The 57671-nt window shown below is 72.4% G+C and carries 53 protein-coding genes and 2 pseudogenes (1 of these 55 running past the window's edge); 19 read left to right on the plus strand and 36 right to left on the minus strand.

What is annotated here, in order from left to right; genetic code table 11:
* A pseudogene (locus ACWPOB_RS21995) lies at positions 1–107 on the plus strand (NrdH-redoxin); the annotation flags it as partial.
* A 111-nt stretch (positions 108–218) separates the two neighbouring features.
* Here the strand turns inward: ACWPOB_RS21995 and nudC are convergent.
* Together nudC and ACWPOB_RS22005 are read right to left on the minus strand one after the other, a co-directional pair.
* Entirely contained in the window at positions 219–1127 is a 909-nt protein-coding gene (gene nudC / locus ACWPOB_RS22000; protein ID WP_455402121.1) for an NAD(+) diphosphatase, read from the minus strand.
* A 29-nt stretch (positions 1128–1156) separates the two neighbouring features.
* Positions 1157–2224: a potassium channel family protein gene (locus ACWPOB_RS22005; protein WP_100058489.1), complete on the minus strand. Its 1068-nt coding sequence runs from the start codon at positions 2222–2224 to the stop codon at positions 1157–1159.
* 103 nt (positions 2225–2327) lie between these two features.
* Between ACWPOB_RS22005 and ACWPOB_RS22010 the strand changes: the two genes are divergently transcribed.
* On the plus strand, positions 2328–2720 hold the full coding sequence (locus tag ACWPOB_RS22010; RefSeq protein WP_455402122.1) for a DoxX family protein: 393 nt from the start codon (positions 2328–2330) through the stop codon (positions 2718–2720).
* Between the two features lie 6 nt (positions 2721–2726).
* Here ACWPOB_RS22010 and ACWPOB_RS22015 read toward each other — a convergent pair whose 3' ends face one another.
* The 3 genes from ACWPOB_RS22015 to ACWPOB_RS22025 all read right to left on the minus strand — a co-directional run bounded on the left by ACWPOB_RS22015 (position 2727) and on the right by ACWPOB_RS22025 (position 9921).
* Entirely contained in the window at positions 2727–6077 is a 3351-nt protein-coding gene (locus ACWPOB_RS22015) for an ATP-dependent helicase (RefSeq protein ID WP_455402123.1), read from the minus strand.
* Positions 6078–6091: 14 nt separating this feature from the next.
* On the minus strand, positions 6092–9415 hold the full coding sequence (locus tag ACWPOB_RS22020) for an ATP-dependent helicase (RefSeq protein ID WP_455402124.1): 3324 nt from the start codon (positions 9413–9415) through the stop codon (positions 6092–6094).
* Between the two features lie 95 nt (positions 9416–9510).
* Positions 9511–9921: a PaaI family thioesterase gene (locus ACWPOB_RS22025; RefSeq protein WP_100058936.1), complete on the minus strand. Its 411-nt coding sequence runs from the start codon at positions 9919–9921 to the stop codon at positions 9511–9513.
* 52 nt (positions 9922–9973) lie between these two features.
* Between ACWPOB_RS22025 and ACWPOB_RS22030 the strand changes: the two genes are divergently transcribed.
* The 3 genes from ACWPOB_RS22030 to ACWPOB_RS22040 are packed head-to-tail and all read left to right on the plus strand — an operon-like array spanning position 9974 to position 11595.
* A complete protein-coding gene (locus ACWPOB_RS22030) occupies positions 9974–10525 on the plus strand; it encodes a winged helix-turn-helix transcriptional regulator (protein WP_455402125.1) in 552 nt (183 codons plus the stop codon).
* On the plus strand, positions 10522–11298 hold the full coding sequence (locus ACWPOB_RS22035) for an alpha/beta fold hydrolase (protein WP_100059211.1): 777 nt from the start codon (positions 10522–10524) through the stop codon (positions 11296–11298). Before ACWPOB_RS22030 ends, ACWPOB_RS22035 begins: the two co-directional genes overlap by 4 nt.
* Complete coding sequence (locus tag ACWPOB_RS22040; protein ID WP_455402126.1) at positions 11299–11595, plus strand: MGMT family protein; 297 nt, start codon at positions 11299–11301, stop codon at positions 11593–11595.
* Between the two features lie 6 nt (positions 11596–11601).
* Here ACWPOB_RS22040 and yczR read toward each other — a convergent pair whose 3' ends face one another.
* Positions 11602–13038, minus strand: a complete 1437-nt coding sequence (gene yczR / locus ACWPOB_RS22045; protein ID WP_455402127.1) for a MocR-like transcription factor YczR — start codon at positions 13036–13038, stop codon at positions 11602–11604.
* A 61-nt stretch (positions 13039–13099) separates the two neighbouring features.
* On the opposite strand from yczR, the gene ACWPOB_RS22050 reads away from it, so the two are divergent.
* Together ACWPOB_RS22050 and ACWPOB_RS22055 are read left to right on the plus strand one after the other, a co-directional pair.
* Positions 13100–13228: a hypothetical protein gene (locus tag ACWPOB_RS22050; protein WP_455402128.1), complete on the plus strand. Its 129-nt coding sequence runs from the start codon at positions 13100–13102 to the stop codon at positions 13226–13228.
* Positions 13229–13274: 46 nt separating this feature from the next.
* Positions 13275–15011 carry an NTP transferase domain-containing protein gene (locus tag ACWPOB_RS22055; protein ID WP_455402129.1) on the plus strand — a complete coding sequence of 579 codons (1737 nt, stop codon included), beginning with the start codon at positions 13275–13277 and terminating at the stop codon, positions 15009–15011.
* A 12-nt stretch (positions 15012–15023) separates the two neighbouring features.
* Here the strand turns inward: ACWPOB_RS22055 and ACWPOB_RS22060 are convergent, their stop codons facing one another.
* The 7 genes from ACWPOB_RS22060 to ACWPOB_RS22090 form a co-directional block, all read right to left on the minus strand.
* Positions 15024–16526 (minus strand): FUSC family protein, encoded by a 1503-nt coding sequence (locus ACWPOB_RS22060; protein WP_455402164.1) that lies wholly within the window; start codon positions 16524–16526, stop codon positions 15024–15026.
* A gap of 152 nt (positions 16527–16678) precedes the next feature.
* Complete coding sequence (locus ACWPOB_RS22065; protein WP_455402130.1) at positions 16679–17383, minus strand: sirohydrochlorin chelatase; 705 nt, start codon at positions 17381–17383, stop codon at positions 16679–16681.
* A 47-nt stretch (positions 17384–17430) separates the two neighbouring features.
* Positions 17431–18588 (minus strand): uroporphyrinogen-III synthase, encoded by a 1158-nt coding sequence (locus ACWPOB_RS22070; protein WP_455402131.1) that lies wholly within the window; start codon positions 18586–18588, stop codon positions 17431–17433.
* A complete protein-coding gene (gene nirD, locus ACWPOB_RS22075; RefSeq protein ID WP_006942743.1) occupies positions 18585–19007 on the minus strand; it encodes a nitrite reductase small subunit NirD in 423 nt (140 codons plus the stop codon). Before nirD ends, ACWPOB_RS22070 begins: the two co-directional genes overlap by 4 nt.
* A 56-nt stretch (positions 19008–19063) precedes the next feature.
* Positions 19064–21577: a nitrite reductase large subunit NirB gene (gene nirB / locus ACWPOB_RS22080; protein ID WP_455402132.1), complete on the minus strand. Its 2514-nt coding sequence runs from the start codon at positions 21575–21577 to the stop codon at positions 19064–19066.
* A 45-nt stretch (positions 21578–21622) separates the two neighbouring features.
* A complete protein-coding gene (locus ACWPOB_RS22085) occupies positions 21623–23092 on the minus strand; it encodes a nitrate/nitrite transporter (protein ID WP_100057952.1) in 1470 nt (489 codons plus the stop codon).
* Positions 23093–23188: 96 nt separating this feature from the next.
* Positions 23189–24490: an MFS transporter gene (locus tag ACWPOB_RS22090; RefSeq protein ID WP_455402133.1), complete on the minus strand. Its 1302-nt coding sequence runs from the start codon at positions 24488–24490 to the stop codon at positions 23189–23191.
* A 55-nt stretch (positions 24491–24545) separates the two neighbouring features.
* Between ACWPOB_RS22090 and ACWPOB_RS22095 the strand changes: the two genes are divergently transcribed.
* Positions 24546–25211 (plus strand): FadR/GntR family transcriptional regulator, encoded by a 666-nt coding sequence (locus ACWPOB_RS22095; protein ID WP_006942737.1) that lies wholly within the window; start codon positions 24546–24548, stop codon positions 25209–25211.
* On the opposite strand, the gene ACWPOB_RS22100 is transcribed toward ACWPOB_RS22095, so the two are convergent.
* From ACWPOB_RS22100 to ACWPOB_RS22110, 3 genes are all read right to left on the minus strand, one after another.
* A complete protein-coding gene (locus ACWPOB_RS22100; protein ID WP_006942736.1) occupies positions 25208–26062 on the minus strand; it encodes a TIGR02569 family protein in 855 nt (284 codons plus the stop codon). The two genes, ACWPOB_RS22095 and ACWPOB_RS22100, sit on opposite strands and share 4 nt — an antisense overlap.
* A gap of 95 nt (positions 26063–26157) precedes the next feature.
* Complete coding sequence (gene moeZ / locus ACWPOB_RS22105; RefSeq protein ID WP_100058478.1) at positions 26158–27333, minus strand: adenylyltransferase/sulfurtransferase MoeZ; 1176 nt, start codon at positions 27331–27333, stop codon at positions 26158–26160.
* Between the two features lie 49 nt (positions 27334–27382).
* Positions 27383–28405, minus strand: coding sequence for a DUF3152 domain-containing protein (locus tag ACWPOB_RS22110; protein WP_455402134.1), 1023 nt, complete (start codon positions 28403–28405; stop codon positions 27383–27385).
* Positions 28406–28655: 250 nt separating this feature from the next.
* Here ACWPOB_RS22110 and ACWPOB_RS22115 point away from each other — a divergent pair, with 250 nt between their 5' ends.
* Entirely contained in the window at positions 28656–29333 is a 678-nt protein-coding gene (locus ACWPOB_RS22115; protein WP_100058501.1) for a TetR/AcrR family transcriptional regulator, read from the plus strand.
* Between the two features lie 105 nt (positions 29334–29438).
* Here ACWPOB_RS22115 and ACWPOB_RS22120 read toward each other — a convergent pair whose 3' ends face one another.
* Both ACWPOB_RS22120 and ACWPOB_RS22125 read right to left on the minus strand, forming a co-directional pair.
* Complete coding sequence (locus ACWPOB_RS22120) at positions 29439–29669, minus strand: DUF3107 domain-containing protein (RefSeq protein ID WP_006942731.1); 231 nt, start codon at positions 29667–29669, stop codon at positions 29439–29441.
* 46 nt (positions 29670–29715) lie between these two features.
* Entirely contained in the window at positions 29716–30420 is a 705-nt protein-coding gene (locus ACWPOB_RS22125) for a ferritin-like fold-containing protein (protein WP_029544591.1), read from the minus strand.
* A gap of 205 nt (positions 30421–30625) precedes the next feature.
* Here ACWPOB_RS22125 and ACWPOB_RS22130 point away from each other — a divergent pair, with 205 nt between their 5' ends.
* Together ACWPOB_RS22130 and ACWPOB_RS22135 are read left to right on the plus strand one after the other, a co-directional pair.
* The gene (locus tag ACWPOB_RS22130) at positions 30626–32230 is read left to right on the plus strand and encodes a DEAD/DEAH box helicase (protein ID WP_455402135.1); all 1605 of its coding nucleotides are present in this window, start codon (positions 30626–30628) and stop codon (positions 32228–32230) included.
* A 9-nt stretch (positions 32231–32239) separates the two neighbouring features.
* A complete protein-coding gene (locus ACWPOB_RS22135; RefSeq protein WP_455402136.1) occupies positions 32240–33457 on the plus strand; it encodes an Rv3212 family protein in 1218 nt (405 codons plus the stop codon).
* A 24-nt stretch (positions 33458–33481) separates the two neighbouring features.
* On the opposite strand, the gene ACWPOB_RS22140 is transcribed toward ACWPOB_RS22135, so the two are convergent.
* On the minus strand, positions 33482–34270 hold the full coding sequence (locus ACWPOB_RS22140) for a ParA family protein (protein ID WP_455402137.1): 789 nt from the start codon (positions 34268–34270) through the stop codon (positions 33482–33484).
* A 95-nt stretch (positions 34271–34365) separates the two neighbouring features.
* Here ACWPOB_RS22140 and ACWPOB_RS22145 point away from each other — a divergent pair, with 95 nt between their 5' ends.
* Complete coding sequence (locus ACWPOB_RS22145; protein ID WP_100056350.1) at positions 34366–34866, plus strand: GNAT family N-acetyltransferase; 501 nt, start codon at positions 34366–34368, stop codon at positions 34864–34866.
* Here the strand turns inward: ACWPOB_RS22145 and ACWPOB_RS22150 are convergent.
* On the minus strand, positions 34836–35264 hold the full coding sequence (locus ACWPOB_RS22150; protein WP_100056351.1) for a hypothetical protein: 429 nt from the start codon (positions 35262–35264) through the stop codon (positions 34836–34838). The genes ACWPOB_RS22145 and ACWPOB_RS22150 overlap by 31 nt on opposite strands.
* Before the next feature lie 47 nt (positions 35265–35311).
* Here ACWPOB_RS22150 and ACWPOB_RS22155 point away from each other — a divergent pair, with 47 nt between their 5' ends.
* Entirely contained in the window at positions 35312–36274 is a 963-nt protein-coding gene (locus tag ACWPOB_RS22155; protein WP_455402138.1) for a diacylglycerol/lipid kinase family protein, read from the plus strand.
* A gap of 225 nt (positions 36275–36499) precedes the next feature.
* Entirely contained in the window at positions 36500–36754 is a 255-nt protein-coding gene (locus tag ACWPOB_RS22160; protein ID WP_006550236.1) for a WhiB family transcriptional regulator, read from the plus strand.
* A 144-nt stretch (positions 36755–36898) separates the two neighbouring features.
* Here ACWPOB_RS22160 and ACWPOB_RS22165 read toward each other — a convergent pair whose 3' ends face one another.
* The gene (locus tag ACWPOB_RS22165) at positions 36899–38377 is read right to left on the minus strand and encodes a sensor histidine kinase (protein WP_006942716.1); all 1479 of its coding nucleotides are present in this window, start codon (positions 38375–38377) and stop codon (positions 36899–36901) included.
* A gap of 17 nt (positions 38378–38394) precedes the next feature.
* Entirely contained in the window at positions 38395–38610 is a 216-nt protein-coding gene (locus ACWPOB_RS22170; RefSeq protein ID WP_003939128.1) for a biotin/lipoyl-binding carrier protein, read from the minus strand.
* A 96-nt stretch (positions 38611–38706) separates the two neighbouring features.
* On the opposite strand from ACWPOB_RS22170, the gene ACWPOB_RS22175 reads away from it, so the two are divergent.
* Entirely contained in the window at positions 38707–38781 is a 75-nt protein-coding gene (locus tag ACWPOB_RS22175; RefSeq protein ID WP_022597109.1) for a 50S ribosomal protein bL37, read from the plus strand.
* A gap of 64 nt (positions 38782–38845) precedes the next feature.
* Here ACWPOB_RS22175 and rsrA read toward each other — a convergent pair whose 3' ends face one another.
* On the minus strand, positions 38846–39133 hold the full coding sequence (gene rsrA, locus ACWPOB_RS22180) for a mycothiol system anti-sigma-R factor (protein WP_100056354.1): 288 nt from the start codon (positions 39131–39133) through the stop codon (positions 38846–38848).
* Entirely contained in the window at positions 39130–39759 is a 630-nt protein-coding gene (locus tag ACWPOB_RS22185) for a sigma-70 family RNA polymerase sigma factor (RefSeq protein WP_037200997.1), read from the minus strand. Before ACWPOB_RS22185 ends, rsrA begins: the two co-directional genes overlap by 4 nt.
* A 161-nt stretch (positions 39760–39920) precedes the next feature.
* Between ACWPOB_RS22185 and ybaK the strand changes: the two genes are divergently transcribed.
* Positions 39921–40418 (plus strand): Cys-tRNA(Pro) deacylase, encoded by a 498-nt coding sequence (gene ybaK, locus ACWPOB_RS22190; protein WP_100056355.1) that lies wholly within the window; start codon positions 39921–39923, stop codon positions 40416–40418.
* A 14-nt stretch (positions 40419–40432) separates the two neighbouring features.
* On the opposite strand, the pseudogene ACWPOB_RS22195 reads toward ybaK, so the two are convergent.
* A pseudogene (locus ACWPOB_RS22195) lies at positions 40433–41180 on the minus strand (SOS response-associated peptidase).
* A gap of 37 nt (positions 41181–41217) precedes the next feature.
* Here ACWPOB_RS22195 and aroA point away from each other — a divergent pair.
* Complete coding sequence (aroA, locus tag ACWPOB_RS22200) at positions 41218–42504, plus strand: 3-phosphoshikimate 1-carboxyvinyltransferase (RefSeq protein WP_455402165.1); 1287 nt, start codon at positions 41218–41220, stop codon at positions 42502–42504.
* A complete protein-coding gene (rsgA, locus tag ACWPOB_RS22205; RefSeq protein WP_100056361.1) occupies positions 42471–43490 on the plus strand; it encodes a ribosome small subunit-dependent GTPase A in 1020 nt (339 codons plus the stop codon). Before aroA ends, rsgA begins: the two co-directional genes overlap by 34 nt.
* A gap of 78 nt (positions 43491–43568) precedes the next feature.
* Here rsgA and ACWPOB_RS22210 read toward each other — a convergent pair whose 3' ends face one another.
* The 6 genes from ACWPOB_RS22210 to ACWPOB_RS22235 form a co-directional block, all read right to left on the minus strand.
* Positions 43569–44804, minus strand: a complete 1236-nt coding sequence (locus ACWPOB_RS22210; protein WP_455402139.1) for a fatty acid desaturase family protein — start codon at positions 44802–44804, stop codon at positions 43569–43571.
* A gap of 61 nt (positions 44805–44865) precedes the next feature.
* Positions 44866–46098: a fatty acid desaturase family protein gene (locus ACWPOB_RS22215; protein ID WP_006942699.1), complete on the minus strand. Its 1233-nt coding sequence runs from the start codon at positions 46096–46098 to the stop codon at positions 44866–44868.
* Between the two features lie 35 nt (positions 46099–46133).
* On the minus strand, positions 46134–47264 hold the full coding sequence (locus ACWPOB_RS22220; RefSeq protein ID WP_455402140.1) for a ferredoxin reductase: 1131 nt from the start codon (positions 47262–47264) through the stop codon (positions 46134–46136).
* 106 nt (positions 47265–47370) lie between these two features.
* On the minus strand, positions 47371–47883 hold the full coding sequence (locus ACWPOB_RS22225; RefSeq protein WP_100056359.1) for a DUF6912 family protein: 513 nt from the start codon (positions 47881–47883) through the stop codon (positions 47371–47373).
* Positions 47884–47886: 3 nt separating this feature from the next.
* Entirely contained in the window at positions 47887–49299 is a 1413-nt protein-coding gene (locus ACWPOB_RS22230; RefSeq protein ID WP_100056360.1) for a WS/DGAT/MGAT family O-acyltransferase, read from the minus strand.
* Positions 49296–49748, minus strand: coding sequence for an HAD-IA family hydrolase (locus ACWPOB_RS22235; protein WP_455402141.1), 453 nt, complete (start codon positions 49746–49748; stop codon positions 49296–49298). The genes ACWPOB_RS22230 and ACWPOB_RS22235 overlap by 4 nt, the downstream gene beginning before the upstream one ends.
* A gap of 195 nt (positions 49749–49943) precedes the next feature.
* On the opposite strand from ACWPOB_RS22235, the gene ACWPOB_RS22240 reads away from it, so the two are divergent.
* Positions 49944–50441 (plus strand): Rv3235 family protein, encoded by a 498-nt coding sequence (locus ACWPOB_RS22240; RefSeq protein ID WP_455402142.1) that lies wholly within the window; start codon positions 49944–49946, stop codon positions 50439–50441.
* Positions 50442–50485: 44 nt separating this feature from the next.
* Here ACWPOB_RS22240 and secA read toward each other — a convergent pair whose 3' ends face one another.
* The 5 genes from secA to mtrB all read right to left on the minus strand — a co-directional run.
* Entirely contained in the window at positions 50486–53317 is a 2832-nt protein-coding gene (secA, locus tag ACWPOB_RS22245; RefSeq protein ID WP_455402143.1) for a preprotein translocase subunit SecA, read from the minus strand.
* Between the two features lie 167 nt (positions 53318–53484).
* Positions 53485–54159, minus strand: coding sequence for a ribosome hibernation-promoting factor, HPF/YfiA family (gene hpf / locus ACWPOB_RS22250; protein ID WP_006942687.1), 675 nt, complete (start codon positions 54157–54159; stop codon positions 53485–53487).
* A gap of 255 nt (positions 54160–54414) precedes the next feature.
* The gene (locus tag ACWPOB_RS22255; RefSeq protein WP_455402144.1) at positions 54415–55062 is read right to left on the minus strand and encodes a ComF family protein; all 648 of its coding nucleotides are present in this window, start codon (positions 55060–55062) and stop codon (positions 54415–54417) included.
* Positions 55063–55103: 41 nt separating this feature from the next.
* On the minus strand, positions 55104–56879 hold the full coding sequence (gene lpqB / locus ACWPOB_RS22260) for an MtrAB system accessory lipoprotein LpqB (protein ID WP_100058979.1): 1776 nt from the start codon (positions 56877–56879) through the stop codon (positions 55104–55106).
* Positions 56876–57671: the 3' portion of an MtrAB system histidine kinase MtrB gene (gene mtrB / locus ACWPOB_RS22265; RefSeq protein WP_072635582.1), read on the minus strand. Its footprint extends 956 nt past the window's final position; only the last 796 of its 1752 coding nucleotides appear in the window; its start codon lies beyond the right edge, outside the window — the gene reads right to left on this strand; the stop codon is at positions 56876–56878. Before mtrB ends, lpqB begins: the two co-directional genes overlap by 4 nt.

Below are 57671 nucleotides of genomic sequence, written 5' to 3' on the forward strand. Positions count from 1 at the left end.
GCAGCGTCAACGACGGAAACCACGTGGTCCCCACGGTGAAGTTCGCCGACGGCAGCACCGCGACCAATCCCCCGCTGTCCGCGGTCAAGCGCGTGCTCGGCCTGTAACCCGTCGCCCGCCGGGTCGTGACCGACCCGACGCGCCCTCCGCGTGCGCCCCGGTGGTCCGCGTCGCCGATCTGCCCACGCGGACGACCGGCGACCGCGCGGACACGACTCCTACCGCTCGCCGGCCCGGACCCAGCCCTCGAGCATGCCCCGGGCGATCGAGATCGACCCGGGCAGCAGCAGCGGGGCGTCCGCCGGCGACGCCCAGTCCCCGAGCGCCAACGCGGCGCGCACCTCGTCGCGGGTGAACCAGCGGGCCTCGGCGATCTCCCCGTCGAGGAATTCGAGCCGCTGCTCCGGGTCCGCGACGGCGGAGAACCCGATCATCACCGACCGCGGGAACGGCCACGGCTGGCTGCCGAGATAGCGCACGTCGCGCACGTCGACGCCGACCTCCTCGCGGATCTCCCGCACGACGCAGGACTCGAGCGACTCCCCCGCCTCGACGAACCCGGCGAGAACCGAGAACCGCCGCTCCGGCCACACGGGTTGCCGCGCCAGCAGAACCCGGTCGGCGCCGTCGTGCACGAGGCAGATGATCGCCGGATCGGTACGCGGGAACTCCTCGTGCCCGGTGCTGGTGCTGATCCGCGACCAGCCGGACAGGGCCGGCTCGGTCGGCGCTCCGTCCAGAGAACTGAAGCCCGCATTGTCGTGCCAGTTGAGCAGGGCCACCGCCGTCACCATCAGGCCCGCATCGGCGTCGTCGAGCCGGTCGCCGATGCGGCGCAGGTCGGCGACCGTTCCGGTCTGGGCGAGCACCCGCACCGCCCACACGTGCCGCCCGTCCCGCACGCCGAGGAACACCGCCCCCGGCACCGGCTCCGGCCCCAGCTCCACCGCCGCAGCGAACACCAGCGCGTCCCCGTCCACCGGCACCTGGCCGCGACGATCGACCCGCAGCAGACGCGCCTGCGCCCAGCCGTCGTGCAGGGCCGCGGCGTCGCCCCGCAACTCCTCGGCGCGGTCGACGACCGTGCGGGAGAGCAGGGGCGTGTCGGACAGCTCGAAACAGGTCACGCCTGCACCCTAGCGGCGGCGGCGCAGGCTCAGCCCGATACCCGCCGGATGTAGAGCAGCTTGTCGTCCGCCTCCACGGCGTCGACCTCGGGAGACCCCACCCGCAGCAGCCGGCCGTCGCGCACGACGCCGAGCACGATATCGGACAGGTGCCGCGGCGAGCCGCCCACCTCGTTCGGCTCGACGTCGCGTTCGGCGATCGCGAATCCCGCCTCCGGGGTGAGCAGGTCCTCGATCATCTCCACGACGCTCGGTGTGGTGGTGGCGATGCCGAGCAGCCGGCCCGCCGTCTCGGAGGAGATGACCACCGAGTCCGCGCCGGACTGGCGCAGCAGGTGCGTGTTCTCCGATTCGCGGATCGCCGCGACGATCTTCGCCCTCGGGGCGATCTCGCGGGCGCTGAGCGTGACGAGCACCGCGGTGTCGTCGCGGTTGGCGGCGACGATGATCGCGGCGGCGTGCTGAACGCCGGCCAGGCGCAGCACATCCGACTTCGTCGCCGAGCCCTGCACCGTCACCAGCCCCTGCCCGGCGGCGGTCTCGAGCACCACCGGATCGGTGTCGACGACGACGATGTCCGACGGCGGAACCCCGTCGCCCAGCATCGCATCCACCGCGGTACGGCCCTTGGTGCCGTATCCGACGACGACGGTGTGATTACGCACGCGGCGCCTCCAACGCTGAATCTTGAACGCCTGGCGCGAACTCTCGGTCAGTGCCGAGAGCGTCGTACCGACCAGGACGATGAGGAAGAAAATCCGCAACGGCGTGACGACCAGGACGTTGATCAGTCTCGCCTCGGGTGTGAACGGGGTGATGTCACCGTAGCCGGTGGTCGACAGCGATACGGTCGCGTAGTAGATGCAGTCCAGCAGCGACAGGGCGTCGCCCTGGGCGTCGCGGTAGCCGTCCCGGTCGAGGTAGACCACCAGCACGGCGAATGTCAACGCCACCACCGCATATCCGACGCGGCGGGTGATGGCCCGGCTCGGGCTCGTCTGCAGCTGCGGCACCCGCAGGATGCCCACCAGCGCGAAGTCCGGGCGCTCGGTGAGCATGTCGGAACGGCTGAAGCGGGCACGCAACCTACCCGGCATAGCGGCGCCCCCGCGGTGTTCTCGGCTCCGGCGACGCGGTCACCGACGTTCTCGTTGCTGACATCGGCTCGCAGCCTACGCGTCGGCCGCTAGTGTGGCGCGCATGTCCACACCCCCGTCCCAGCGTGCGGCGCTGCGGCTGTCCGCGCTCCTCCTCGGAGCGGGCGCGGCGCACTTCGCCTCCCCCCGGCCCTTCGACCGGATCGTGCCGACGGCGCTGCCGGGCTCGCCGCGCACCTACACCTACGTCTCCGGGGTCGCCGAGCTGACCGCCGGGACGGCGCTCGCGATTCCGCGGACCCGGCGGCTCGGCGGGACGCTGGCCGCGGCCCTGCTGATCGCGGTGTTCCCCGCCAACGTGCAGATGGCCGTGACGTGGCTGCGCAGCGAGCGGCTCTCCCCGGCCGCGAAGGCGGTCGCGGTGGCCCGGCTGCCGCTGCAGTTGCCCCTGATCGGCCAGGCTCTCACGGCGCGCCGCAACGCCCCGCGCCGCTGACCGCCGCTACCGCTCGCCGGCCGACGGGCGGTCCGCGCCGGCGCTGCGCACCAACCGGTCCAGCCGCTCGGCGCCAGGCAGGTCCTCCGGCGCGATGGTCCGCCCGGTGCGCACGTAGTGGAATGCGGCCCGGACCTTGTCGAGAGGCGGCACGGCCGGTCGGCCCGTCGCACGGAACGTGCGGGCGGCCATCAGCTGCGCCCAGGCCAGGCGGTACGCGGCCAGCTGCATCGCCACCGCCTCGAGCCGGTCCTCGTCGGGCTCGGCGCCGGTCTTCCAGTCGATGACCGTCCAGCCGCCGTCCGGGTCCTCGAACACCGCGTCGATCCGGCCACGGATCACCACCCCGGCCAGCGACGTCTCGAACGGAACCTCCACCTCCACCGGGCTGCGCTGCGCCCACCGCGAGCGCAGGAACGCCTCCTGGAGCCGGTCGAGTTCGGTCTCGTCGCCGCCGGGGTCGTCCGCGCCGGGCAGTTCGTCGAGGTCGAGCAGCCGCGTGGCACCGTATCGCCGTTCGAGCCAGGCGTGGAAGGCGGTGCCGCGCCGCGCCAGCGGATTCGGCCGGAACGGCAACGGACGGCGCAGCCGCGCCGCCAGCGCGGCCGGGTCCGCGGCCAGATCCACCAGCTGGCTGACCGACATCTGGGCGGGCAGCATCACCTCGGCACGCTGCTCGGCGCGCCGGGCCCGCTCGGCGAGCAGCGCGTCGACGTCCGCGGCCCAGTCGTCGGGGTCGTCGTCCGGGGTCGCCGGGGGTTCGGGTTCGGGCTCCTCGAGCGTCGCGAGGACCAGGGCCGCGCCCTGCTCGACGAAGGGACGCCGCACCCCGAGGGGATCGCGCGGCCACACGGCGGTGTGCGGATCCGCGGTCATCGGGTTCTCGGTGCCCGGCTCCGGCGCCGGGGCCCAGGTCTCGATGCGGCCGAGTCCGGGTCGCGCCGCCACCAGTTCGTGCAGTTCGGACAGGAACGGGGAGGGTCCCTTCGGGTCCGTTCCGGACTCGGCCCAGTGGTGCCCGGAGACGAACAGGGCCCGCTCCGTGCGGGTGAGCGCGACGTAGAACAGGCGCCGGTCCTCGTCCAGTTTCCGGCGCTTGAGGGCGTCCTTGTGCGTGTCGATGCAGTTCTCGAGCGATTTGCGGTCGTAGACCTCGTCGAGATCGAGGACGGGGACGCCGTCGCTGTTCTCGCCCGGCAGCGCCCGGTCGCCGCGCAGTGACGGCGGCAGTTCCCCGAGGGCGCCGAGCCATGTGCTGCCGGCCGTCGACGAGGGGAACACCCCGGCGGTCAGGTGCGGGACCGCCACCACCTCCCATTCGAGGCCCTTGGCCGAGTGCACGGTCAGCACCTGCACCCGTTCGTTGGCGACCTGCACCTCGCCCGGAGCGAGTCCGCCCTCGATCGCCTCGGCGGCGGAGAGGTAGGCGAGCAGGCCGGTCAGCGTCGCCGAACCGCGGCTCGCGTACCCGGCGACCACGTCCGCGAAGGCGTCGAGGTTCTCCCGGCCGACACCGCCGTCGCTGCCCGCGCGGGCCTGTGCCTCGATGCCGATGCCGAGAACCCGCTCCACCTCGGCGACGAGCTCCGTCAGCGGCTGGCCCAGCCGCTCCCGCAGGGACGCCAGCTCCTTGCCCAGCGCGACGATGCGCGCGTAACCGAATTCCGAATACCGATGCGGCGGACCGGGATCGGAGAGTGCGTCGGCGATCCCGGCCTGTTCGGACTGCTCGCCCGGCAGGGCGCTGTCGAGCGCCTCGGCGAGGGCGGCCGAGTCGGTGACCGTGCCGGCGACGCCGAAGCGGCCGCCGATGGCGAGTTCGCCGGCCCGGCGCCACAGCGCCTTCAGGTCGGCGGCGCCGAGCTGCCAGCGGGCCCCGGTCAGCACCCGCACGGCCGCGCTGCCGGCCGTGGGGTCCGCGGCCAGCCGCAGCATCGCGATCACGTCCGCCACCTCGGGAGTGTGCAGCAGGCCGCCGAGACCGACCACCTCGACGGGCAGGCCGCGGGCTCGCAGCGCCTCCGCGATCGGCGCGGCGTCGGCGTTGCGGCGCACCAGCACCGCCGCTGTCGGCGGCGGCGCCTCGGCGACCCGGGCGGCCGCGTACTCGGCGGCGATCCGCCCGGCCACCCATTCCCGTTCGGCCTCCACGTCCGGATGCAGGGCGAGCCGGACGTCGCCGGGGGTCGGCTCCGGCTTCGCCCGCAGCGTGCTGACCTGGACACCCTTGTGCCGCAACGGGTCCGACGCCAGATTCGCCAGCTCCAGGGCCTCGGGAGGGTTGCGCCAGCTGGTGAGCAACTCGAGCCGGGGTGCGGGGCTGCCGTCCGGCAGCGGGAAGTCCGTCGAGAACCGGGGCAGGTTCGCCGCGGACGCGCCGCGCCATCCGTAGATCGACTGCATCGGATCGCCCACTGCGGTCACCGCGGGCATCCGCTCCGAGGCGCCGCCGGACAGGGGACCGCCGAACAGCGACGACAGGAGGACACGCTGCGCGTGGCCGGTGTCCTGGTACTCGTCGAGCAGCACCACCCGGAAGCGGGCCCGCTCGGCGCGGCCGACCTCCGGGTGGTCGCGGGCCATCCGGGCGGCGAGCGACATCTGGCTGCCGAAGTCCAGCGCGCCCTCGCGGCGCAGCGTCTGCGCCAAGCGCTCGACCAGGGGCAGCAACTCGATCCGGGCCTGCTGCGCGTCGAGGATGTTCAGCAGGGTCTTCGACGGTCCCCCACGCTGATTCGGGCCGGCGGGCAGCGTGTGCACGAGCTTGTCCAGCTCGGTGTGCGCGACGCGCAGGTCCTCCGGCTCGACGAGGTGCTCGGCGAGCTGCCCCGACAGGGCCAGCACGCACTCGGTGACCGACGCGGGATTGCGGTCGGTGTCGAGGTCGCCGTCCCAGGCGCTGACCACGCGGTACGCGAGCTGCCACAGCTCGGTCTCGGACAGCAGGGTCGCCGACGGTTCGATGGGCAGCAGCAGCCCGTGCTCACCGAGCAGGCGCCCGGCGTACGCGTGATAGGTGCCCACCTCCGGCTCGCCGGCGAGGATGCGGGCGCGTAGCCCGCCGGTCGGGTCGAGGTCGCGCACCAGCGCCGATCCGGCGAGCTTCGCCAGCCGCCGGCGGATCCGGGTGGTGAGCTGCTGGGCGGCCTTGCGGGTGAACGTCAGGCCCAGCACCTGTTCCGGGTCGACGAAGCCGTTCGCGACGAGCCAGACCACGCGCGCCGCCATCGTCTCGGTCTTGCCGGCACCGGCACCGGCGACGACGAGCGTGGGCTGCAGCGGCGCCTCGATCACCGCGGCCTGCTCGCCGGTCGGCGGGAACTGCCCGAGCGCGGCGGCCAGCTCGACCGCACTCACCGTCGGTGGTGCCACTATCCCGTCACCTGCCTGCCCTCGTCGTGTGCCGGGCAGCTCGACAGGACCGGGCAGTGCCGGCACCCGTCGTTGACCCGGGCCAGGAACTGTGGTCCGCGGGTGGCCGCGGCTGCTTCGTGGATCACGTCGCGCCAACGGTCGAGCGCCTCGGCGTCCAGCGGGGGCTGTACCCGCTGGGTGGCGCCCTCCTTGTTGTGAGGTTTGGCGACGAACACCAACCGTGCCCCGCCGGGTTCGCCGGCGGGCTGCCCGTCGATCGCGCCGGCCGCGGCAGCGACCTGGTAGGCGGCCAGCTGCGCGTGCTGCTGCGCCGCTTCCTTGGTGACCGGATGGCGCGCGGTCTTGACGTCGATGATCACGGGCCGCCCGTCGGGGTCGCGCTCGAGCCGGTCGATCCGGCCGCGCAGCCGCACCCGCGGCTCGTCCTCGGTCCGGGGTTCGAGGATGCCGTCGACGGCGATCTCGACCCCGACCTCGGTGAGCTCGCCACGGGTGCCGCGCAGCCACGCCGAGAACGTGTCGAGCATGGCGCGGGTGCGTTCGAGCTCGCGACGGGCGTACCACTGGGAACCGAGATCGACCGAGTCCCACGCCCGTTCGAGCGCCCGCTCCACCTGGTCGGGCGGGATCCGCCCGGCGAGCGCCTGCACCAGCGTGTGCACCAGGCTGCCCGCGACGGCGTGGGTGTTGTCGCCGTCGGAGCCGCCGTGCCGCTCGAACATCCACCGCAGCGGGCACGTGGTGAGCTGTTCGACCGTCGACGGCGACAACGGCACCGCGTCGGCCCCGGGGTCCCACAGTTCCTGTTGCGTGCTGGGCTCGGCGGTGCCGTACCACTGGTCCGGATGCGCGCCCCGCACCCGGGCCCGGGCGAGCCGCGCGAGCTGTGCGGCCGCCCGGCGCTGCCGCTGCGGATCGTCCCGGGCCACCACGGGATCGCACACCACGCTGCGCAGCTCGGCGACGAGGGTGGGGAGGGCGAGTACCCGGGTGCGGGTCTCCTCGGGCAGCACCGTGACGTCCTCACCCGCCTCGTCGACGACGTCGTCGGAGTCCGCGCCCACCAGCTCGTCGACGAAGCGGGACCGCACCATGTCGGTGTCGCCGCCCACCGATTCGACGGCGGTGACGAGCAGGGTGCGGCGCGCCCTGCTGCACGCGACGAGGAACAGGCGGCGCTCGTCGGCCAGCAACGGCGCGGTGCGTGAGAGCCGCGTCGAGCCGTCGCCGCCCCCGTCGGCCCCGGACACCGCGTCGATCAGCGTCTCGATGCCCAGCAGGGTGCCGCGGGCACGCAGGCTCGGCCACAGGCCCTCCTGCACGCCGGCGACCGCCACGACGTCCCACTCCCGGCCGGCCGCCGAGTGGGCACTGACGACGGTGACCGCCTCCGCCGGCGCGACCAGGCGGGTGCGGACGGTGCCCGGGATCTCCTGCTCGGTGAGGTAGTCGACGAATCCGGCGAGCTGAGCGCGCGGCAGCCGGTCGACGTAGTCGGCGGCGGCGTCGAACAGCGCCACGATGCCGTCGAGGTCGCGGTCGGCCTGCGCGCCGACCGGACCGCCGCGTTCGGATGCCGCGGCCCACTTGCGCTCGAGTCCGGTGGCCTGCCACGCCTCCCACAGCACGTCCTCGATGCCGCCGCCCCGGCGCGCGGCCTCCCGGGCCTTGCGCAGCACGGCCTGAGCCTTCTTCAGCGGCGCCGCCTCGACGTCGGTGAGTCCGCGCACGAGCCGTTCGGCGTCCTCGCTCTCGTCGTCGACGAGCAGCAGTCGCAGCAGTTCGGCCGAGTCGCGGTCTCCCCCGGCGGCGAGCTCGACACGGCGCAGGCCGCGGCGCAGGCGGCGCAGGGCGACCGGTTCGGCTCCGCCGACGGGCCCGGACAGCAGGGCGAGCGCCTCCTCGCCGCCGAACGGCAGCCCGGACAGTGCCCGCAGCACGAGCAGCAGCCCGGCGACGCCGTGCTGGCGGGCCAGCGGCAGCTCGGAGGCGGCCGTGGTCACCGGCACGCCGGCCGCCAGCAGGGCCCGCCGCAGCGGGGCGAGCGAGCGCGGCACCGACCGCACCACGACGGCCATGCGGGACCACGGCACCCCGTCGACGAGGTGGGCGCGGCGCAGCGTGTCGGCGACGAGCGCGGCTTCCTTCGCCGGCGTCGGCAGTACCCGGACCCGCACGGTGCCCGGGTCGTCCGACGGGACGGCGGGTGCGCCGCGGTGCGGCGGGAGGCCGGACAGCCGGCGGGTGATACGGCCGACGAGTTCGGCCACCTCGGGGGCGGCGCGGTGGTTGGTGCCGAGCACCACGCGGCGGCTCGGGTCGTCGTCGACCAGCGCGGCGAGGAAGGCCGGATCGGCACCACGGAAGGTGAACACCGCCTGGTCCGGATCGCCGGCGACGGTGGTGGTGCGGGTGCCGAGACCCACGACGCGCACCAGCTGCGCCGCCTGCGGGTCGAGGTGCTGGGCGTCGTCGACGAGCAGGTGCCGGATCCGGGACCGTTCCCGTGCGAGCAGGTCGGGGTCGGTGACGAACGCGGCGAGGGCCGCCCCGACGAGTTCGGCGGCGTCGAGGGCGGGCGCGGTGGCCTCGGGCGCCTCGATGCCGACCGCGCCGCGCAGCAGCATAATCTGCTCGTACCGGGCGGCGAATTCGCCGACGGCGATCCACTCCGGCCGCGAGCGCTGCTGCCCGAGCTCGATCAGGTCCTCGGGACCGAGGCCGCGTTCGTTGGCGCGCAGCATCAGATCCCGCAGTTCCACCGCGAAGCCGGTCATGCCGAGCGCGGGCCGCAGCCGCTCGGGCCACATTCCCGCGCCGTCGTCGAGATCGCCGCGCAACAGCTCGCGCAGGACGGCGTCCTGCTCGGCGCCGGTGATCAGGCGCGGGGGCGGGTTGCCGTGCGTGGACGCCTGCAGCCGCAGCACCGCGAACGCGTACGAGTGGACGGTCCGCACCAGCGGTTCCCGCGTGGCCCGGGGACCACCGGGAACCGCCCCCGCTCGGAGCAACCCGGCGGTGATCGCCTCTCGCACCTCGGTCGCGGCGCGCCGGGAATGGGTGAGCACCAGCACCGACTCCGGGTCGGCGCCGGCGGCGATCCGGGACACGGCCAGGTCCACGAGCAGCGCGGTCTTACCCGTCCCGGGGCCGCCCAGCACCTGCCACGGCCGCCACTGCGGCATGGGCGGCGAGTCGGCGAACACCCGCTGCACGTCCTCGGGCCACTGTCGCTGCGGCGGCGCCTCGTCCGGCCTCGGCACCAGGCGCACCTCGGCCTGCCGGGGCCGGGCGTCGGGGCGGATGTCGGCGTCGGTCATGCGGCCATTCCAGCAGACGGGACCGACACGCCGCGGAGCGGCAAATCCTGCACCGCCGCGGAGCGGCGAATCCGACACCGCCGCCGAGCGGCGAGTCAGCCGGGCAACGGAACGTTCTGCAGCCGGACCTGACCACGCGCCAGGGTCCTGCCGCTCTCGTGGCCGGTGACGGTGACGAGCCACAACTGCTGGACGCGGCCCTGCTGAAGTGGTTCGGCGACGACGTCGACGCGCTCACCCGTGCTCGAGCGCAGGAAGTCCGTGCTGTTGTGCACCCCGACCGCGAACTGGCCGCGGTCCTGGACAGCGGCGCTGGCCCCGACGCTGGCCGCGGATTCGACGGCGGTGGTGTAGACACCGCCGTGCACGACGCCCCACGGAGTGTGATGGTCCCGGTTCAGATCGATGTGTCCGGCGACTCGGGTGCCGGAGACCTCGTCGAGTACGAGGCCCGCGGCCTGCAGGAAGGCGCTGCCGGCGGGGAGATCGGTAGAGGTGGTGTCCATGGCGCCACGCTAACTTCTGAAACAACAGTTAGCAAGGGATTAGCCTCGATGCATGCGCTGGTTGGAGACGGACACGGCGAACTGTTCCGTGCAGCGGACACTCGACGTGATCGGCGAGAAGTGGACCCTGCTCGTCCTGCGGGAGGCGTTCAACGGCGTGCGCCGGTTCGACGACATGCGGCGGCACGTCGGGATGTCCGAGCCGATCCTGGCCGACCGCCTGCGCAAACTGGTGGCCGCGGGAATCCTGCGCCCGGTGCCGTACCGGGAGGCCGGACACCGCACCCGCAACGAGTACCGGCTCACCGACAAGGGTCTGGACCTCTTCCCCGTCCTCGTCGCCCTGCTCCAGTGGGGCGACCGCTACTGCGCCGACGAGGACGGGCCCCCCGTGGTGGTACGCGACCGGGTGAGCGGCCGGCCCGTCGCCGCGGTGGTCGTCCCCGCCGGCACGGCCGGACTGACCGCCCGCGAGACCGAATCGACCCCGGGTCCGGGGGCCCGGCCCGTCCCCGCCGACCGGCCGGCACGGCCGCGCCGGTCCCGCGCGAGCGCATCGGCTGCCACCGGAACCGGCCGCGGCCCTGACACAATCGACGGGTGAACGAACTGCACACCCATCTGTTCGGCCCCGCCGACGGTCCGCAGCTGCTCGCCCTGCACGGCCTCACCGGTCACGGCCGGCGCTGGGAGCACCTCGCGTCGGAGCACCTGCCCCAGGCCCGGGTCATCGCGCCGGACCTGCGCGGGCACGGCCGCTCCCCGTGGACGCCGCCGTGGAACTTCGAGACGCACGTGCGGGACCTGCTCACCGTCCTCGACGCCCACGCCCCGGGTCCGGTGCTGGTGGTCGGGCATTCGTTCGGCGGCGCCCTCGCCGTGCATCTGGCGGCGACCGCCCCCGAGCGGGTGCGCGGGCTGGTGCTGCTGGATCCGGCGATCGGGCTGCCGCCGGAACGCATGCTCGAGATCGCGGAGCTGACCGTGCAGCACCCCGACTACACCGACGCGGCCGAGGCCCGCGCCGACAAGACGAACGGCGCGTGGGGCGAGGTCGATCCCGCGCTGCTCGACGCCGAACTCGCCGAGCACCTGATCACCCTCGACTCGGGCCGGGTCAACTGGCGCCTGTGCGTTCCCGCCCTCGTGACGTCGTGGAGCGAGCTGGCGCGCGAGTTCGTCCTGCCACCGGCGCACCTGCCCACGATCGTCGCGCGGGCCGCGAAGGTGCAGCCGCCGTACGTGACCGACGAGTTCCGTGCCGCCCTCGCCGACCGGCTCGGCACGAACCTCACGGCGCTCGACATCGACTGCGACCACATGATCGACCAGGCACGACCAGAGGAGACCGCGGCCCTCGTCCGGAAGCTGCTGTAGATGCCGGCGACGAGCGAGGCGGACGTCGAACGCGTCCGGGAGCTGGTGGCCTCCGTCCCCGAAGGCCGCGTGACCACCTACGGCGACGTCGCCGCGGCGGCCGGCCTGTCCAGCCCGCGCACCGTGGGCTGGATCATGCGGACCGACAGCGCGGACCTGCCGTGGCACCGGGTAGTCCCGGCCTCCGGGAGGCCCGCCGCGCACCTGGCCCACCGGCAACTCGCCCGGCTCGACCTCGAAGGCGTGCCGATCCGCGACGGCCGGGTCGATCTCGCGGCGGCGCGGCACCGCTTCTGAGCCGGCTCACACCAGCGGTGGTGCCGCTCGCCGCGGCTCGAGGACGGCCGCGCCGAGCCCGGCCAGCACGTCGACCGCGGCGAGCAGTTCCGCGACCGGCCGGGTGAACGGCAGGCGCTGATGGTCGTCGAACGCGTGGCCGGTGCCGAATCGGGTGCCCGGCAGCAGGACGAGTCCCTGCCGTTCCGCCGCGGCGACGAGGCGGGTGGAACCGATGCCGTCCGGCAGCCGGCACCACAGCGACAACCCGCCCGCGGGCGGTACGAACCGCCACCCGGGCAGGCGTGCGGCGACGGCCGCCGCGAGCGCCTCCTGACGGGCGCGCAGCCCGGCGCGGCGCTCGTCGAGGATCCGCTGCCACTGCGCGAACAACTCCACGGCCGCGAGCTGGTCGAGGATCGACACGCCGAGCTGGCGCCGCAGCAGCACCTCCCGCACGCGCGCGACGGTCGCCCGGTCGCCGCGCACCCAGCCGATCCGGATGCCGCCCCAGACCACCTTGCTCAACGAGCCGACGTGCACGGTGGCCGCGTCCGGGACCGCTGCCCCGAACGGCTCGATGTCGTCGCCGGCGAACGACAGCTCCGCGGCGACCTCGTCGACGACGGTCAGGACGCGGTGCCGCCACAGGGTCGCGGCGAGGGACCGCCGCGCGGCCACGCTCAGGCTCGCACCGGTCGGATTGGCGTGGTCGGGCATCAGGTACGCGACGGTCGGGGCGTGCTGGCGCGCGGCGCGATCGGCCTCGTCGACGATCACGTCGGGATCGTCGACGTCGACGGGCACGGCGACGGACTGGGCCCCGGCCGCCGCGATCGTCTCGAGCGCGCCGGGATGGCTCGGATGCTGGTGCAGCACCCGGCGTCCCGCGCCGACGACAGTGTGCAGGACGGCGTCGAGCCCGTCCGCCGCGGCGGCGGTGATCAGCACCTGCTCGGGGTCGGTCGGCAGCCCGCGGGCGGTGTACCGCGCCGCGACGGCGGCACGCAGCTCGGGCAGGCCGCTCGGCGCGTACCCGTGACCGGCGAGCAGGTCGGGCAGCCTGGTCTGGGCGACCGCGTAGGCGGCGGTCAGCAGAGACGACGCCTCCGGGGCAGCGTTGCCCAGGTCGAGCACGCCGGGCACGGGGGCACCGAGCGCGGTGCCCCAGGGCTGCCGGCCGTCGGGAGCGGCAACGAACGTGCCCGCCCCGTGCCGGGTGAGCGCCCAGCCGTCGTCGCGCAGGTCGCTGTAGGCGGCGGCCACCGTGACGCGGCTGACGCCGAGCGCGTCGGCCAGCGCCCGTTCGGCGGGCAGGCGCGCGCCGACCGGGAGCCGGCCGTCGGCGATGCGGCGGCGCAGCGCGGCGGCGACGGCCCGGTACAGCGGACCGCGGTCGGCTCCGACGTCGCCGAGCAGCGCCGCGAGCCGGGCCGCGGACGGGGTGGCGGACACGTCCTTCATACAGTCCACTTTCGCACGGTGGACCGGAATTTCCGGTCCACCGGCCCGAGAGAATAGGACCATGATCTTCCTGGTCGTTCTCCTCACCGCGCTCAGCCTGGCGGCGGCCACCTGGACACTGCTGGACACCGCGCAGGGCGGACGGTGCGGGATCGGCGGGCCGCCGCGCAGTCACCACACGCCCGACTGACCCGCCCCGGCACACCGCGCCGGCCCGCGTCGGGCAGCATGAGCTCATGAGTTCGCTGACCGACGTCGAGGCCGTCATCGTCGCGGGCGGACGCGCGACCCGCATGGGCGGTGTCGACAAGCCCGCACTCGTCGTCGGGGGGCGGCGCATGCTCGACATCGCGCTGGCCGCGGTGGCCGGGTGCCGCCGGATCACGGTCGTCGGACCACGGCGCGACGATCTCGACCCGGCGGTGGTCCAGGTCCAGGAGCAGCCCGCCGGGGCCGGGCCCGTCGCCGCCCTCGCCGCCGCGGGTCTCCACGAACCGGTGGTGCTGACCCTCGCCGCCGACCTGCCGTTCCTCACCTCGGACACGGTCACCGCACTGGTGGAGACCCTGCGCGGCACCCCCGGATCCGACGCGGCGTTCGCGGTCGACGACTCGGGCCGGATCCAGTTCCTGCTCGCCGCGTGGCGTGGTCCCGCGCTCGCCGGCCGCCTCGCCGCGCTGGGGACGGATCCGGCCAATCAGCCGATGAAGGCCCTGCTGCCGGAGCGCTACGTCACGGTCCCGGTAGCGGGGACCGCGGACTGCGACACCCCGCAGGAGCTCGCGCAGGCCCGCGCCGCCCGTCCCGGGCTCGTCGCGGCCGACCCCGCCGCCGCCCGAGCGGAGATCCGACGGTCGTTGCCGCGGTTGCCGGTCCGTACCGTCGCGCCGCAGGCGGCGGAGGGTGCCACCCTCGCCGCGCCACTCGTCGCCGCCGAGGCCCTACCGCGGGCCGCGGTGTCGGCGATGGACGGGTACGCCGTCGCGGGCGACGGTCCGTGGCTGCTGCGCGCCGAGGTCCACCGGGCCGGCGCGACCGAGCCGTTCACCCTGCACGACGGCCAGGCCGCGCGGATCGCCACCGGTGCCTACCTGCCGCCCGGCGCGACGACGGTGGTGCGCGACGAACACGTCGAGGTGACCGACGGCACCGTGACCCGGATGCCCGGCGTCCCGGTGCGCGACGACGCGCGCCGTCGCGGGGAGGACTGGGCGCCCGGTCACGTGCTCGCCGGGGCGGGCACCGCTCTGGGCCCGGCGGTGGTCTCCGCTGCGCTGAGCGGCGAGGTGACCGCCGTTCAGGTCCGCGGGCCCGTGCGGGTCCACGTGGTCGTCACCGGCGACGAGATCCGCCGCGACGGGCCGCTGCGCGACGGCCAGACCCGCGATTCGCTCGGCCCCGTCCTGCCGCGGTTCGTGCAGTGGTGCGGCGCCGCCGTCGCCGGCGAGGCGCACCTGCGCGACACCGTCGACGGGTTCGACCGGTTGCTCCGCGAAGCCACCGACGTCGACACGATCGTCGTCACCGGGGCGACCGGCGGCGGGGCCGCCGACCAGCTGCGGGCGGCGCTGGCCCGCGCCGGCGCGGCGATCGTCGTCGATCGGGTCCGGTGCAAGCCGGGCGGTTCCCAGGTGACAGCGGTGCTGCCGGACGGCCGTGTGGTGCTCGGCCTGCCCGGCAACCCGGTCGCGGCCGTCGCGACGCTGCTGGTGATGCTGCCCGCCGTCGTCGACGGGCTGACCGGACGACGGCCGGAGCCACCGTGGACCGCGCCGCTCGCCAACGCGTCGCAGGTGAGCGGCGACGTCACCCGGCTGCTGCCGGCGAGACAGACCGACGCCGGACTGTGGGTGTGTGACAACGCGATCCGCACCGCACACCTGGCGGGGCTGATCGGGCGGCGGGCGATCGCGCTCGTGCCGCCCGGCGCGGTGGACGGCGATCCGGTGGAGCTGGTGCCGCTGCCACACTGACCGGCGCGCCGGTCAGGCCGGGTGCGCGAGGACCCGGTATCCGGTCTCGTGGAGCCGCCGGTGCTCCGGCCATCGGTCGCGGGTCCAGCCGGGTTCGGTGTGGGCCGCGACGATCGCCGCGGTCGTCGCGGCGTGCAGGTCGAACTCGAGGTCGCGGCGCAGTTCCGGCAGGACGGTCCGATCCCCCGCCGTGCGCGCCTGCACGATGGTGGCGACCGTCTCCGCGACCCGCGCGTCGGCGCAGCGCAGCACGCGACGATGCGCGAACGGCAGCACGAGCCACAGCACCGCGACGGCGACGAGCACGCCGATCACCGTCTCGAGCAGGCGGTCGCGGGCCACCACGGCGAAGTCGTGCGGCACCCCGGCGCCGCCGAGCAGCAGCGCGAGCGGAGTGATGAACACCATCGCCACACCGTAGTTCCGGACCAGGTATTCCTCGGTTCCGGCGAGCAAGACCGCGACCACCACGACGAGTGCGACGGCCGTCGGCGCGGCCCACACGACCGCGGCCAGCACGCCCAGACCCACGACGGTGCCGGCGAACCGGTGCAGGCCCCGGTAGCTGCCCAGCACCCGGTCGGGTCCCTGATGCAGCACCATCGCCGCCGTGATCACCGCCCAGTCCGGCCGCCCGACACCGCACGCGAGCGCCAGTGCGCCCGCGGCGGGACCGGCCACGACGAGGCGGAGGACGATGGTCCAGGATCGGCTGCCCGGCCGGGCGGCCCGCGCCAGCCGGTATCGCGCCGACGGGCGCGGCAGCGGTGGTTGCGGCCGCAGATCGTCGGTCTCGGAGGCGGCGCCCTCGTCGGCTCCTGCGACGACCGTCGCGAGCCGCAGGTGCGCCGCTCGGAGCGTCCGGGTCAGCGGATGCGCGCTCCCGCCCAGCCGCCCGTCGTGCAGGCACATCCACGCGGCGTGCAGAGCCCGGACCGCCTCGTGCCGCGGCCCGATCGCCGCCGGGGCGCGCAGACAGGCGTCGACGGCCTCCACGGCCACCGCCACCGCGGCACGCTCGGGTGCGCGGGGCCGGGCCACCGCGCCCGACATCGACACCACCACCGCCGTGCCCGCGCCGGCCGCGGTCCACGACACGACCGCACCGACCGGCACGCCGGCGCTCGGCAGTGCCGCCGCGATCTCCAGGGTGAGCAGGGGCAGGAACGCACCGGGTGCACCGAAGCGCAGCGCGTCGACCAGGAAGGCGCCCACGGCGACGACCGCTGTCATCACCGCCACGAGCAGGAGCCACGTCCATTCCGATCCCGAATGCACGAGCGTGCCGACACCGGCGCCCAGACCGGCCAGCGCGACGAGCACCGCCGCGACGAACATCACCACCTTCCACCGCGCCCGGTAGGCGCGGCCCTCGCCGTAGACGACGGCGAACGCCCCGAGGGCGGCCGTCGCGGCGACGGGCCCGTGACCGAGCGCGAGGCCTGCCAGGCCGGGCAGCGCCACCGCGGCGGCCGCGCGCAGGGCACCGGGCCAGCGCCGGCCCCGCCGGGGCACGCCGAGCAGGAGCGTCCGCGCAGGCCCCGGCGCCGGGATCGGCGGGCTCGCCGCGTCACTCCGGGACCCGGCTCCCGGATCTGTCACCGTCTCGGACACGAGGAACGACGATACGGCGCGCACCCGCGGTCGACGGCGCCGTGTCGGCAAGGTCACCCGCGCAGCGGGCCTCCGGCGAGCAGCGCCGTCGCCGCCGACCGGTACCGCTCGGCCACCAGGCGCACGATCGAGTCGTGCACCCCGAGCGGCGCCGCCACCCCGTCGGCGCCCGCATCGGCGAGACGCGCGTGGAACAGCCCGTCGGCGAGCAGGTACGACGCGACGAACACCCGGCGCGCACCCGCGGCGCGCAGTTCGGCGACGACGTCCGGCACGCGCGGGGCTCCCGTGGCGACGTACCCGACGCGCACGGCGACGCGCGCGAGGGCCGACAACATGTCCGCGGCCCGTCGCACGTCGCCGAGGGCGCGCGGATCGGAGGAGCCCGCCGCGGCGAGCACCACCGCGTCACCGGGTTTCCAGCCGGCCGCGGAGAGCCGCTGCAGCAGCACCCGTGCGAGCACCGGGTCGGGTCCGAGCGCGCGGGTGACCGCCACGGCGGGATGCCCACTGTCGGCGACCTCGCGTGGCACGTCGGCGTGCACGTGGTACCCGGAGGCGAGGAAGGCGGGCACCAGGACGGTGGGCCGGCCGGAATCGCGCAGCACCTCCGCCGGCGAGGGTCCGAGGACGTCGACGAACGCGACGCGGGTGGCGCCCACGTCGCGGGAGACGGCGTCGGCCAGGGACGCGATCATCTCGACGCCGCGCGGATTGCGCGTGCCGTGAGCGACGAGCAGCAGAGCCGGGTCGATCATGGTCACAACTCCTGATCGGGAACGGGGTCGGCCGGAGACGATGCCCCCTAGCCGAGCGGGTATTCCTTGTCGGCGCAGCCCACCGGGTCGACCGCGAGCCGGTAGCCACGCTTGACGACGGTCTGCACGATCGTCGGGGCGCCGAGCGCGGACCGCAGCCGCGCGACGGCGGTCTCCACGGCGTGGGTGTCGCCGCCGCCGCCGGGCAGCGCGGCGAGCAGTTCCTCACGCGAGACGACCCGGCCGGGCCGGGCGGCGAGGGTGCGCATCAGCGCCATCGCGGCGGGCGCCAGGCAGCGGATCTCGCCGTCGACCACGACGCAGCGGCCGCGGACGCTGAGGACGTGTCCCCCGGCCTCGATGCGGTGGGCGCGCCGCGGCAGCTCCTCGGCCAGGTGCCGGGCGAGGGATCCGAGCCGGGCCCGGCCCGGTGCCGAGACCGGCACCTCCAGCTCGACGAGCGGCGCGGCCGTCACGGGCCCCACGCACACCGCGGTGACCCCGGTGCGCAGCGCGCGCAGCATCAACTCGAGCATGCCGGTGGCCTTGGAACGCATCAGCAGCGACGCGACGGCCGGCGCGCTGGTGAAGCTCACCGCGTCGATGCTGTGGTCGGCGATCTGCTCGATGAGCCGGTCCATCGCGGTGGGGTCGTCGGGCGGGGTCCACCGGTACACCGGGACCGCCACCACGTCGGCACCGGCGTCGCGCAGCACCTCGCACAGGTCCGCGCCGGGTTCCCACTCGGTGCGGGCGCCGTGCAGCTGCACCGCGATCCGCACCCCCTCCACACCCTCGGCCAGCAGGTGCTCGAGCACCTCCGCGGACGACTCCGACGCCGGCGACCACTCCTCCCGCAGGTCGGCGGCCCGGATCGCGCCGGTGACCTTCGGCCCGCGGGCCAGGATGCGGCTGCCGCCCAGGGCCTCGCCGAGCTGTTCGGCGAGGCCCCAGCCGTCCGCGGCCCCCATCCAGCCGCGGAAGCCGATCGCCGTGGTGGCCACGGTGATGTCCGGCGGGGTGTCGAGGATGTCGCGCGTCACGCGCTCGAGCTCCGCATCGTCCGCGAGCGGGATGATGCGGATGGCGGGTGCGTGGACAACCTCCGCGCCGCGCCGGGTGAGCAGGGTGGCGAACTCGTCGGCGCGGCGTGCGGCGGTGATGCCGATCGTGAAGCCGTGCAGCGGCGCGTTGTCCTCGCTCACGAACGCTCGCCGTAACCGCGGTGCACGGGCACGAGGCTGTGGATCTGGACGACACCGGCCCACACCCGCACGTCGTACACGGGCAGGCGGACCGACGGGTCGTCGAGGCAGCGTCCGTCGTCCAGCGAGAAGACCTGCTTGAGCAGCGGCGAGGCGACGGTGGGCTCGCCGCTGCGGTCGCCGACGATCCCGCGCGACATCACCGCGGCGCGGCCGAACGGGTCGAAGTTGCCCACCGCCCGCAGACTGCCGTCGTCGAGCCGGAACAGCGCGGCCTGCTCGCCGCCGCGCAGCAGCACGGCGACGCCGCGGCCGGGGATGAGGTGACTGAGCGGGCACGCCGACGTCCACTCCAGACGCCCGTCGTACACGCTGGCACGCGACGCGCGCTCGGGGGTGTGCGTCTCGATGACGGTCATGAATGTCCTCCTTGGAACTACGGACGGAATTCTCCGGGGCCGGTGTTTCTCGGGCGTTAACCCGAGATTCCCTCACGGTAAGAGGGCATTCCGACCAGCACCGGCACCTTCCGCTTGCCCGAGTCGTCGAACCGCACGGTCGGGTCGGCCACGTCGGGCGCGTTGACGAACGACACGAACCGGGACAGCTTCTCGGGGTCTTCGAGCACTCCCTTCCACTCGTCCCGGTATCCGGCGACGTGCTTGGCCATCGCCGCCTCGAGCTCGTCGCCGATTCCGAGGCTGTCCTCGCACACCACCGCCCGGAGGTGCTCGAGTCCACCCTCGAGGGACTCGAGCCAGGGCGCGGTGCGCTGCAGGCGGTCGGCGGTGCGCACGTAGAACATCAGGAACCGGTCGATGTACTTGACGAGGGTCTCGTCGTCGAGACCACCGGCGAGCAGCTGCGCATGCTTGGGCGACTGGCCGCCGTTGCCGCACACGTACAGGTTCCAGCCGTTCTCCGTGGCGATCACCCCGACGTCCTTGCCGCGCGCCTCGGCGCACTCGCGGGCGCAGCCGGAGACGCCGAACTTGAGCTTGTGCGGTGAGCGCAGCCCGCGGTAGCGCAGCTCGAGGTCGACGGCCATGCCGACCGAGTCCTGCACGCCGTACCGGCACCACGTCGAGCCCACGCAGCTCTTCACGGTGCGCAGGGACTTGCCGTACGCCTGGCCGGATTCCATGCCGGCGTCGACGAGCCGCTGCCAGATGAGCGGCAGCTGCTCGACCCGCGCACCGAACAGGTCGATGCGCTGGCCGCCGGTCATCTTGACGTACAGGCCGAAGTCGCGGGCGACCTCGCCGATGACGATGAGCTGCTCGGGGGTGCACTCACCGCCGGGCATCCGCGGCACCACCGAGTAGGTGCCGTTCTTCTGAATGTTGGCCAGGAAGTGGTCGTTGGTGTCCTGCAGCGCCGCCTGCTGCCGGCCCAGGATGTGGTCCGAGTCGGTCGAGGCGAGGATCGAGGCGACGACGGGCTTGCAGATGTCGCAGCCGGTCCCCTGGCCGTACTTGGAGATCAGTGCCGAGAACGTGCGGGTGTTCGTGGCCTGCACGATCTGGAACAGCTCGGCCCGGGACTGCTCGAAGTGCTCGCACAAGGCCTTCGACATGACCACACCGGACGCCGCGAGGAGCTGCTTGACGGTGGGCAGGCAGCCGCCGCACGTGGTGCCGGCGCCGGTGCAGGCCTTGACCTGGGCGATATCGCACGCGCCGTCTGCGATGGCACCGCAGATCGTCCCCTTGGTGACTCCGTTGCAGGAGCACACCTCGGCGTCGTCGGGCAGCGACCCGGCGCCCGGCTTCTCTCCCGCCGGGGAGATCAGCGTCGCGGGGTCGCCGGGCAGCTCCCGGCCGACGAGCGGTCGCAGCGACCCGTACGCGGAGGCGTCGCCGACGAGGATGCCGCCGAGCAGTGTCTTCGCGTCGTCCGAGACGACCAGCTTGGCGTAGGTGCCCTTCGCGGCGTCCGACAGCACGACCTCGAGGGCGCCCGGAGTGGTGGCGTGCGCGTCGCCGAAGCTCGCGACGTCGACGCCGAGCAGCTTGAGCTTCGTGGACAGGTCGGCGCCCGGGAACTCGGCGGCGCCGCCGAGGAGCCGGTCGGCCACCACCTCGGCCGTGCTGTAGCCGGGGGCGACGAGGCCGTAGCAGGTGCCCTCGACGGCCGCGCACTCGCCGATCGCGTAGATCGCGTCGTCGGTCGTGCTGCGGCAGCCGAGGTCGGTGCGGACACCGCCGCGCGGGCCCAGCTCGAGCCCCGCGTCGCGGGCCAGCCCGTCCTGGGGACGGACGCCCGCGGAGAACACGAGCAGCGCGGCGTCGATCACCGACCCGTCGGACAGTTCCACACTCAACCCGCCGGGGCCTTCGGTGATGCCGGCGGTGCCGACGCCCGTGTGCACCGTCAGCCCGAGATCTGTGACGAGCCGGGCGAGGAGCGCACCGCCGCCCTCGTCGACCTGCAGCGGCATGAGCCGGGGGGCGAACTCGACGACGTGCGGCGTCATGCCCAGCATCCGCAGCGCGTTGGCCGCCTCGAGACCGAGGAGCCCGCCGCCGACGACGACGCCGACCGCTCCCGGAGCGGCCTGCTCCGCGCCGGCCCGGATGTCGTCCAGGTCGTCGATGGTCCGGTAGACGAAGCACCCGGCCAGATCCTTGCCGGGAATCGGCGGGACGAAGGGGTACGAGCCGGTGGCCAGGACGAGCGCGTCGTACCCGATCACCTCACCGGCGTCGGTGGTGACGGTGCGCCCGGCACGGTCGATCGCCGCGGCCCGGGTGCCGAGCCTCAGGTCGACCAGGCCGTCGCCCTCGTACTCGTTGCCGGCGAGGGCGAGTTCCTTCGAATCCCACGAGCCGACATAGGAGGACAGTCCCACGCGGTCGTAGGCGGGCAGCGGTTCCTCGCACAGCACCGTCACCGACCAGAGGTTCTTCTCGTCGCGGGCGCGCAGCGCCTCGACGAAGCGGTGGCCCACCATGCCGTGTCCGACGACGACAACAGACTTGTGGCTCATACCGTTTCCTTCTTCCTTGCGTGCGTGATGGGGGGCCGGCCGCGGTCAGACGCGGGTGGCCACCGTGTCGGCGGTGACGTCGCGCTGTGCGAGCGTCTCCGCGGGAGGGGCGGTGGGGCGGCGCAGGAACACGGCCCAGGTGACGACGATGCAGACCAGGTAGAAGGCGAGGAACACCCAGAACGCCATGGTCGCCGACTTGGCTTCGCTGCTGTAGGACGCGCGCAGCACCAGGTTGATCCCGACGCCGCCGAGGCCGCCGATGGCGCCGGCGAATCCGATCAGGGCGCCGGACATGCTGCGCGCCCATGCGGCCTTCCCGGCCCGGTCGAGCGAGTCGAGGCTCTGCGCCTTGGCCTCGAAGATGGACGGGATCATCTTGTAGACGGAGCCGTTGCCGATGCCCGAGAGCAGGAACAGGGCGATGAACCCGAGGACGAAGGTCACCATGATGCCGCCGGTGGCGGCGCCGGCGGTGGCGTCGTCGAGGGTGCCGGCGGTGACGAGCAGTCCCGCCGCGAGGGCCATTGCCGCGAACGTGTACAGCGTGATCCGGCCGCCCCCGATCCGGTCGGCCAGCTTGCCGCCGAGGGGCCGGGCAATCGAGCCGAGCAGCGGGCCGATGAACGCGATCTGCGCGGCGTGCAGGGAGGCCTCGGCGGCGGTCGCGCCCCCGGCGAGGAAGTTGATCTGCAGCACCTGACCGAACGCGAAGCTGAAGCCGATGAAGGAGCCGAAGGTGCCGATGTAGAGGAAGCTGAGGATCCACGAGTCGCGGTACTTCAGGGATTCGCCCATCGCCCGCAGGTCGGCGCGCTGGTCACCGAGGTTGTCCATGAACAGGGCCGCGCCGAGCGCAGCGAAGGCACACAGCACCAGGTAGACGGCACACACGATCCACGGCTCGGTGTTGCCGACGGTGGCGATGACGAGCAGGCCGACGAGCTGGACCACCGGCACGCCGATGTTGCCGCCGCCCGCGTTCAGGCCCAGCGCCCAGCCCTTGAGCCGCTGCGGGTAGAAGGCGTTGATGTTGGTCATCGACGAGGCGAAGTTGCCGCCGCCGAGGCCGGCGACCGCGGCCACCACCAGGAAGGTGGTGTACGAGAAGCCGGGGTTGAGCATCAGGTACAGGGCCGCGACGGTGGGGATCAGCAGCACCAGCGCGCTGAACACCGTCCAGTTGCGACCGCCGAACCGGGCCGTGGCGACGGTGTAGGGAATGCGCAGCAGCGAGCCCACGAGGGTGGGCACCGCGACGAGGAAGAACTTGCCGGCGGGATCGATGCCGTAGACGTCGGCCGGCATGAACAGCACCATCACGGACCAGATGGACCAGACGGAGAAGCCGACGTGCTCGGCCAGGACGGACCAGATCAGGTTCCGCTTCGCGATCTCCTTGCCGCCGGCTTCCCATGCCGCCGTGTCCTCGGCGTCCCAGTGTTCGATGCGGTGCTTGCGCGCGAACTTCGCACGCAGGCCTTCGGTCGGTGATACTCCGGTTGTTGCGGCCACCCCATGTCCCTTCCTCGGGTCGGTATCGATGAACCCAAGGTAGGAAACGGGTGTTGCCGCGGTGCTGCCCTCGGTGACTGCCGCGTCAAGAGATGCTCACCTGCGGCAGGAGGCCTCCGTGAGGTCGGCGCCGCGGGTGCGCGCGGGCTGTGGACCGGCGCCGGAACCGCCCCAGGTGTCCTCGACGTACCGGGGCCGGCAGGCCACCCGGCCGGCGATCAGCACCACGAGCGCCGCACCACCGAGGAACGCGAACGGCGCCGTCCAGCCGCCGGTGGCCTCGTGCAGCACACCGACCAGCACCGGTCCGAGACACGCGACGGTGTAGCCGAGACCCTGGGTGAAGCCGGACAGTGCCGCGGACGCTGCGTGGGTGCGGGTGCGCAGGTTGATCAGGGTGAGTGCCATGGGGAACGTGGTCGGCCCGACGCCGATCGCCAGCACCCACAGGGCCGTGGCCGTCAACGGCGCGAGCAGCAGACCGGTGAAGCCCACCGCGTAGCACGCCACGCACACGACGACGAGCGGGAACGGATCCCGCATGCGGGCGCACGCGGCGGGAGCGACGAACGAGGCGGTCAGGCCGACGAACGAGAACAGGGCGATCATGGCCCCGCCGAGCGCCTCGCTGCCGCCGGCGTCGAGCAGCACCGCGGGAATCCAGGTGAACATCGAGTAGGTGATCAGCGAGGTCATGCCGAACATGCCGGCCATCCCCCACGCGACGGGCGAGCGCCACACCCGGCCGGGCGGGGGCTCGGCGTGCGGCGCGTCGCCGGCGACCGGACGCGTGCCGCGGGCCCGGTACAGGACGCCGATCCACGGGATCGCCGCGGCGAACGCCCACACCGCCCACAGTCCGATGGACCAGCGCCACCCGGCGGCCTCGGCGACGGGGACCGCCGCGAGGGCCGGCAGCACCGTCCCGATCTGGACGCCGACGATGTACACGGTGCTCACGACCGCGAGCCGGTCGGAGAAGTACCTCTTGACCAGTGGCGGGATCACCACGTTGCCGACCCCCATCCCGGCGAGCGCGAGCGCGGAGAACGCGAGCAGTGTCCACGTCTCGTGGGTCAGCGCGCGCGCTGCCATGCCGAATCCGGCGGCCAGCATCGCGACGAGGGCCGTGGCCTCGAGCCCCGCCCGGCGCGCGATGACGGGGGTGAGCAGCCCGAACACCGCGAACATCGCGGTCGGCACCATGCCGAACACGCCCACCACGGCGGGCGCGAAACCGAGTTCGGCGCGGATCTGCTCGGCGAGCGGGCTGAACGAGGTCACGGCGAGGCGCAGCGTGAGCGCGGACATCACGATCGCAACGAAGACCAGGAGCCGTCCCCGCAGGAGGGACGGGGACGAGGATCCGGCACCGGTGACAGCCACGAGCGAAATCATAGGATGACCCGACGTCTATCGTCGAAGGCATTTTCCGGATGTAGGAAGGATCCCCATGCGCACCGTGCGACGCACCAGCCTCATCGCCCAGGTCACCGAGCAGTTGCGCGACCAGATCCGCACCGGCGCCTGGGCGGTGGGCACCCGCATCCCTCCCGAACCCGCCCTGGCCGAGCTGACCGGGACGGGCCGCAACACCGTGCGCGAAGCCGTCCAGGCGCTCGTGCACTCGGGGCTGCTGGAACGGCGGCAGGGCTCGGGCACCTACGTCGTCGCCACCTCGGAGGTCGGCAGCGCTCTCGGCACCTACTTCGCCGACGCCCACGAGCAGGACGTGCTCGAACTGCGGCAGGCGCTGGACGTCACCGCCGCAGCGCTCGCCGCCCGGCGCCGCACCGACGCGGACGCCGCGCACCTGACCGAACTGTTCGACGCGCGGATGCGCGCGTGGGCCGACCCGCGTTCAGCCGCCGCCCTCGCCGCCGACGTCGCCCTGCACCGCGCGATCGTCGAGGCCAGCCACAACGCCGTGTACCTCGAGTTCTACGACTCGCTGCTGCCCGTCATCGAGGAGACGATCCGGCGCCGCGTCGACGAGACGGGGGCGGGGTTCCACGACGAGCACCGCGAACTGGTGCTCGCCGTCGTCGCGGGAGAGCCCGGCCGCGCCACGGCCGCCGCGCTCGCGATGTTCGGTGAGCTGCGCGGCGGCGAAGGCTAGAGGAGCAGCCGCACCAGATCCGAGGTGTGTGCCAGCCCCGGGAACGCCTCCTCTGTGGAGCGCGGATGCAGGGCGTGCACGGCGAGCCGGAACATCACCGCGCGCAGCAGCATCTGCGGCCACTCCGGCAGGTCCTCCCACCGGCCGATGAGCTCGTCGTCGGCCCCGCCCCACGACAGCGCGTCGACGACGGCGACACCGGCGGCCCACGACGCGGGCCGCCAGTAGGGGGTGATGTCGGTCAGGCCCGGCGCGGCGCTGCCGGCGAAGAGCACGGTGCCGAACAGGTCGCCGTGCACGAGCTGATCGGGCAGGTGGACCGGCTTGCGCAGCGTCGCGAGCTGGTTGATCAGGTCGATGCTCTTGCGTCCGTCGGGGGTGACGGTTTCCGGGGCGCCGGCGGCGCGGGCGGTGCGCAGCGGCACCGCCTCCCACGCCGCGCGGTCGGCGGCGACGAACACGTCGACGTCCTCCCACGGCGCCACGGGCGGCTGCATGAGGAAGCGCGGCCGCTCCAGCTGGGCGGTGGCCGCGTGCAGCCGCAGCGACAGGGCCACCACCTCGTCGTGCCGCGGTTCGGAGGTGCCCACGATGTAGGTGTCGGCGCGCCAACCGGAGACGACGTAGCGGCCGTCGGTGGAGCGGACGGGCCGCGCCAGTCGCACCCCGTCGACCCCGAGGGTCTCGCGCACCTTCGCCGACCACGCCGCCCGGGCATGGTCGGCGACCGGCGAGAGCACCACGTCGCCGCACCGCCAGCCACCGTCCCAGTCCGCCCCGAGCGGGACCGGTTCGACGTCGCGGAGGCCGAAGGTCGAGCGCACGTGCTGCGGGGGTTCGAGGGGACTCACGGGGCACACCGTACAGTCGGCGCCGCCCCGTTGAGGGGAAGGCACTCCGTTACCCGGGGACACCATTCCCGCATCGTTATCTTCCCCGTGTTCCCTCAGTACACGGGCAGCGAAGGGTCCACCTGCCGCGCCCACGCGAGCACCCCGCCCTGCAGGTGCGTGGCGTCCGCGAAACCGGCCCTCTTCAGCACGGCGAGGGCCTCGGCCGAGCGGATCCCCGTCTTGCAGTGCAGCACGATCGGCCTGTGCTGCGGCAGCTCCGCCAGCGCCTCTCCGGAGAGGATGCGGTCCTTCGGGATCAGCCGCGCCCCCTCGATGTGGACGATGTCCCACTCGACCGGCTCGCGCACGTCGATCAGCTCGATCTCCCGGTCCGACTCGAGCAGCCGGCGCAGCTCGGTCGGGGTGATGGTGGACTCGGCGAGGGCGGCTGCGCCGTCGTCCGGCACCACACCGCAGAAGGACTCGTAGTCGACCAGCTCCGTCACCGGCACCCGGCCCGGGTCGCGGCGCAACGTCACCGTCCGGTAGCTCATCGCGAGAGCGTCGTAGATCATCAGGCGTCCGAGCAGCGACTCGCCGATGCCGGTGATCAGCTTGACCGCCTCGGTGGCCATGATCGACCCGACGGACGCGCAGAGCACCCCGAGCACGCCGCCCTCGGCGCAGGACGGGACCATCCCGGGCGGCGGCGCCTCCGGGTACAGGTCCCGGTAGTTCAGCCCCCGCCCGTCCGGTGCGGCCTCCCAGAACACCGACACCTGTCCCTCGAACCGGAAGATCGACCCCCATACGTACGGCTTGCCGGCGAGGACCGCGGCGTCGTTGACGAGGTAGCGGGTGGCGAAGTTGTCGGTGCCGTCGAGGATCAGGTCGTACTGCTCGAACAGTGCGACGGCGTTGTCCCGGTCCAGGCGCACCGGGTGCAGCCGCACCTCCACGTTGTCGTTGATCCCGCGGATCGTGTCGCGGGCGCTCTCCCCCTTGGGCCGGCCCACGTCGGCGATCCCGTGGATCACCTGCCGTTGCAGGTTGGACGATTCGACATCGTCGAACTCGACGATGCCGAGGGTGCCGACACCGGCCGCGGCGAGGTAGAGCAGCACCGGCGAACCCAGGCCGCCGGCGCCGATGCACAGCACCCGCGCGTTCTTCAGCCGCCGCTGCCCCACCACCCCCACCCCGGGGATGATCAGGTGCCGGCTGTAGCGGGCCACCTCCTCGCGCGTCAGGTCCGCAGCGGGTTCCACCAGAGGTGGCAGTGGGGTCACGACAGCTCCTCGGCCGGCTCGATCGGGCGGTTACCCGATTGTCCCATCCTCACGCCCGCGGATACGGCCACGGGTTGAACCTGCAGGTGAGTCCGTCGCGGGGGACGAGACCCTCGGGATCGAGGCCGGCGATGTCGTCGTTGGCGGTGCCGAAGGACTGCTGCATCATGATCGGCGCGAGGCCCCCGTCGCTGCCGCACCCCTCGTGGGCGGCGAAGCCGATGGCGTGCCCGACCTCGTGGTTGATCTGATACTGGCGGTAGGAGCCGATGTCACCCTGGAATGCGACGGCGCCACGCACCCACCGGGGCTCGTTGAGCAGGACCCGGCCCAGGCCCGGGTTGTAACACGACACCTCCAGTTCGATGTCGTACCCGCAGCCCTGCCGGATGGTCATCTGGGACGTCAGCGACACCCGGAAGTCGGGCTCGCCCTGATCGACGCGACGGAACGCGAACGCCGGGTCCTGTGTCCAGCTCTTCGGGTTGGCCAGGGTCTCGTCGACCATCCGGGCGAACGCCGCGTCACCGCCGTAGCCGGTGGCGTCGACGCCGTCCTCGATCTCCACGGTGTAGGTGTAGACGCGTCCGGTGCCGACCTGACCGCTGGTCCCGGGCACCACCCGCCAGGTGCCGGCGCCGGCCACCGTGAACGGCCCGCCGTCCGGGAGCGCGCCGGACGGCAGATCGGCGGGGAACGTGCCGTCCGCGACCGGCGCGGGCACTCCCACCACGTCGCCGGATGCGGCCGCCGCGTCCCCGGCCGCCGTGGCCTCGGGCGTGCTGCCCCCGGTGCGCAGCGCATCCACCAGAACGATCACCGTGAGGACCGCGAGGACGGGGATGGCGTAGGCCCGCCATCCGTAGGTCGCGACGAACCGGCCGAGCCGGGTCTGCCTGCGCACCCCGCGGTCCGGGCGCGGCGGGCGAGGCCCCTTCTCCCCGCCCGAGACGGGATCCCACTGAGCTCGCAGGGGCTGGTGGGAAGGGGCGCGGCTGCGTCGCCGGCCCGACGTCCGGTCCTCGGGTGTCCGGTGCGGACTGCGCACCGGGCGGCGCGGTGTGTCCGTCACGCCGGCTCCTGCTCGGTCGGTCACGGTTGCCAGACTCTCATACGGCCGTCGCCGGCCGTGCCGGGTCGCCGAGCGCGGGCGCCGACCGCCGCCACGCCGATGTGGCGCCGCGCACAGTGGGCCTTCGGCTGGGATACTCGTGGGTAGGGGTGCACGGCACCTCGAGGCCCCCCGGCCTGTAACGTGCAGAGACGATTGCACGTCGTAGTGGTAGGCATCACTTCGACGAATTTTTCGGATTGGGAGCGACATGACCGAACTCGCAGCCCGGACATCGTCCGGCCGCGCCACCAGCTCGGGCACCGGCACCGGCACTCGACGCGGCGCCCGGATGCCGCGGGACGAGCGCCGGGTCCAGCTCCTCGCTGCAGCCAGCGAAGTCTTCGTCACCCGCGGATACCACGCGGCCGGCATGGACGAGATCGCCGAGTGCGCCGGGGTCAGCAAGCCGGTGCTGTACCAGCACTTTCCCGGCAAGCTCGAACTGTACTGCGCTGTGCTGCAGAGCTACGTCGACAGCCTGATCGCCGGAGTCCGCCAGGCCCTGCGGTCGACCACCGACAACAGGCAGCGCGTCCGCGCCGCGGTGCAGGCGTTCTTCGACTTCGTCGACAACGATTCGCAGGGCTTCCGTCTGGTGTTCGAATCGGACCTGATGGGCGAGCCGCAGGTTGCGCACCGCGTGGAGCAGGCCACCGAGGCCTGCGTCGACGCGGTGTTCGACCTGGTGAGCCACGACTCCGGTCTGGACCCCTACCGGGCGCGCATCCTGGCGGTCGGCCTCGTCGGCACCAGCCAGTTCACCGCCCGCTACTGGCTCGAGGCCGCCCGGCCGATTCCGAAGGAGGACGCCGTCGACACCACGGTCGCTCTCGCCTGGGGTGGACTCTCGCACGTGCCGCTGCAGCCGGAGCTGCGCAGCCGGTAACCAGCGGGCGTCGACCCGACGGCGGCGACCCCACGGCGGGGTCGCGCCCGCGACGACAGAAGGGCCGGGGCAGCAGCCCCGGCCCTTCGTCGTGATGCCGTCGTTCTAGGTTGCCGCGAACCCGACCTTGCGAATGTCGGCGGGGCCGATCTCGACGTAGGTGACCCGCGCCGCCTGCACGATGAGCTTGCGGCCCTTCTCGTCGACGAGTGTCAGCACGCCGTCCTTCTCGCCGGCCAGGGCCTGCGCCACGAGCGACTCGACCTCGTCGGGCGTCTGCTCGCTGATCACGGTGAGCTCGCGGGGACTGTCCGCAACACCGATCTTGACCTCCACGGTCGACCTCCGAACTCTCAGGGCTCTACAGCTGTCCCCGCCCAGGCTAGTGCAGTCCCAGCACTGCCATCCGCTCGGCGTGCTCGAGCTGCATCCGGTCGAACAACGCGGCAATGTCGGTGAGATCACCGGACGCGGCGATCACCAGATCGGTGAGGTCCTCACGCTGGGCCATCACGTACTGCGCCTGGGTGATGGCCTCGCCGAGCAGCCGCCGTCCCCACAGCATCAGCCGGTCCTTGTCGGCCGCGCTGCGCCGCACCGCCTCGCGCACCTCGTGCACCACGAACTCCGAGTGCCCGGTCTCGGCGAGGACCTCCCGCACGACCTCCGCCACCTCGGGGGCGAGGGTGCCGGCGATCTCGCGGTAGAAGTCGGCGGCGATGCCGTCGCCGACGTACGCCTTGACCAGCGACTCGTGCCAGTTCGAGGGGTTCGTGGACGCGTGGTACGCGTCGAGGGCGCGCCGGTAGGGCTCCATCGCCGTGTAGATCTCCACGCCGCGCGCGGTGAGCGCGGCGTGCAGCGTCTCGAAGTGGCTCATCTCCGCGGCGGCCATGCTCGCGAACGCCACCCGCCCCTGCAGGCTCGGCGACATCCGTGCGTCGTCGGCGAGGCGGTAGAAGGCCGAGATCTCACCGTAGGCGAGCACCGCGAACAACTCGGCGACGCCGGGATGATCGGCCGGGACGCGCGCCGGAGCGGCGGGTGGACGGGACTCTGCGGCGGACGGCGACGTTTCGGCTCCCATGACGACACAGCGTAGTACCCAGCCGGTGACGGCGCGGCTCACGGTACAATGGTCCTGGAAGGCCGCGCCTCGAGGCGCCGACCACCGGCCCCGCGGACTTCACCGATGATGTGCGCGCACCCGATCGCAGATCGCTGCCGCGCCTCGCAGAGCCCGTTCCGGTCGCTCTCGCTGAGGCGCAGGCCGGTCGCCTCTCCACTCGTGCGTGCGTGCCGAGACCAGGAAGGCCAGACCCCTGAGCAAGATCACTGTCGACCACGAAGACGACGCCACCGAAACCACGGTGTCGGCCCAACTCGACTCCACCCACACCCCGCCCACGTTCGGCGAGCTGAGCGTGCGGGACGAGATCGTCCGCGCTCTCGCCGAGATGGGCATCGAGCGCACCTTCGCCATCCAGGAGCTGACGCTCCCCCTCGCCCTCGCCGGCGACGACCTGATCGGACAGGCGCGCACCGGCATGGGCAAGACCTTCGGGTTCGGTGTCCCGCTGCTGCACCGCCTCACCACCACCGCGTCCGGCACCACCGCCCTCGACGGCACGCCCCGCGCCCTGGTGATCGTGCCGACGCGCGAGCTGTGCGTGCAGGTCACTCAGGACCTCGAGAACGCCGCCAAGTACCTCCGCGGCGCCGACGGACCGCTGAAGGTCCTGTCCATCTACGGCGGGCGCCCGTACGAGACACAGGTCGACGTGCTGAAGAAGGGCGTCGACGTCGTCGTCGGAACCCCGGGCCGGCTGCTGGACCTCGCCAACCAGGGTCACCTGATCCTCGGCAAGATCGGCATCCTGGTGATGGACGAGGCGGACGAGATGCTCGACCTCGGCTTCCTCCCGGATATCGAGCGCATTCTCGGCATGGTGCCCGACCGCCGCCAGACGATGCTGTTTTCGGCGACGATGCCCGGCCCGATCATCACGCTCGCCCGCACCTTCCTCACGCGCCCGACGCACATCCGGGCCGAGGAGCCGGAGTCCTCCGCGGTGCACGAGCGCACCAACCAGCTCGTCTACCGCGCGCACGCACTCGACAAGGCGGAGCTGGTGGCGCGGGTCCTGCAGGCCGAGGGCCGGGGCGCCACGATGATCTTCACCCGCACCAAGCGCACCGCGCAGAAGGTCGCCGACGAGCTCGCCGAGCGCGGCTTCGCCGTCGGAGCCGTGCACGGCGACCTGGGGCAGATCGCCCGGGAGAAGGCCCTCGACAGGTTCCGCAAGGGCAAGATCGATGTGCTCGTGGCCACCGACGTGGCCGCCCGCGGCATCGACATCGACGACGTCACCCACGTCGTGAACTACCAGTGCCCCGAGGACGAGAAGACCTACGTCCACCGCATCGGCCGCACCGGCCGGGCGGGGCGCACCGGCATCGCCGTCACCCTGGTGGACTGGGACGACATCCCGCGCTGGCACCTCATCGACAAGGCCCTCGACCTCGGCCTGTCCGACCCGGTCGAGACGTACTCGAGCTCGCCGCACCTGTTCGAGGAGCTGGGCATCCCCGAAGGCACGACCGGCACGGTCCGCAAGGCGCCGGCGGAGCGGCCCGCCCGCGAGGAGGCCGCCGAGAACGCCGAGGACGCGGCACGACCCAAGCGCACCCGGGTCCGCCGGCGCACCCGCGGTGGCCGGCCCGACTCCGGAAGCGCCGAGAACACCGGACCCGAGAACACGAGCGCCGCAGCGGAGCAGGCCGAGGACTCCGGGGACGGAACGGCGGCGCCCGCACGCCGCCGCCGGCGCCGGCGCCGCGGCGGTTCCGCCGCGACGGCGAAGAGCGACACGGTCACGGCCTCGGCTGCCCAGTAGCCGGCCGCGATGCTCGCACCGGAGCGCAGAACCCGGGCGGACCTGATCGCAGCCCTCCTGCTCGCCGTCGCGGTCGTCGCGGCGGCGAGCGTCGTCTGGCTGCGGTCGGACGCACGCGGCACCGTGTCCGTCACGACCGACGCGGCACCCGAGGCGCCGGCGTCCGCGACGGCGGTGCCGTCGACCCTGACGGAGGCGTGGCGGGCCCCCAGCGACGCGACGTACCGTCCGATCGCGGTCGGAGGTGTCGTGGTCACCGGCGACGGCGGCACGGTCACCGGCCGCGCCCTCGACTCGGGCGCCGAGCTGTGGCGGTACGGCCGCGACATGCCGCTGTGCGGCGTCGTGGAGGACTGGCGTACCGCCGTCGCGGTGTACCGCGACCAGCGGGGATGCAGCCAGGTGACCCAACTGGTCCCCGATTCGGGGATGCTGGGGGCGCAGCGTTCGAGCGACGCCGACGACGCAGTGACCCTCACCGCCGCCGACACCCACGTGGTCTCGCGGGGCGACACCCGCCTCGAACTGTGGCGGTCGGATCTCGTGCGCACCCTCGAGTACGGGCGCGTGGACGCGCCCGTCGTGCCGGGGGCGCAACCCCGCAACGGGTGCACGCTGCGCTCGGCCGCGGCGAGCAACACCCGGCTGGCGGTCGTCGAACGCTGCCCGGGCGAAGAGGCGGACCGGTTGACGCTGCTCGAGACGACCCCGGAGGCGGACTCCCAGCCGAAGGAGATCGCCTCGTCGGTGCTGCCGGAACTGGGGCCGGACGACGTCGGTACGCGCGTCGTCGCGGTGTCCGGTGAGCGCACGGTGCTGTACCTGCCGCCCACCTCTTCCTCCGGGCCCGTTCTCGCCGTGTACGACGCCGCCGGCACGCTGACCGCCCGGCACCCGCTGACGGCCGCGGCGACGCCGGACGCGGTGTTCCCCGCTGCGGTGCAGGGTTCGTTCCTCACGTGGTGGTCGGGCACGGAGACCGTCGCCCTCGGCGGCGACGACCTGGTGCCGCGGTGGACGCTGCCCGGGACGACGGGCACCGGCGCCGCCATGGCCGGAGCCCTGCTGCTGCCGGTGCGCAATGCCCTCGCGGTGGTCGAGCCTGCCACCGGGGCGGTGCAGGGCCGGATTCCGGTCGCGCGCGACGAGGCAGGGGTGGTGAACGTGGCGGTCGCCGGGAGTTCGGTGCTCGAGCAGCGCGGGCCGCAGGTCGTGGTGTTGCGGTGAGCACCGAGGAGCTCACCGCGCACCTCACGACGTGAAGGTGACCAGCTTCTTGCCGTCGCGCCAGTGGGCGAGCAGGTTCTCGGCCAGCTCGCGGTAGGCCTCGGCGCCCTTGTTCTTCCGGCCGGCAAGCACCGACGCTCCCGACGCCGACGCCTCCGCGAAGCGCACGGTGCGCGGGATCGGCGGCGCGAGCACCGGCATGTCGTACCGGTCGGCGACGTCGGCGAGCACGTCGCGGCTGTGCGTCGTGCGGGCGTCGTAGAGCGTCGGCAGGGCACCGAGGAGCTCGAGGTCGGGGTTGGTGATCTGCTTGACCTCGGCGACGGTACGCAGCAGCTGCCCAACGCCGCGGTGCGCGAGGGTCTCGCACTGCAGGGGCACGAGCACGGACTGCGCGGCGGTGAGGCCGTTGAGCGTGAGCACGCCCAGCGACGGCGGGCAGTCGATCACGACGACGTCGAAGCTGTCGAGCAGTGGAGCCAGCGCCCGCCGGAGGGTGAACTCCCGCCCCGGCCGCATCAGCAGCAGCGCCTCGGCGCCGGCGAGGTCGATCGTCGCGGGCAGCAACGTGAAGCCCTCGTCGGTGTCGAGCAGAACCTCCTTGGCCTCCGCCGCCCCCACCAGCACGTCGTGCACCGAGTGTTCGAGCCGGTCGGGGTTGTGCCCGAGCGAGAACGTCAGGCATCCCTGCGGGTCCAGGTCGACGACGAGCACCCGCTGCCCCAACCCGGCCAGGGCGGCCGCCAGAGACGCGACGGTGGTCGTCTTCGCGACGCCACCCTTCTGATTTGCCACCGCAAGTACCGTTGTCACGGAATGATCCTCGCCTAAAAGTTGCCCGAACGCGAGAATCGACCGCGACTTTCGCCGTCCGGCGGGTCGCCGATCCCCACGAAAGGCCCCCGATCGTGATCCGCCGCGCCCGTCCCGCCGACGTCGACGCCCTCACCGCCCTCGTCTACGAGCTGGCCGAGTACGAGAAGGCCCGCGACGAGTGCACCGTCGTGCCCGAGCAGCTGCACACGGCGTTGTTCGGCAGGGACGCCGCCGCGTTCGCGCACGTCGCAGAGGACGCGCACGGAACGGTGGTGGGCATGGCGCTGTGGTTCCGCAACTTCTCCACCTGGGACGGGGTGCACGGCATCTACCTCGAGGACCTGTACGTCCGGCCCGAGCACCGGGGCCACGGCCACGGCCGCGCCCTGCTCGCGGCGCTGGCCCGCGAATGCGTCGACCGCGGCTACAGCCGCCTGAGCTGGTCGGTGCTGGACTGGAACACGCCGTCGATCGGGTTCTACCGGTCGCTCGGCGCCGTCCCGCAGGACGAGTGGACCACCTTCCGTCTCAGCGGGCAGGCACTCGCCGCGCTCGGCGGAGATCAGGCCACGTCGTCGGCGTCCGGGGCGTAGTCCTGCGCCAGCCAGCGCGTCGTCGGCGGGCTGAACAGCAGCACCAGCGCCGGCACCACGATCAGGGCGAGCAGGATGCCGAGCACGACCTGATGGGAGTCCGTCAGCAGCGACCAGGCCACCGGCAGCAGCAGCAACTGGGCGACGATCGCCACGGCCCGCCCCCACCGCTTGCCCCGCAGCAGCGCGATCCCGGCCGCGAGCACGCCGCCGAACAGGATCCCCAGCCACAGTGCGAGGCCGTAGCCGCTGCCGACCGTCTGGTCGTGCCCGCCCGCGAGGGCCCGGACCACGGAGACCACAGCGAAGCCGATGGCGATCACGCCTTCGAGGACGACGAGACCACCCGCGGCTCGAACGGTCGACGGAACGGTGCTGCGTGGCGACTCGGTGGACACCCGGCCAGCGTAGTGGACCCGTACGAGACCACTTAGGCTGATGCTCCGTGCGCGCACTGCTGATCGTGAACCCCAACGCGACGACCACCACTCCGGCCGGTCGCGACCGGCTGGCCCGTGCGCTCGCCGACCGGGTCTCCCTCACCGTCGCCCACACCACCCACCGGGGGCACGCCGCCGAACTGGCCCGCTCGGCGCACGCCGACGGGATGGACGTCGTCGTCGCGCACGGCGGCGACGGCACCGTCAACGAGATCGTCAACGGCCTGCTCGGCACCCCGTCGGAACGGGTGGCCGACCCCACCCTCCCGCTACTCGCGGTGGTCCCCGGGGGCTCAGCCAATGTCTTCGCCCGGTCGCTGGGCGTGGACGCCGATCCGGTGAAGGCGACCGAGCAGTTGCTCGACCTGCTGGCCCGGCGCACCACCCGCCGGATCGGCCTCGGCCACTGCGACGGCCGGTGGTTCGTCTTCAATGCGGGGCTCGGGCTCGACGCGCAGGTGTGCGAGGCCATAGACCTGAGCCGGCTGGGCGGGCGGAAGGTCACCACCGCGCGCTACGTGGCGCATTCGATCACACAGTTCTTCAAGTCGAAGGGCGCCGAACCCGCGCTGACGTTGACGCTGCCCGGCCGGCCGCCGATCCCGGGCGTGTACTACGCGTTCGTCTCCAATTCGAGCCCGTGGACCTACCTCGACAAGCGCCCGGTGCACACCAACCCGGGCACCTCGTTCGAGACCGGGCTCGGAGTCTTCGCGATGACGACGACGGCGGTGTTCGCGAGCCTGCGGGTAGTCCGCCAGCTGCTCGCGCGGCGCGGCGATCCCAACTCCCGTCGCCTGGTGCGCGTCGACGACGTCACGCGGGTGCAGGCGGTGTCGTCCCGGCCCATCGGCCTGCAGGTGGACGGCGACTACCTGGGCCTTCGCACCGAAGTGGAGTTCGTGTCGGTGCCCGCCGTGCTCGACGTCGTGGCCCCGTGCCCGAGGCGCACTGACGCCGATACGTGATCCGGGTTACATTTTCGTTTCCCGAGGTGTACAAAGGAAGTTCGAACCCAATACCCGGGCCACCGTCGGCGTGAGCTTCCCCACGGTCGTGACGTTTTCTATTGACTTCACGCTGGTTCGTGAAAGCATTCACAAGTAACCGCGCGGAAACACTTGCCGACGCACACATGAACTTGCCACCACGATCAGCCGGTGCGACGAGCACTATCGAAGGAGAGTAGAAGCATGGACTGGCGCCACAAGGCCATCTGCCGCGACGAGGATCCCGAGCTGTTCTTCCCCGTCGGCAACAGCGGTCCGGCCCTCGCGCAGATCGCCGACGCCAAGCTCGTGTGCAACCGCTGCCCCGTCACCGCCGAGTGCCTCTCGTGGGCCCTCGAGTCCGGCCAGGACGCGGGCGTCTGGGGCGGCATGAGCGAGGACGAGCGTCGCGCCCTCAAGCGCCGCAACGCCCGTACCCGGGCGCGCACCGCGGTCTGACGCGACCTACGCCACAGAGTTCCGGGAAGGCCCGGCACCGTTTCGGTGCCGGGCCTTCCCGCGTCCGGAGGCCGCTCTCCCGTCCCAGCCGGGACACGGCAACACCGTCCCGGCCGGGACACGGCGACACCGGGACACGGCTACTCAGCCGAGCGTCACCCGGCCCAGCGGAACCCGCAGCCGCGCGTCGGTGCCGGTCGGCGCAGCCCGTTCGAGCCGCAACGTCCCGCCGAGTTCCGCGGCGACGAGCGTGCGCACGATCTGCAGGCCCAGGCGGTCCGAGCTGCCGAGGTCGAACCCCTCCGGCAGTCCCTTGCCCTCGTCGTGGACCACCACGTCGAGCCAGCGGGCCGACCGCTCGGCGCGCAGCGTCACGGTGCCGGAGGCACCCGGGTCGAAGGCGTGTTCCACGGAGTTCTGCACGAGTTCGGTGAGCACCATCACCAGCGGTGTCGCCCGCTCGGCGGGGAAGACCCCGAGGCTGCCCTCCCGGCGCACCCGGACCTGGCTGCCCACGGCCGCGACGTCGACGACGATGGGGATCAGCCGGTCGACGACGTCGTCGAGATCGACCTCCTCGTCCACCGACATCGAGAGCGCCTCGTGCACGAGCGCGATCGACGTCACCCGGCGTACCGCCTCGGCGAGGGCCTGCCGGGCCTCGGTATTGCCGGTGCGCCGCGCCTGCAGCCGCAGCAGTGCCGCGACCGTCTGCAGGTTGTTCTTCACCCGGTGGTGGATCTCGCGGATCGTGGCGTCCTTGCTCAGCAACGCCCGGTCGCGCCGCTTGACCTCGGTGACGTCGCGGATGACCACCGCAGCGCCCTCGAGCCGACCGCCGGGCGCGAGCACCAGCGCGCGCAGCAGCACGGTGGCGCCGCGGGCCTCGATCTCCATGGGCCGTCCCAGCTTGCCGTGCACCGCTCCGCGCAGATAAGTCTCGACGTCCTCGCTCTCGAACGGATCGGTCACCAGCGCGCGCGTCGTCTCGATCAGGTTCTGGCCGAGCAGGTCGGAGTTCAGGCCCATCCGATGATAGGCGGACAGGGCGTTCGGGCTCGCGTACACCACCCGGCCGGACCGGTCGAGGCGGATGAAGCCGTCCCCGGCGCGCGGACTGGACTTGGTGTCGGATCGGGATTCCGGATTCGGGAAGGTGCCTTCGCAGATCATCGTGAACAAGGCGTCGGCGCATTCGAGGTAGGCGGTCTCGAGGGCGCTCTTGGTGCGCCGCGCCACGGTCGCCGCGTCGCGGCTCAGGACCGCGATGACCTGCCCGTCCCAGCGGACCGGCACGGCCTGACGGCGCAGTGGCGCGACGTGGCTGGGCCGCGAGTCCGCGGAGACGACCACTCCGGTCTCGAGGGCCCGCAGCACGTGCGGGTGCTCCCGTTCGGAGACCACCGACCCCACCATGTCCTCGGGCAGCACGGTCGAGGCGGTGGTCGGCCGGCACTGCGCCACGCACACCACCCCACCGGGCTCCGCGCTCACCCACAACAGGACGTCCGCGAAGGACAGGTCCGCGAGCAACTGCCATTCGCCGACGACCCGCTGCAGGTGATCGACCGCACCGCCCGGCAGGTCGGTGTGCTCGGCGAGAAGGGCACTGAGGGTGGACACGGGGGGCACGTGCGGACTCAGGAGATGACCGCGATGAGATCGCCCTGCTGGACGACGTCGCCGACGACCACGTCCAGCGATGTCACGGTGCCCGACGTCTCGGCGAGCACCGGGATCTCCATCTTCATGGACTCCAGGATCACCAGCGTGTCGCCTTCGGCGACGACGTCCCCCTCCTGCACGACCACCTCGAACACGGTGGAGACCATCTCGGCGCGCACGTCCTCGGCCATCGGGCACCTCATTCCACGAAGAAGACGGTGGCCCTGCTTTCAGGGCCACCGGACCACACGTGAAACACTGTAATGAACCAGAAAGGAGATCGGACCATGGGTAAGCGAGGCCGCAAGAAGCGCAGCCGCAAGGGCAACGCCGCCAACCACGGCAAGCGTCCCAACGCCTGAGGCGCGCGCACACGCGTGAGGGGGCCGGAAGCAGCTGCTTCCGGCCCCCTCACGCATTCGTGGCTCAATCCCGGACGTCGGTGCGGGTCGTCGTCACGACGACGGTCCGCCGGATCTCTATCAGCAGCCGCTCCCGGAGGCCCTCCGGAGCGTGCTCGCCGCCGCATTTGCGGCTCAGCAGGGACTTGAGCTGGGACTCGAGCCCGTACGCCTCGAGGCAGGACCCGCAGTCGTCGAGATGCCGCTGCAGGCGCTCACGCGACCGATCGTCGCACTCGCTGTCGAGCAGCAGGTAGACGTCCGCGATCACCGCGGAACAGTCGAGCTGATCGAAGTCGGCCGACTCGCTCACCTCGAGACCTCCTTCTTGTCCGCACCGTCTCCGACGGCCGCGTCGACGGCTCCGCTCCGGTTGAATCCCCGCTCCCGCGCGACATCGGCCAGCAGGCCGCGCAACTGCTTGCGGCCGCGGTGCAGCCGCGACATCACCGTGCCGATGGGGGTGCCCATGATCTCCGCGATCTCCTTGTACGGGAAGCCCTCGACGTCGGCGTAGTACACCGCCATCCGGAACTCCTCGGGCAGCTCCTGCAGCGCAGCTTTGACGTCGTCGTCGGGAAGCGCGTCGAGCGCCTCGACCTCGGCCGACCGCAGACCGGTGGAGCTGTGCTCGGCGGTCGCCGCGAGCTGCCAGTCGGTGATCTCCTCCGTCGGGTACTGCGCGGGCTGGCGCTGCTTCTTGCGGTAGGAGTTGATGTAGGTGTTCGTCAGGATGCGGTACAACCACGCCTTGAGGTTGGTGCCCTCCTTGAACGAGGAGAAGGCGGAGAACGCCTTGATATACGTCTCCTGAACCAGATCCTCCGCGTCCGCGGGGTTGCGGGTCATCCGCAGGGCCGCGCCGTAGAGCTGATCGAGCAGGGGCAGTGCATCCCGCTCGAACCGTTCGGCCAGTTCCGCACCAGACTCCTCGACCACACCGATCCCTTCACTTGCCGTATCCGTGAAGGCTACCGGTCGGGGCGGGCACAGCACAGGCACGCGGTACTCCCTCGCTCTCGGTCACCGGCCACGCCGATCGGGGCGGCCACCCGGAATCAACACGACAGGTCCGGCCCTTGTTCCCTACATTGGCGCGCATGGCCTCGACCTCCACTCCCGCGACGAAGCTGCTGCTGCGCGAGAACGTCACCCACCGCGTCCACGAGTACCTGCACGACCCGCGGGCCGGCTCCTTCGGCTCCGAGGCCGTCGAGATGCTCGGGCAGCGGCTCGGGGTGACCCCCGCGCAGATCTTCAAGACCCTGGTGATCAAGCTCTCCGACGGCAAGCTCGCGGTGGCCGTGATCCCGGTCCCGGCGACCCTCTCGCTCAAGGCGGCGGCGGCCGCCCTCGGTGGCGGTAGGGCGGTCATGGCCGAGCGCAGCGACGCCGAGCGCGCCACCGGCTACGTCCTCGGGGGGATCTCACCGCTGGGCCAGCGCAGCCGGCTGCGCACCGCCGTCGACGCCTCCGCGCAACAGTGGGATCGGGTCCTGTGCAGCGCGGGACGCCGCGGCCTCGAGATCGAACTCGCGCCGGCGGACCTGGTGCGGCTCGCGGGCGCCGTGGTCGCGCCGATCACCACCGGGGCCTGATTCGGCACCGGGCGTCAGAGCAGGGTGAGCTGCTCGGCGGCGGGCGGGGCCGGGCCGAGCAGGCCGGGACCGTTGTTGCGGACGCTGCCGACCTCGGCCGACACACGCCGGATCGTGATCGAGGACACCGCCTCGCGGCTCGGGCGGAGCAGGTCGGGATGGCCGAGGCTGTCCGGGTCGAGCCAGGCGTCCCACCGTTCGCGCGGCAGGATGAGCGGCATCCGCTCGTGGACGTCGGGACAGCTGCGCGACCGAGTCCGCCGTAAGGATCGCGCAGCTGTACACGGTGGCGGCCGGCCCGGGTGGCGACTTCGGATCGGACCACTGCGACCACGGCCCGGCCATGCAGAGGCGCGAGCCGTCCCGCGGGGACATGTAGTACGGGACCCTGCCGGCCCTGCCGTCGGCCGACGGGTCGTGCTGCCACTCGTACCAGCCGTCCATCGGCACCAGGCACCGCCGGTGCCGCACCGACCGCGCGAAAGCGGGCTCGAGCGCGGCCGATTCGGAGCGGGCGTTGAAAAGGGGTGCGCTCCCGCCGATCTCGGTGGCGAACGACGGGACGAGCCCCCAGCGCATCCGCCGGAGCCGCCGCGTCGGCCGGTCGTCGGTGTGCTCGCGTCGCGCCACCACGGTGAGAACCGCGGTGGTGGGCGCGACGTTGTAGTTCGGCGGGAGATCCACCGCGCCGGTCTCGTCGATCGCGTCGAGTTCCGTCGCGAGAGTCGCCGGATCCGCCGTCACCGCATACCTGCCGCACATGACTTCGAAGTGTGGCAGGTGTGGCCGCCGCGCGCGGATGGGCGAAGATGGACGGGTGAATCCGTGGAGTGCGCCCCGAGCCGAGTCACCCGTCGACAGTTCCGTCACGCTGCCCGGGTCCAAGTCGATCACCAACCGCGCCCTGATCCTCGCCGCGCTCGCGGACGGCCCGTCGACCGTGACCGGCGCGCTGCGCAGCCGCGACACCGACCTGATGATCGGCGCCCTGCGCGGACTCGGCGCGACGATCGACGAACGCGACGACGGCACCACGCTGCACGTCACCCCCGCCCGGCTGCACGGCGCCCGGGTGGACTGCGGCCTGGCCGGCACGGTGATGCGATTCGTGCCGCCCGTCGCGGCACTGGCCGACGGAGACGTCTTCTTCGACGGCGACGAGCAGGCACGCACGCGGCCGATGGGCACGGTACTGGAGGCCCTGCGCTCGCTCGGCGCCGACGTCGACGGCGACACCCTGCCCTTCACCGTGCACGGGCGCGGCTGCCTGCGCGGCGGCATCGTCACCATCGACGCGTCCGGCTCGTCGCAGTTCGTCTCGGGACTGCTGCTGTCCGCCGCGGCGTTCGACGAGGGCGTCACGGTCCGGCACGCCGGGGCGGCCGTGCCGTCCATGCCGCACATCGACATGACCGTCGAAATGCTGCGCGAGTCCGGGGTGACGGTGGACACCACCGTGCCCGACACCTGGCGGGTCGCGCCGGGCCCGATCCGCGCGGTGGACCGCGTGGTCGAGCCGGATCTGTCCAACGCGACCCCGTTCCTGGCGGCCGCGGCCGTCACGGGCGGCACGGTGTCGGTGCCGCGATGGCCGCAGCGCACCACCCAGGCCGGCGACGCGATCCGCGGCATCCTCCAGCAGATGGGCGCCGACGTCGCCCTGTCCGGCGGCACGCTCACCGTGCGCGGTCCGGAGCGCCTGCGCGGCCTCGACATCGACCTGCACGACGTGGGTGAGCTCGCCCCGACCGTCGCAGCACTCGCGGCGCTGGCGACGACCCCGTCCACGCTACGGGGCATCGCGCACCTGCGCGGGCACGAGACGGACCGCCTGGCCGCCCTGGCCACGGAGCTCGGCAAGCTCGGCGGCGCCGCGACCGAGACCGCCGATGGCCTGTACATCGTGCCCGCGCCACTGCACGGCGGGCGCTGGCATTCGTACGCGGATCACCGGATGGCCACGGCGGGCGCGATCGTGGGCCTCGTGGTCGACGGCGTCGAGGTCGAGGACATCGGCACGACCGCCAAGACCCTGCCGAACTTCCCCGAGCTGTGGGCCGGGATGCTGACGGGAGCGCGCTCCTGAGCCGGCGGACCTACGACGAGTCCGATGTCCGGATCCGTCCGGGCAAGGGCTCGCGTCCGCGCACGAAGGACCGGCCGGCTCATCTCGACGCCGCCGAGGCGATGGTGGTCTCGGTCGACCGCGGTCGGTGGGGCTGCGTGCTGGGCGGCGATCCGGCACGGCCGGTGGTGGCGATGCGGGCCCGTGAGCTCGGCCGCACCCCCGTCGTGGTCGGCGACCGGGTTGCCGTGGTCGGGGACCTGTCGGGGCGGCCCGACACCCTGGCGCGGATCGTGCGGGTACAGGAGCGCACCACGGTGCTGCGCCGCACCGCCGACGACACGGACCCGTTCGAGCGGATCGTCGTGGCCAACGCGGAGCAACTGCTGATCGTCGTCGCGCTGGCCGATCCGCCGCCGCGGACCGGGCTGGTCGAGCGGTCCATGGTCGCCGCGTACGCGGGCGGTCTCGACCCGGTGCTGTGCCTGACCAAGAGCGATCTCGCCGATCCGGCCGAGTTCACCGCGCAGTTCGCCGACCTGGACGTCCGTGTGATGCTGGCCGGACAGGATCGCGACCTGACGGAACTCCGGGAGATGCTCACCGGCAAGGTGACGGCCCTGATCGGCCACTCCGGCGTCGGGAAGTCGACCCTGGTCAACAGACTCGTCCCGGATGCCGACCGGGCCATCGGGGCGGTCTCGGGCGTCGGGAAGGGCCGGCATACCTCCACGCAGTCGGTGGCGTTGCCGCTGCCGGGCGGTGGTTGGGTGATCGATACACCCGGTATCAGGTCGTTCGGACTCGCGCACATCGGCGCCGACAACGTGATCGCCGCCTTCTCGGATCTCGCCGAGGCGGTGGAGGCCTGCCCCCGCGGCTGCACCCACCTCGGCCCGCCTGCGGATCCCGAGTGCGCGCTCGACGAACTCGAGGGCAAGTCCCGGCGCCGCGCGATGGCGGTGCGGGCTCTGTTGACTGCGATCGCCGCGAACGAGACCTGGTGACCGAGAGCCGGTGGTACGGCCCGTGACGCCGAGCGCCCGGCGTCACGGGGACGCCGGGCGCTCGATGCGGGCTCGGGATCAGCGCATGCCCAGGAGGCGGCGCACGCCGCGGACCCGGCGGTTCTCGCGGATCGCGGTCGCCAGTCCGCGTCGCCGGCCGGTCGCGGGATCGACGACGGCGGTGCCGCCGAAGCCGCGTTCGGACGCGGTTTCGGGTGCGGCGTCCGGGGTGTCGGCGAGGTACTTGTTCGGCAGCGACAGCTTGGCGATGGTGCGCCACGACTTGAAGTACTGCACCGCGAGCGGGCCGGTGGTGTACGGCAGGTCGTACTTGTCGCACAGCTGCCGGACCTTCACCGCGATCTCGGCATACCGGTTGGACGGCAGGTCCGGGAACAGGTGGTGCTCGATCTGGTAGCTCAGGTTGCCGGTCATGAAGTCCATGACGGGGCCGCCGGAGATGTTGGCGCTGCCGAGCATCTGCCGCAGGTACCACTGCGCCTGCGACTCGTTGTCGACGTCGGCCTTGGTGAACTTCTCGGCGCCGTCGGGGAAGTGCCCGCAGAAGATGACCGCGTTGGTCCACAGGTTCCGGATGACGTTCGCCGTCATGTTCGCGGTCAGCGTGGACTTCCAGGCCTTGCCCGTCAGCGCCGGGTAGACCACGTAGTCCTTGACGATCTGGCGACCGATCTTGTCCCCGACCTCGCGCAGCTTGCGCTTGGTCTCGGCGCGGTCGTCGCGGCCCTTGGCCACCTTGCCGAGCTCGAGATGCTGGACCGCGACGCCGTACTGGAACAGCAGGGCGAGCAGCGCGTTGTAGACGATGTTGCCGTAGTTGAACGGCTGCCAGCGCTGGTCCCGCGTGACCCGCAGCAGGCCGTATCCCACGTCGTCGTCCATGCCGAGGATGTTGGTGTACTTGTGGTGCAGGTAGTTGTGGGTCTGCTTCCAGTGCGCGGACGGGTCGGCGTTGTCCCACTCCCAGCTGGCGGAGTGGACCTCGGGATCGTTCATCCAGTCCCACTGCCCGTGCATCACATTGTGCCCGAGCTCCATGTTCTCGATGATCTTCGAGACGCCGAGCAGGCCCGCACCGAGCAGCCACAGCGGACGCCGGCGGCTGCCCAACAGCACCGCGCGCCCGCCGAGTTCCAGGCCGCGCTGCAGCCGGATCGTGTTGCGGATGTAGCGGGCGTCGCGTTCGCCGCGGGAGTCCTCGATGTCTCGCCGGATGGCGTCGAGCTCTCGACCGAGGGCCTCGACGTCCGCCTCCGTGAGGTGCGCGTACTCCTTGATGTCCGAAATGGCCATGCGCCTACCGTACCGTAGGTTACGAGTCCGTAGGTTACGGAGATGTAGCTTGTGCGGCAGATCACTTCCGCCGGGCGGCGCGCTTGGCGGCGCGCAATGTCTGCAGCGCGGTCGCCAGCCCCTCGCGACGCTCCCCCACCGACCGCACCCGCGGCAGATCGGGGCGCCGGAACTTGCGCTCGGAGGAGGTCTCCGGGGCGTCGTCCGACGTCGCCCGCAACCACGCGTCCGGCAATGCCAGCTTGTGGATCGTGCGCAGCGCCAGCAGGTACTGCTTGCCGAGCGGACCGCTCGTGTACGGCAGGTCGTACTTCGCACACAGCGTGCGCACCCGCTCCGCGATCTCCGGGTAGCGGTTGCTGGGCAGGTCCGGGAACAGGTGGTGCTCGATCTGGTAGCTCAGGTTGCCGGTCATGAAGGCCATCACCGGACCGGCATCGATGTTGGCGCTACCGAGCAGCTGCCGCAGGTACCACTGCCCCTGCGTCTCGTTCTCGTACTGCGCCACGGTGAACTTCTCGGCGCCGTCGGGGAAGTGGCCGCAGAAGATCACCACGTACGCCCACAGGTTCCGCACCAGGTTGGCCGTGAGGTTCGCGGTGATCGTGCTGCGCCACGCCCGGCCCGTCATTGCCGGGAACAGCACCAGGTCCTTGCCCAGCTGCCGCGCGATCTTCCGGGCAAAGTCCTTGGTGGGCTGGGAGTTCCGCTGCCCGGGCGGCACGCCGCACGCCTTCTTCTCGGCGCCGAGGTCGTGCAGCGCGATGCCCCACTCGAAGGTGGCCGCCAGGATCAGGTTGGCCACGGGCTGCAGCAGGTTGATCGGCCGCCACTTCTCGTCGCGCGTCATCCGCAGGATGCCGAATCCCACGTCGTCGTCCATGCCGACGATGTTCGTATAGGTGTGGTGCGCGTAGTTGTGGGCGCGCTTCCAGTGCTGCGAAGGACCCGTCTGGTCCCATTCCCACGACGTCGAGTGGATCTCCGGGTCGTTCATCCAGTCCCACTGCCCGTGCATCACGTTGTGCCCGAGCTCCATGTTCTCGATGATCTTCGACAGGGAGAGCAGGCCCGTGCCGAGCAGCCACAGCGGACGCCGGCGGCTGCCGAAAAGCGCCGCCCGGCCGCCGATCTCGAGCACGCGTTGCAGCCGGATCGTGTTGCGGATGTAGCGGGCGTCGCGCAGCCCCCGGGTGTCCTCGATGTCGCGACGGATCGCGTCGAACTCGCGGCCGAGTTCCTCGATGTCCGCGTCGGTGAGGTGTGCGAACTCGGTGATGTCGGTGATTGCCACCGGGGTCCTTCCCCCTGGTCCGGGTCGGTAGTGCGTCAGGCGCCGAGCGTGCAGTCTCCGGCAGCCGCAGAGATGCAGGTCTGTACCCGCTCCCCCTCGGCGTGTTCCTTGCCGGACCGAAGATCGACGACGTGTCCCTTCTCCAGGGGCACCACACAAGTCTGACAGATTCCCATCCGGCAGCCGAACGGCATCAGTGCGCCGGCACTCTCACCCGCCTCGAGCAGGGTCGTCGCACCGTCGACGGTGACGGTCTTGCCCGACTTGGCGAAGGTCACCGTGCCGCCGGCGCCGGAGGTGTCCGCCCGGGTGACGGCGAAGCGTTCCAGATGGAGCCGCTCCGGCAGGCCCGCGGCATCCCAGAACCGCTCCATGTCGTCGAGCATCGCCTGCGGGCCACACGCCCACACCTGGCGCTCCCGCCAGTCCGGGCACACCGTGTCCAGCTCGGCGAGGGCGAACTTGCCCTGCTCCCGCGTCAGCCGCACGTACGGGCGGTACTGCTCGTGGTCCACGCCGAAGCGGGCGATCTCGTCGGCGAACATCACCTCGGGGGCGGTGGGCGCCGAGTGCACGTGCACGACGTCGGGCAGCTCGGCATGCGCCTGCATCGACCGGCGGTCGAGGGTGCGCAGCATCGACATGATCGGGGTGATGCCGCTGCCCGCGGTGAGGAAGAGGATCTTCGCCGGCGGGGGGTCGGACAGGACGAACTCGCCCTTGGGCGCGGCGAGCCGCACGATCGTGCCCGCGGGCACGCCGCTCACGAGGTGACTCGAGAGGAAACCGTCGGCCATGGCCTTGACGGTGATCGAGATGAGCTTGCGGTCCCAGGTGGGCGACGAGGTCAGCGAGTACGAACGCCAGTGCCAGCGGCCGTCGACGTGCAGCCCGATGCCGATGTACTGGCCCGGCGCGTACCCGAAGTCGAAGCCCCAGCCGGGCTTGATGACGAGAGTCGCGGAGTCGGCGGTCTCGCGGCGGACCTCGACGATGCGGCCGCGCAGCTCGCGCGCCGACCACAGCGGGTTCGCGAGGTGCAGGTAGTCGTCGGGCAGGAGCGGCGTCGTCAACCGCGCGGCCGCGCCGCGCAGAAGATTCGACACGGATCGGTCCTTCGTCGCGACATGCGCCGCCGGCCGCTCGATCCAGTCCTTCAGACCCATCCGATCACTTCTCCTCGTCCAGGGGCTACGCCTCCGTAGGTTACCAGCTCCCTACGGAGGCGTAGGTTGCAGCGAGACAGCCGTCACACTCGTGGCCGGGAGCGGCTCAGAGCAGCTCGAGGAGGAACTGCAGTTCCTGGGTGGCGTACCAGGCGAGTTCGTGGTCCTCGGCGTCGCCCAGCACGAACTCCGCCTCCTCGTCGCCGAGGTCGGCCGCGTCCACGACCGGCAGGGCACGGGCGATGTCCGGCTCCGCGGCGGCGAGGTCCACGTGCACCGACGCGACCGCGGACAGAGGCACCGGTCCGGGCAGCCGGACCACCGCATCGTCGAGATCCGGACGCAGGGTCACCCCGTCGACATCCGCGGCCACCACCACCCGGCGCAGGCCGAACTCGGGAGCCGGGTCGTCGTCGGCCCGGCCGGCGAGCAACCGCAACGAGGCGCGGGCCGCCTCGGCCATCGCGACCTCGGCGAGCTCCTCGTCGTCGCCGGAGGTGTACGCCTCGCGCAACGCAGGGGTGACCGCGAACGCGGTGCGGCTCACCGCCTCGAACTCGCCGTCGGCGACCAACCGCTTCAACGTCTCGATCGTGGCCGGCACGTACACCCGTGTCACAACTCACCTACTGGCATCCAACAACTCCTCGAGCGACTCGTGCAGCAGCGACGTCAGCACCTCCACATCGGGCATGGCGTCGCGGTCCGCATTCAGACCGTAGTAGACGTTGCCGTCGTACGACGTCAACGCGACGCTCAGCGCCTGGTTCTTCAGCAGGGGCGAGATCGGGTACATCTCGAGCACCCGTGCCCCGGCGAGGTAGAGGGGATGCTGCGGACCCGGTGCGTTCGTGATCATCAGGTTGAACATGCGCTGGGAGAAACCACTCGCGACACGCGCCCCGACCGCGTGCATGGTCGCGGGCGCGAACCCGGACAGCCGCATCATCGACCGCGCCGGCACCCGCCGGCCCTGCCGAGAGTAGGCCTCCCCCGCGTGCGAGATGTGGGACAGGCGGACGACCGCGTTCGGTTCACCCACCGGAAGGTCCACCAGGAAGGTCGAGACCTCCCCGCGCGGTCCCGCCGCGGACACGTCCCCACCCTCGTCGGGCGCATCCGGGTCCTGCGTGTACACCGACATCGGCACCATCGCCCGCACCACCGTCGCCTCCGTCAGCGGCTCCCCGCGTGAGAGCAGCCAGTACCGCAGCGCCCCCGCGATCACCGCCAGCACGACGTCGTTGATGGTGCAGCCGTAGCGGGCCCGGATCTTCCGGTACAGCTCGAGATCGGCCTTGACCACCGCGAACCGGCGGTTGCGGGAGATCGAGGCATTCAGCGGGCTGCCGGGCGCGGACTGGGCGGCGGTGCGCGCCAACCGGCCCACCACATCCAGCGCCTCGCCGGCGGTGGCGGCCAGATCGCCGACGGCCGCCCGCAACCCCGACACGGCCTCGCCGGGGCGGGCCACCAGCTCCGCGAGCGCGCCGAACACCAGCGCCGAGTCGCTCGGCTCCGGCTCCGGCATCCACAGCTCCTCCGGATCCACCCGGGGAGTCTCGGTGGGTTCGAAGAGCACCTGGCCGATCTCGAGCGCCTGCTCGCCGTCCACCAGGGCCGAGTGGGTCTTGGTGAACAGGGCGCACCGGTCGCCGGCCAGGCCCTCGACGAGATACATCTCCCACAGCGGGCGCGAACGGTCGAGAGGACGGGAGATCAGCCGGGCCAACAGGTCGTGCAGCTGCGCTTCGGAGCCGGGCCGCGGCAATGCCGAGCGCCGCACGTGGTAGGTGATGTCGAAGTCGCGGTCGTCGACCCACACGGGCCGCGCCAGGCCGAGCGCGACCTCGCGGGCCTTCTGCCGGTACCGCGGCACCGCCGCGAGACGTCGCTCCACCAGCCGCAGCACGTCCTCGTAGTCGAGCCCACCGCGCGGCTGCTCCAGGATGGCGAGCGAGCCGATGTGCATCGGCGTATTACTCGTCTCCAGAAAGTAGAACGACGCGTCCTGAGCCGACATCCGGTTGGTCATCGCCCGACATCCCCCTCGTCCCGCGGCGCCGCCCCGGCCCGCGACGACTCGCCGAGGCCGAACAGCACCGTCAATTCCGCCACCACCTCGGCGGCATCGGCATGATGCACGCCGACCATCCCCGCCGCGACCGCACCGTCCACGTTCACCCGCAGGTCGTCGACGAACACGCACGCCGACGGTTCGAGCCCGAGACGCCGGGCCACCAGCAGGTAGCTGCGCGGGTCCGGTTTGGCGGTGCCCACGTCGCCGGACAGCACCACCTCGTCCACCAGCCGGCCGCGCCCGAGATCGCGCAGCGGACCGGCCGCGGGACCACCCGGATCGTTGCTGAGAATCGCGGTGCGCACGCCGCGCCGGCGCACCTCGGCGAGCACCCCACCGAGCGCGGCCGCGTCCGTGCCGGGGCCCGCGAGCACCCCACCGAAATCGAGCACCAGTCCACGCATCGCCTCACCCTAGTTCGCGAGCACCGGTTCGGCGATGCAACAGCCCGAACGACGCGGCGACACCGGGCCCGCCATGCTCGCGCCTCCTCGGCGCGGATGTGGCACCATGACCGGCGACTCCGTCCTCTCCCGGGGTCCGCACACCGGGCGTCGGCCGTTCCGCGCCGACGTCGCCCCCTGGATCCGGGAGAACCGATGACATCTCCACACGACGCCCACTACGTCCGGCGCATCGTTCCGTTCGAGCCGCCGGTGCAGCGCTGTTGCCCGGCCGGACCGCATCGCCGGCACACGCGGCGCCGCCTCACCCCGCACGACGGCCGCTCGGTGCGCGCCTCGGCGCCGGCCGGCCGGCCGCTGCCGGAGGTGGATCCGGCGGCGCGACGGTTCGCCGACCTCGCGGCCCGGTTGATCCTCGAGGTGGCCGACCGGCGCCGCCCGGAGACCCAGCTCGCCGCGGTGCTGCATTCGTCGCTGCACGCGACCGTCGCCGCCGTGGCGAAGTCGGGCGACACGGGGACCGCGGTGCTCCTGCGGACCCGGCTGCGCGCGGTCGACGCCGACACCGCCGAGTTGTTCGGCTCCTACGGCCGCGGCCACCGCGTGTTCGCGCTGGCCGGCCGGGTCTCGCGCCATCCCACGACACGCCGGACGCCGCACGGCTGGCTGATCACCACCGTGTGGCTGGGCTGACCGAACGACGCGGCTGGGCCGGCGCTCCGGCCCGGACCCGGTCGTCAGCGGCGGCGCTGCGCCTTGGTCTGCTTGCGTGCCGCCTCCCGGCGCTGCCGGCGGGTGCCCGTCGTCCCGGGTGCGGACGCGGCCGGCGACGATGTCGCGGGGCTGCGCCGCACCTGGGCACTGCCGTCCTCGGCCGGCCCGGTGTAGGTGAGGTTGCGCTCCTCGTCCTCGTCGAGCCCCTTCGCGCGCAGCGTGGCCGGAGCGGGCGCGGGAGCAGGAGGTGCCGGGGCGGGAGCGGGCTTCGCCAGGGTGGGGGCGGCTTGCGCCGCGACGGCCGCGGACGCGGCGGTGACGCTGACGCCCGGGGCCGGCTGCGGCTGCGCCGCCTCGACCTGCAGGTTGAACAGGAATCCGACGGACTCCTCCTTCAGGCCCTCGAGCATGCCGATGAACATGTCGTAGCCCTCGCGCTGGTACTCGACGAGCGGGTCGCGCTGCGCCATCGCCCGCAGGCCGATGCCCTCCTTGAGGTAGTCCATCTCGTAGAGGTGCTCGCGCCACTTGCGGTCGAGCACCGACAGCAGGACACGGCGCTCGAGCTCGCGCATGCCGCCCTCGCCGGCGACGGCGTCGATCTCCGCCTCGCGGCGGGCGTACGCGGCGCGCGCGTCCTCCAGCAGGGCCTCGCGCAGCTCCTCGCGGCTGAGGTCCGCGGGCTCGCCGTTCGTGGAGACGGTGAGTTCCTTGTGGTCGATGCCCACCGGGTAGAGGGTCTTCAGCGCCGTCCACAGCTGCTCGAGGTCCCAGTCCTCGACGTAGCCCTCGGCGGTGGCGCCGTCGACGTACGCGGTGACGACGTCCGCGATCATGTGCTCGACCTGGCCCTCGAGGTCCTCCCCGCGGAGGATGCGGCGGCGCTCGTCGTAGATGACGGTGCGCTGCTGGTTCATCACCTCGTCGTACTTCAGGACGTTCTTGCGGATCTCGAAGTTCTGCTGCTCGACCTGTGTCTGCGCGCTCTTGATGGCCTTCGAGACCATCTTCGCCTCGATCGGCACGTCGTCGGGCAGGTTCAGGCGGGTCATGATCGACTCGAGCGCCGCGCCGTTGAAGCGGCGCATCAGCTCGTCGCCGAGCGAGAGGTAGAAGCGCGACTCACCCGGATCGCCCTGCCGGCCGGAACGGCCGCGCAGCTGGTTGTCGATACGGCGGGACTCGTGCCGCTCGGTGCCGAGGACGTACAGGCCGCCCGCCGCCCGGACCTTGTCGGCGTCGGCCTTGACCTCGGCGTTGATCCGCTCGATCACCTCGTCCCAGGCCGCCTCGTACTCCTCGGGCGTGTGGACCGGGTCGAGACCCCGCTTGCGCAGCTCCACGTCGGCCAGGATGTCCGGGTTGCCCCCGAGCACGATGTCGGTACCGCGACCGGCCATGTTGGTGGCGACGGTCACCGCGCCGGACCGGCCGGCCTCGGCGATGATCGTCGCCTCCTGCTCGTGGAACTTGGCGTTGAGCACGTTGTGCGGGATGCCGCGCTTGGTGAACTGCGTGGACAGGTATTCGGAGCGTTCGACGCTGGTGGTGCCGATCAGGACCGGCTGGCCCTTGGCGTGGCGCTCGGCGACGTCGTCGACGACGGCCGCGAACTTCGCCTCCTCCGTCTTGTAGATCAGGTCGCCCTGGTCCGCGCGGACCATCGGCTTGTTCGTCGGGATCGGGATCACGCCGAGCTCGTAGATCTGGTGCAGTTCCGCGGCCTCGGTCTCGGCGGTGCCCGTCATGCCGGAGAGCTTGTCGTAGAGGCGGAAGTAGTTCTGCAGCGTGATCGTGGCGAGCGTCTGGTTCTCCGCCTTGATCTCGACGCCTTCCTTGGCCTCGATGGCCTGGTGCATGCCCTCGTTGTAGCGTCGTCCGACGAGGATGCGGCCGGTGAACTCGTCGACGATGATCACCTCACCGTTGCGGACGATGTAGTCCTTGTCGCGCTGGTACAGCTCCTTGGCCTTGATGGCGTTGTTGAGGTAGCTCACCAGCGGCGAGTTCGCCGCCTCGTACAGGTTGTCGATGCCGAGCTGGTCCTCGACGAGCTCCACGCCCGCCTCGTGCACGCCGATGGTGCGCTTCTTGATGTCCACCTCGTAGTGGACGTCCTTCTTCAGCAGCGGCGCGATCCGCGCGAACTCGGCGTACCACTTGCTCGACGCGTCGGCCGGGCCCGAGATGATCAGCGGCGTGCGGGCCTCGTCGATGAGGATCGAGTCGACCTCGTCGACGATCGCGAAGGTGTGGCCGCGCTGCACGAGATCGTCGAGCGAGTGCGTCATGTTGTCACGCAGGTAGTCGAAGCCGAACTCGTTGTTGGTGCCGTAGGTGATGTCCGCGGCGTACGCGGTGCGCCGCTCGGCGGGTGGGAGGCCGGACAGGATCACCGCGGTCTCGAGCCCGAGGGACCGGTGCACCCGGCCCATCCACTCGGAGTCGCGCTTGGCGAGGTAGTCGTTGACCGTCACCACGTGCACGCCCTCGTCGGCGATGGCGTTGAGGTAGGCGGGCAGCACACAGGTCAGGGTCTTGCCCTCACCGGTCTTCATCTCGGCGATGTTGCCGAAGTGCAGCGCCGCGCCGCCCATGATCTGAACCGGGTAGTGCTTCTGACCCAGCACCCGCCACGACGCCTCGCGGGCCGTCGCGAACGCCTCGGGCAGCAGCTCGTCGAGGGTCTCGCCGTCCTGGTAGCGCCGGCGGAACTCGTCCGTCTTGGCCCGCAACTGCTCGTCGGTGAGCGTCTCGAACTCGGGTGAGAGGGAATCGACGTGGTCGGCGATGTGCTTGAGCCGCTTGACCATGCGACCTTCACCGACTCGGAGCAGCTTCGACAGCGACAGCACGGGCGTGTTCGTCCTCAATCTCGGGTACAGCACGGGCAACGAAAATCCGGCCGAGGCCTGTATCGACCCCGGCCGGATTCCATGGTAGGCGGTCTTTCAGCGAGGTGACGACGGGCGACCGCTCGGCAGGGTCGCGCGCGAGGCGCCGCCGCTCCGCGGTGCGGTCGTCACACCAGGCGGATCAATCCGTAGTCGAACGCGTGCCGGCGGTAGACGACCGAGGGACTGTCGGTCTCCTTGTCGTGGAACAGGTAGAAGTCGTGCCCCACCAGCTCCATCTCGTACAGCGCGTCGTCGACGGTCATCGGCTCGGCCGTGTGCTCCTTCGTGCGCACGATCCGGCCCGGACCTGTGGGCTCGGGCTCGTGCTGTTCCAGCGAGATCTCCGGTGAGATGCCGAGGGAGTCGTCCTTGGCGAGCTGCGCGGTGGCCTCGGCGACCGAGACGGGGGTCTTCTCCCCGTGGTGCACCTTGCGGCGGTCCTTCGTGCGACGCAACCGCGACTCCAGCTTGTCCGTCACGGACTCGAAGGCGGCGTAGAAACTGTCCGCGGACGCCTCCGCGCGCACCACCGGTCCCTTGGCCCGAGCGGTGATCTCGACTCTCTGACAACTCTTCAGCTGCCGGCGATTGCGCTCGTGCTGCAACTCCACATCGAACAGGAAGATCGTCGGGTCGAAACGTTCGAGCCGAGCGAGCTTCTCGGACACGTAGACCCGGAAGTGATCCGGGACCTCGACGTTGCGCCCCTTGACGACGATGTCGGCGCGGGGACCGTTGGACTCCGCAGTACCGGCTTCGGCCTCTGCAGCGGGAACCTTGGACTTCGAAGGGATCGTCACTCGTACCTCCCGAGTACGGCCGGCGCAGCTCGCGCGCCGGCATGATCGACGAGCGCGAAACGCGCTCCGCCCGACACGACGGTCAGGGGCGTTTTGCGCCCGCTACCTGTGTTTTCGGGTCTGAGGGCGACGGTAGTACGGAACGGCGGGGAGTGCCACCGTTCCGCCGAATTTCACGCCGTGGTCACCTCGTGGCAGGACCGATGTCCCCTTTCTCCCGGACCCACGTCCCGCGGCGCGGGGCCCTCCGGCCCGCTACGCGGCGGCGATCACCAGGACCCCGCACGGGCGATGGCCCGCGCCCCGCAGAACCCGCACCGACTCCGCCGCGGTGGCGCCGGTGGTGACGACGTCGTCGACGAGCAGCACCGCCGCTCCGGGCGGCGGACCCGCCGCCGTCCGGATCCGCACCCGGCCGGCCAGGTTGCGCTGCCGCTGCGCAGCCGACAGCCCTACCGAATCCCGGACGCCGCGCCCGGTGCCGAGGAGGCCGCAGACCTCGAGCCGCCGGTCGTGGCCGGCGGCCACGCGCGCCGCGCGCGTCACCGGGTCACCGCCGCGTGACCGCGCCGCCCGCGCCCTCGTCGGGGCGGGCACCACGAGGACGGGCCCGGCGGGCAGCTCGCCCCAGCGCCGCAACCGTGACACGGCGGTGGCCAGCGCGAGGCCGAGCGGGCCGGCCAGATCCCGCCGGCCGTGTTCCTTGGCCGCGATCACCGCGCGCCGGCGGGCGCCGCGATACGGCCCCAGCGCCCACACCGGCACGCCGGGATCGACCCGGGGCCGGACCCGTGCGGGCACGTCCGCCAGTTCCCGGGCACAGCGCCGGCACCAGCCGACGCCGGCAAGTCCGCAACCGCCGCACTCGACGGGCAGCACCAGATCCAGCAGCGAGGTCAGCACCGCGCCAGTGTGGCCGCCGGCCCCGACATCCCGCCGGACCGTCAGCCCGGCAGGACGGGGACCGCCTGCAGCCCGGTCAGGCCGGGTACCTCCCGCCAGTACCGGTCGCCGGCCGGATCGGCGTTGTTCAGCTGGAACACCGCCCGCGAGTCGGCCACGAACTCCGAAGTCGTCGACGCCTCGACGGCGACCACGGGCGGGGTGAGGTTCCGGCTCGGCAGGGCGTCCATGCGGGAGCCGTCCACCGCGACCTGCACGACGGGCACGTCGGAGGCGGACCGTGCCACCACCACGGTGTCCGGGGTGCTCCAGTCCAGCGACAACGCCGGGCTGCCGAGGCCGATGGCGATCTCCCGCGGCGTCGTGAGCGAGAACTCGCCGTTCGACTTCTGCACCACCACCGCGACGTACACGCGGCCGTCCACGATCATCGCCGCGCGCACGCCGTCGCGGGAAAGCCGCAGATCGCTGATCGCGTTGCCCACGGCCCGCACGGAGCCGGCGTCGACGGGGAGCACGGTGACCCGGCCGGTACCCGGCTCGCGCACCGCGCGCACCACGTTCGTGCCGTTGACCACGGCCCACACGGAGTTGTCGTCGAGCGCCCACGTAGGCCGCGTGATCGATTCGCCCTGCAGGGCACGTGCCGCCGTCCCGTCGCGGTACGGGCCGATCAGGAGCTCGGCGGTGGCTTCGGGGGCAGGACGCCCGGTGTCGGCGACGGCCGCCGCGAGCTCGCCGTCGTGCGACAGCGCGACCGAGCGCAGGTTCGTCGCGGTGCCGAAGGTCCCGGGCACCGGAGTCACCCCGGTCTCGGCGACACTGACCAGCCCGCCGCCTCGCAGGGCGTGGAGACCGATGGTGGCGCTCGAGGTGGCCAGCGGGTTCATCGACGCCACGTCCGCGGTGGTCCAGCCGTTCGGGAACCGCTCGTCCAGCGGCTGACCGTCCGCGAGCAGCACGTAGGGCCCGGTGATCTCGGCGTTCGCGAGGGTCCAGATCACCTGTGCCGCCAGCATCTCGCGGCTCTCCTTGCTCAGGGGCTTCAACCCCAGGAAGTCGATCCGGACGCCCCCGAGACCGACACCGACCTGGGTCGTGCGGCCGTCGGCCTTGGTGATCGGCCCCCGCACGGACACCCCGGAGCCGAGTTCCGTGCGCACGGCCGGTGCCAGGGCCGCCTTCGGACCCTCGATGAGCAGGTCGATCAGCTGTGCCGCGGTCTGGTCCTGGGTCGCGGCGATCCAGCGGGGGTCGGGCACGACCGTGCGCCCGGACGGGTCGACGAAGTACAGCGAGCGTCGCTGGTAGCCGTTGAGGAACTGCGGGCGGTCCATGACGACGCCCGGTCCCATCTCGTCGATGCGCCACTCGCCGCCCGTGAGCACGAGCGTGATCCTGGTTTCGAACGGTCCCTCGTCGGCGCGGTAGACCCCGCCCTCCTCCAGGTGGCCGACCCGGTTGGCGCGGATGACGTACGTCGCGCGCTCGGCGCTGCGCGACTCCGGCAGCACGTCGACCTTGTCCACGATCGTCGCGCTGGCGGCGTCGTCCCACCCTGCCGACATGTCGGCGGTGAGGAACTGCCGGGCCGGGAGGTGGCGGTTCGCCGGGTCGGTGCTGGCGCGCAGGAAGTCGCGCAGGAGCAGGTCCGGTTCCCGGCCCGGTGCCGGAGGGGGGACCGAGGTGGTGGTGGGCTCACGGGCGATGGTGCCGACCGCCTGCGGCGACGACGAGTCCGGCAGGCTGGCACACCCCGACACGGCGACGGTCAGGCCGAGCATCGCCGTGAGGATGATCGTCTTCGTGCCCCTCATGTGGCGGCTCCCTCGGGCGGGACCGGCACGTGCGCCGAATCCGCAGCCGTACCGGCGTCGTCGCCGGTCCCGGCGTCCGCCGGCTCCGCCTCGGCCGGCGCGGCCGCTCCCGGCAGCGGGCGGCCCTGGACCGCACGGACCGTGCTGGGAACGAGCGGCAGCGGACTGCGGCCGACCTTGCGTCCCCGTTCCCGCGGGAGGGTCAGCCGGAAGCAGGACCCCTGGCCGGGCTCGCCCCACGCCTCGAGCTTGCCGTTGTGGAGGTTGGCGTCCTCGACGCTGATCGCCAGGCCGAGGCCGGTTCCGCCGGACCGCCGGACCCGCGACGGGTCCGAGCGCCAGAACCGGTTGAAGACGAGTTTCTCCTCGCCCGGACGCAGGCCGACGCCCTGGTCCCGGACGATGAAGGCGGCGGCGTTGTCGTCGGCGCGCAGGCGCAACAGGATGGGCTTTCCCTCCCCGTGGTCGATGGCGTTGGCGAGCAGGTTCCGCAGGATGCGCTCGACGCGGCGCGGATCCACCTCGGCGGTGACGGGCTCGCCGGGCAGGTCGACGATCAGCTCGGTCCCGCTCTCGCGGGCGAGGTGCCGGACGGTGGACACCGCGGCACGAGCGCACATCCGCAGGTCGAGCTGCTCGGCGGCGAGCTCGGCGACGCCGGCGTCGTGACGGCTGATCTCGAGCAGATCGCCCAGCAGGCTCTCGAACCGGTCGAGCTCGGTGACGAGCAGCTCCGAGGCCCGCTTCAGCGACGGGTCGAGTTCGTCGCTGCCGTCGTGGATCAGGTCGGCG

The sequence above is a fragment of the Rhodococcus sp. 2H158 genome (genome assembly GCF_053764755.1).

What these genes read in the sequence shown, in the direction of transcription:
- yczR (WP_455402127.1), bottom strand. Translation starts at nt 13,038, where the DNA reads ATGAAGGACGTGTCCGCCACCCCGTCCGCGGCCCGGCTCGCGGCGCTG.
- ACWPOB_RS22240 (WP_455402142.1), top strand. Translation starts at nt 49,944, where the DNA reads ATGACATCTCCACACGACGCCCACTACGTCCGGCGCATCGTTCCGTTC.
- ACWPOB_RS22220 (WP_455402140.1), bottom strand. Translation starts at nt 47,264, where the DNA reads ATGGGTCTGAAGGACTGGATCGAGCGGCCGGCGGCGCATGTCGCGACG.
- ACWPOB_RS22115 (WP_100058501.1), top strand. Translation starts at nt 28,656, where the DNA reads ATGACCGAACTCGCAGCCCGGACATCGTCCGGCCGCGCCACCAGCTCG.
- ACWPOB_RS22005 (WP_100058489.1), bottom strand. Translation starts at nt 2,224, where the DNA reads ATGCCGGGTAGGTTGCGTGCCCGCTTCAGCCGTTCCGACATGCTCACC.
- ACWPOB_RS22050 (WP_455402128.1), top strand. Translation starts at nt 13,100, where the DNA reads ATGATCTTCCTGGTCGTTCTCCTCACCGCGCTCAGCCTGGCGGCGGCC.
- aroA (WP_455402165.1), top strand. Translation starts at nt 41,218, where the DNA reads ATGGGCGAAGATGGACGGGTGAATCCGTGGAGTGCGCCCCGAGCCGAG.
- ACWPOB_RS22230 (WP_100056360.1), bottom strand. Translation starts at nt 49,299, where the DNA reads ATGACCAACCGGATGTCGGCTCAGGACGCGTCGTTCTACTTTCTGGAG.
- ACWPOB_RS22040 (WP_455402126.1), top strand. Translation starts at nt 11,299, where the DNA reads ATGCCGGCGACGAGCGAGGCGGACGTCGAACGCGTCCGGGAGCTGGTG.
- ACWPOB_RS22055 (WP_455402129.1), top strand. Translation starts at nt 13,275, where the DNA reads ATGAGTTCGCTGACCGACGTCGAGGCCGTCATCGTCGCGGGCGGACGC.
- nirD (WP_006942743.1), bottom strand. Translation starts at nt 19,007, where the DNA reads ATGACCGTCATCGAGACGCACACCCCCGAGCGCGCGTCGCGTGCCAGC.
- ACWPOB_RS22125 (WP_029544591.1), bottom strand. Translation starts at nt 30,420, where the DNA reads ATGGGAGCCGAAACGTCGCCGTCCGCCGCAGAGTCCCGTCCACCCGCC.
- ybaK (WP_100056355.1), top strand. Translation starts at nt 39,921, where the DNA reads ATGGCCTCGACCTCCACTCCCGCGACGAAGCTGCTGCTGCGCGAGAAC.
- nirB (WP_455402132.1), bottom strand. Translation starts at nt 21,577, where the DNA reads ATGAGCCACAAGTCTGTTGTCGTCGTCGGACACGGCATGGTGGGCCAC.
- ACWPOB_RS22170 (WP_003939128.1), bottom strand. Translation starts at nt 38,610, where the DNA reads ATGGCCGAGGACGTGCGCGCCGAGATGGTCTCCACCGTGTTCGAGGTG.
- ACWPOB_RS22235 (WP_455402141.1), bottom strand. Translation starts at nt 49,748, where the DNA reads ATGCGTGGACTGGTGCTCGATTTCGGTGGGGTGCTCGCGGGCCCCGGC.
- ACWPOB_RS22210 (WP_455402139.1), bottom strand. Translation starts at nt 44,804, where the DNA reads ATGGCCATTTCGGACATCAAGGAGTACGCGCACCTCACGGAGGCGGAC.
- ACWPOB_RS22160 (WP_006550236.1), top strand. Translation starts at nt 36,500, where the DNA reads ATGGACTGGCGCCACAAGGCCATCTGCCGCGACGAGGATCCCGAGCTG.
- lpqB (WP_100058979.1), bottom strand. Translation starts at nt 56,879, where the DNA reads ATGAGGGGCACGAAGACGATCATCCTCACGGCGATGCTCGGCCTGACC.
- ACWPOB_RS22025 (WP_100058936.1), bottom strand. Translation starts at nt 9,921, where the DNA reads ATGGACACCACCTCTACCGATCTCCCCGCCGGCAGCGCCTTCCTGCAG.
- ACWPOB_RS22020 (WP_455402124.1), bottom strand. Translation starts at nt 9,415, where the DNA reads ATGACCGACGCCGACATCCGCCCCGACGCCCGGCCCCGGCAGGCCGAG.
- ACWPOB_RS22095 (WP_006942737.1), top strand. Translation starts at nt 24,546, where the DNA reads ATGCGCACCGTGCGACGCACCAGCCTCATCGCCCAGGTCACCGAGCAG.
- ACWPOB_RS22010 (WP_455402122.1), top strand. Translation starts at nt 2,328, where the DNA reads ATGTCCACACCCCCGTCCCAGCGTGCGGCGCTGCGGCTGTCCGCGCTC.
- ACWPOB_RS22135 (WP_455402136.1), top strand. Translation starts at nt 32,240, where the DNA reads ATGCTCGCACCGGAGCGCAGAACCCGGGCGGACCTGATCGCAGCCCTC.
- ACWPOB_RS22030 (WP_455402125.1), top strand. Translation starts at nt 9,974, where the DNA reads ATGCGCTGGTTGGAGACGGACACGGCGAACTGTTCCGTGCAGCGGACA.
- ACWPOB_RS22090 (WP_455402133.1), bottom strand. Translation starts at nt 24,490, where the DNA reads ATGATTTCGCTCGTGGCTGTCACCGGTGCCGGATCCTCGTCCCCGTCC.
- ACWPOB_RS22065 (WP_455402130.1), bottom strand. Translation starts at nt 17,383, where the DNA reads ATGATCGACCCGGCTCTGCTGCTCGTCGCTCACGGCACGCGCAATCCG.